Genomic DNA, 57,671 nt, shown 5'->3' with positions numbered 1-57,671 from the left:
TTTCGCGAACCGACATCGAGCAGTTCAAGGGCAAATCTGTCGCTCCGGACAGGCAAGATGCACCCTCGGGGCGCTCGCTGTTTTTCCCGCAAAATGGTGGTCGCGCTTTTGCGCGAAACGGCGATCTCTTCGTGCCGCTGGGGAGGGATGTCGCACATGTCAAAGAGCCGGAACGCTAGCAATGGGGGGCCGGACGCGTCCAAAGGGGTGGGGCGCGGAAGGCAAGATAAAGGCACCGCCTCCCAGGGCCGGCGAAGTGTCTGTCTGCACATCATTTTTGCCGGAGGCACCCTCCAGCGTCAGGAGAACTTCGGAGCGCAAATGGCTGATTCGACTCTGTTCCAGGCGCAGGCCAAGCATGAGGGATGACGAGTTCAGACCGAAGCTCGGGAAGATTGGCTCCCGTGGTTCGAAGGCCGGCAAACGCTTTGCCGGCCAGGTGCGGGCGGCGATCAACCGAGCTGGTGGCCGGCCCCAGCGTGGTGGGCGCTTCGCGGGCAGCAGGATAGGCCGGGGTGGGGCGACGGCCGCGCTGCTGAAATCACGCGATCGCCATGCAGCCTTCCGCCAGCGCCGGGTCGTCGTCAAGGCGCGTGTCGTCAAGCTGGCCGGCAAGAGCGCGGACGGGGCGCGTGCGCATCTGCGCTACATCCAGCGCGACGGCGTCACCCGGGACGGCGCGCCTGGCCAGCTCTACGGCGCCGACAGCGATTGCGTCGCTGGCAAGGACTTCCTCGATCGTGCCGATGGCGATCGCCATCAATTCCGCTTCATCGTCGCACCCGAGGACGGCATCGAATTTGACGACCTCAAGCCACTGACGCGGCGGCTCATGGCACAGATGGAGGAGGATCTCGGCACGAAGCTCGACTGGGTTGCCGTGGACCATTTCAATACCGGCCATCCGCACACCCACATCATCGTGCGTGGCAAGGACGATCGCGGCGAGAATCTTGTTATAGCGCGAGAATACATCTCGAGCGGCATCCGCGAGCGCGCCGCCGAGCTGGTCAGCCTCGATCTCGGTCCGCGCACCGACCACGAGATCGAGCATCGCCTGCGCCAGGAAATGCAGCAGGAACGCTTCACCAGCATCGACCGCCGCCTGCTGCAGCTGCGTGACGACAGTGGGCTGGTTTCGCTGGATAGCCGCGACGCGTTTCGACAGACCTTGCACCAGGGGCGCCTGCGCAAGCTCGAGCGGATGCATCTGGCGGAAGAGATCGCCCCGCGCCGCTGGCGGCTCGACGACGGGCTTGAAGCGACGCTGCGCCGCATCGGCGAACGCGGCGACATCATCAAGACCTTGCATCGCGAACTGACGGGCAGGGGGATCGCCCGCAGTGCCGCCGACTGCGTGATCCACGATGGATCCGGCGAGCAGGCCGCCCCTGTCGTCGGCCGCGTTGTCGCGCGCGGGCTGGCCGACGAGCTCAGCGACCGGCATTACCTCATCGTCGACGGTGTGGATGGCAAAACCCGATACATCGACATCGGCAAGGGCGAGGCGACAGAGCCGACGCCCGACGGCTGCATCGTGCGTGTCACGCCGAGGAACACACAGCCCAGGCTGGTTGACCGCACAGTGGTCGAAATCGCGGCTGCCCATGACGGCCGCTACAACATCGACATTCATCTGAAGCACGATCCGGCCGCCACCGACCGCTTCGCCGATACGCATGTCCGCCGGCTGGAGGCAATCCGGCGCGCTATCGGGGGCGTGGAGCGCGAGCCCGACGGCACCTGGATCATCGCGCCGGATCATCTCGATCGTGTCGTCGCCTACGAGCGCCAGCAGGCCAGGACCCAGCCGGTCACGGTCGACAAGCTCTCATCGATGCCGCTGGAGCGGCAGGTTGGCTTTGACGGCGCGACCTGGATCGACAGCCAGCTTGTCTCCGAGGCATCAGAGAGGTTGCGCAATTCGGGCTTCGGCCGTGAAGTGCAGGAGGCGCGGAGCCGCCGGCAGCAGTGGCTGATCGCGCAGGGCCTTGCTCATGAGGAGCAGGATCGGATCATCTATCGCGCCAACATGGTTTCGATCCTCCGCCAGCGGGAGTTGAACCGTGTTGCCGGTCAACTGTCGGAAGAGCTTGGCCTGTCCTATGCCGAAACGCGGCCCGGTCATCGCGTAGAGGGCACGCTCCGCCGGTCAGTTGAACTCGCCAGCGGCAAATACGCCGTTATCGAGAAATCGCGAGAGTTCACGCTCGTACCATGGCGGCCGGTTCTCGAGCGGCATGTCGGCAAAGAGGTTTCCGGCCTGGTGCAGCGCGAGGGCATCTCTTGGAACATCGGTCGGCAAAGGAGTGGGCCCAACGTCTCGTGACCTGCGCAGCTATACGAACGCGGTCTGCCTTCGATCGGCCCGGGCAAGACTTCGACAAGGTGCTCCGAGCCTGCTTGCATCGGCAGCGAAAAATGGGGCTGATAGCCACCCGATTCGCATCGGCATCGATCTTTGATGCACGATCCCAAATCGACTGACGCAGACGACGGGAATGCGCTGGGCAGCAGAGGAAGGTAGCAATGCAAATGATCCTTAGGGCCATCGGCAGAGCCTGGCATTCGGCCTTGTCTAAGATCGACACAGCGCGGTTGCGGCGGCAGCGTCGGCGACTCGGCGACGTTGCCACGGCTGAATTTCAGCGGCCGAAACTCCGCACCGCCGAACACTCCGCGACTAAGTCGGCCACCGGGCCATCCTCTCCGCGACACGCGGCGGTCCCCATGATGGACAGCTTGCAGGGACAATCTGCGCGGCCGCGAAGGTCGAAAAAGCACTGAACATGGCCGCAAATTGCGCCAATCGCTGACGAATTTGACAGCTTACTAACTCTCCGAGACGGGTGAGTTGAGGTCAGGAGACCTGCAGAGCCGAGATCAACGATCCGTCTCGCCGGATGTCAAAAGACATGCTCGCCTATCCGCTGGCTGGATGGCAGCTATCCCAAAAATCGATTTTACCTGTTTTGCAGAATTCTACTACGGAGGCTGAGCGCTTGGCGCGTTCCCTTCGAGCCGACTGAGGCTACCGGGAAGAATTCGGAGACGAAGTCATGTGCGGGATTGTTGGCATTGTCGGGCATCAGCCGGTGTCGGAGCGGTTGGTCGACGCGTTGAAGCGGCTCGAATATCGCGGCTATGACTCAGCCGGCCTTGCCACCATTTGCGAGGGCTCGCTGCACTCCCGGCGCGCGAAGGGCAAGCTTGTCAACCTCGAGAGAAGGTTGAAGGAAGAGCCGCTGAGTGGGATCGTCGGCATCGCACACACGCGTTGGGCGACCCACGGCGCACCCACCGAGCGCAACGCGCACCCGCACATTGCGGAGGGTGTGGCCGTGGTTCACAACGGCATCATCGAGAATTTCGCCGAGTTGAAGGATGAACTCGCGGCGGCGGGCGCCGAGTTCCAGACCGATACCGACACCGAGGTTGTCGTACATCTCTTGGCACGATACCGCCGTGAGGGCATGGGGAGGGGTGAGGCAATGCATGCCATGCTGAAGCGCGTCAGGGGTGCCTATGCGCTTGCTGTTCTCTTTGAGGATGATCCGTCCACCATCATGGCGGCGCGCAATGGACCCCCATTGGCGATCGGTCATGGCGTCGGCGAGATGTTCCTGGGCTCCGACGCGATCGCGCTTGCTCCCTTCACAAATGCGGTCACGTATCTCGTCGACGGCGACTGGGCCGTTATCGGCAAGACAGGAGTCGACATCTTCAATTTCGATGGCCATCCCGTCGAGCGTCCGCGCCAGACTTCCCTTGCCGGGGCATATCTGGCTGATAAGGGCAAGTATCGCCATTTCATGGAGAAGGAAATTCATGAGCAGCCCGAGGTTGTCGCCCGTGCGCTCGGTTATCACACCAGCTTCGAAGGGAATCGCGCCGACACGACGTCTTGCATAGATTTCGCCGGCATCCCGAGCCTGGCGATCTCGGCTTGCGGCACCGCCTATCTGGCTGGACTTATCGCAAAATACTGGTTCGAGCGCTATGCGCGCCTGCCGGTCGAAATCGACGTCGCGTCCGAATTCCGCTACCGGGAGATCCCGTTGCCGCCGCAGTCGGCGGCTCTCTTCATTTCGCAGTCCGGTGAAACCGCCGACACGCTCGCATCCCTGAGATACTGCAAGGCGCGTGGGCTGAAGACCGGCGCTGTCGTCAACAGCCGGGAATCGAGCATCGCGCGGGAGGCCGACGCCGTCTTCCCGATCTTCGCCGGCCCGGAGATCGGCGTTGCCTCCACCAAGGCGTTCACCTGCCAGCTTGTGGCTCTAGCCACACTCGCCATTGGCGCTGCCAGGGCCCGTGGAACGGCAACGCAAGATGAGGCAAAGGCGCTCGTCACGAGTCTTGCCGAAATGCCGGGCGTCATGGGCCGGGTCCTGAACAGCATCAAGCCAGATGTCGAGCTCCTATCGCGCGAACTGTCAAAATTTCATGACGTCCTGTATATCGGCCGCGGCACCAGTTTCCCGCTGGCAATGGAAGGTGCGCTGAAGCTCAAGGAGATATCCTACATCCATGCCGAGGGATATGCGGCTGGTGAATTGAAGCATGGTCCGCTCGCACTGGTCGACGAAAACATGCCAGTGATCGTCATCGCGCCACATGATCGCTTTTTCGACAAGACCGTCTCGAACATGCAGGAAGCGGCCGCCAGAGGCGGTCGGATTATCCTCATCACGGATGAGAAAGGGGCCGCTGCTTCGAAACTCGACACGATGCACACGATCGTGCTGCCGGTAGTCGACGAGATTATCGCGCCAATGATCTTTGCGCTGCCGATACAGCTTCTTGCGTATCACACGGCGGTCTTGATGGGCAAAGATGTCGACCAGCCGCGCAATCTCGCAAAATCGGTTACCGTCGAATGATGGTCACGGCCCTTCGATAGAAATGCACTTCGGCTGAACGAGCAGTCGGACGTTATCGTCGAGGCCTTAATAGCTCCGGCTAATCCTTGTGACGAGCCCGGCGCTGCTCCTCATCGCACCTGGTCGTGCGTAGTGTGCATTTCAGTTCACATCGCGGCGCGCGATGCTTGCCCCGGTGTTCGAAACAGCGGAGCAAGCCAATGACGCCCACGAAGTTGCTGATTGGGCAGATCGTCGTCGTATTCGCAATCGTCATGCTCGGCGTGTGGACGGCCACGCAGTGGTGCGCGCACATGCTGGGCCATCAGCCGCCACTCGGCGCGCCGTGGTTTGTTGCGGCTGGCTGGCCGATCTACAAGCCGTGGAAACTGTTTGAATGGTGGTACCATTTTGACGCCTATGCGCCCGAGGTCTTCGATAAGGCCGGTGCGCTCGCCGGCGCGAGTGGGTTCGTGGGCTGTGCCGCCGCCATCGGCGGTTCGCTGTGGCGCGCGCGACAGCTCGGATCGGTGACGACCTATGGCTCGTCAAGGTGGGCAACGACTCAGGAGATCGTGACGGCAGGGCTGTTTCGGCCGGCCGGGGTTTTCCTAGGCAAGCTGAAGGATCGCTATCTGCGACATGACGGGCCCGAGCACGTCATGGCCTTTGCCCCAACACGTTCAGGCAAGGGCGTCGGACTGGTTGTTCCAACTCTTCTGTCCTGGACCGGTTCGGCGGTCATTCATGATATTAAGGGCGAGAATTGGCAGTTGACCTCCGGCTGGCGGTCGAAATTCTCCTATTGCCTTCTATTCAATCCAACTGATCCTAGGTCGGCGCGCTATAACCCGCTGCTTGAGGTACGAAAGGGTCCACAAGAGGTCCGCGATGTTCAGAACATCGCCGACATCCTGGTAGATCCGGAAGGCGCGCTGGACCGCCGGAATCACTGGGAAAAGACAAGTCATTCCCTCCTCGTCGGCGCCGTTTTGCACGTGCTCTATGCCGAAGAGGAGAAGACGCTTGCCCGCGTCGCCACTTTCCTGTCGGACCCGCAACGTTCCTTTTCCGCGACGCTGCAGCAGATGATGACCACCAACCACCTGGGCACGCCCGACAAGCCTGAGGTCCATCCGGTCGTGGCCTCGGCGGCACGTGAGCTGCTGAACAAATCGGAAAACGAGCGTTCTGGTGTTTTGTCGACCGCCATGTCATTTCTCGGGCTCTATCGCGACCCGACGGTCGCGGCGGCAACATCGACCTGCGACTGGCGCATTGTCGATCTCATGGATGCCGAGCGACCGATATCGCTCTACCTGGTCGTGCCGCCGTCGGACATCTCGCGCACCAAGCCCTTGGTGCGCCTGATCCTGAACCAGATCGGCAGACGCCTGACCGAGCGCCTTGAGGGCGATCCAAGCAGGAGTCGCAAACATCGACTCCTCATGATGCTCGACGAATTCCCGGCGCTCGGGCGGTTAGATTTCTTCGAGACCGCGCTCGCCTTCATGGCCGGCTATGGCATTCGCGCATACCTGATCGCGCAATCATTGAACCAGATATCCAAGGCCTATGGCGAGAACAGTGCCATTCTCGACAACTGCCACGTGCGTATTGCCTTTTCCTCCAATGACGAACGCACCGCCAAGCGCATTTCGGATGCGCTCGGCACCGCAACGGAGCTTAGATCGATGCGCAACTATGCCGGCCACCGGCTGGCGCCCTGGCTGTCGCACGTCATGGTCAGCCGGCAGGAAACGGCCCGACCGCTGCTCACTCCTGGCGAGGTGATGCAGCTGCCCCAAACCGACGAGCTGGTGCTGATTTCAGGGCTGCCGCCGTTGCGCGTCCAGAAGCTGCGCTATTATGAGGACCGGAATTTTACCGAACGCGTGCTACCTTCCCCGGTGCTGCGGGACAGCCCTTACGCAGACCGTCCGGCTTCCCGCACGGACGACTGGACTGGACGGGTGCGCAGCGTTGACGGTCGTCTGGCTGCAGGCGACGAAATTGCCGACGCGGCGATCGGGGACGAGGGCGGCGTCCAGCAGCAGCGCCATCCAGCTCTACCGGAACATCAAATCGTGCTTTCTCAAGAAGCTGAGCAGGACGATCTCTTCAAGTCTGTTGACGATGATAGCGAGCCGGTCGCCGACAAACGTGTCATGGATCGGACTTCGACGGCGGCCCGGGTCTACGGCCTCAATGAAGGAAGGGGCGACGACAAGGACATCGTGCCCGGCTTCTGAACGCTGCTTCCTGACGGCGTACCTCAGCGTAGGTAAGGGCGATAAGCGTTTTTGGGCATCTGGAGGATGCTTGTTCCCGTCGCCGGCGCGTAGCGCTGGCTGTTGGAACAAGCCACATGAAGCCCCGCCGCATTCGTCACCAGTTTCTGCTTGAGTTTGAGTTAAGCGAGAAGCTGGACAAACTCAGTCGTGATCCTTCGACCACCAAATCGGCGATCGTCGCCAAGGCAGTAGAAGCCTTCATCGAGCGGCGTGGCAAGAACGAGCTCGACCAACGCTACGGGGTAAGGCTCGACCGTCTTTCTCGCGACCTCGCTCATGTCAGGCGCGACGCCGAGATGACGATGGAGAGCCTGGCGCTCTTCATCCGCTTCTCGATCACGCTTCACGCCCACACGCCGGCCCCGGACAGGGTAACGCAGGCCATCGGCCAGGAGCGCTTCGACAAATTTGTCGAGCAGGTCGGCCGGCAGATCGCTTCCGGGAAGCGGTCGCTTGGCAAAGACAATGGCGGGGGAGAGGAAGGGTGAACTCTCATCCGGAAGCCGATCATCGCCGCCGCGCCATGCTGCGCACCGCCATGGGCCCGGCGATCACCAAAGCGCTTTCAGACCCATCGATCATCGAGGTGATGGTCAATCCCGACGGAGCACTGCGCATCGATCGGCTCGGGGAAGGCTTGGTCGACACAGGCGTGCACATCCATCCTACCGAGGCGGAGCGCATTGTCCGCCTCGTCGCTTCCCACGTGCGCGCCGAAGCGCATGCGGATAATCCGATCGTAAGCGCCGAACTGCCCTCGGGCGAGCGGTTCGAAGGCCTCCTGCCACCTGTGGTGTTGGCGCCATGCTTTGCCATTCGCAAGCCCGCCGCAAAGCTCTACAGCCTAGCCGATTATGTCGCCGACGGGGTCATGCTGCCGCTGCAGGCTGATGCGTTGAAGAAAGCCGTCCGCGAGCAGCGCAACATCCTGGTCGCGGGCGGCACTTCATCGGGCAAGACAACCCTTGCCAATGCGCTGCTGGCCGTGGTCGCCGACTGCCACGAGCGGGTGATCCTGATCGAGGATACGCGCGAACTTCAATGCGCAGCAAAAGACTGCGTTGCGCTGAGGACCAGGCGTGGTTCTGTCACGCTCGCCGATCTCGTGCGTTCGACACTGCGCCTCAGACCCGATCGCATCATCGTCGGCGAGATCAGAGGCGCGGAAGCGCTCGACATGCTGAAGGCATGGAACACTGGTCACCCAGGCGGCATCGCCACCGTTCACGCGAACTCGGCGCGGTCCGCCCTCTACCGCATCGAGCAGCTCGCACAGGAAGCCGTGGTCACCGTTCCCCGCCGGCTCATCGCCGAGGCGATAGACCTGATCGTCTTCATCGCCGGCCGCGGATCCTCGCGCCGCATCGAGACGATCGCCGAGGTCACTGGCCTCGACGGCAGTGGCGACTACGCCGTCACCCAGCTCACGCTTCCGCAACTCCAGCAACTCTGAAAGGTCACTTCATGCGCAAGAAGCTTCGCTTTCTCTGGGCCACCACGCTCGCGTTTCTTCTCACGTTTCCGGCATACGCCGCCGGCTCCGGAATGCCCTGGGAGCAGCCGCTGCAGCAGATCTTGGAATCTGTGCAGGGGCCGGTCGCCAAGATCATCGCGGTCATCATCATCATTACCACCGGCCTGACACTCGCCTTCGGCGACACGGCAGGTGGGTTCCGTCGGCTCATCCAGATTGTCTTCGGCCTGTCGATCGCCTTTGCCGCATCGAGCTTCTTCCTCTCCTTCTTCTCCTTTGGCGGCGGGGCACTCGTCTGATGTTGGCCGGAGAGCACCATATCGAGGGCTTTGAGGTTCCGGTTCACCGCGCACTGACCGAACCGATCCTGCTCGGCGGCGCGCCGCGAGCGGTGGCCATCTTCAGTGGCACCGTTGCCGCGGCCGTCGGGCTTGGCTTGCAGCAGTGGATTGCCGGATTGGTGCTGTGGATCTGCGCGCACACGGTGGCTGTCTTCGCGGCCCGCCGCGACCCGGATTTCGCCAGCGTGCTCGTCCGCCATCTTCGCCTGAAGGGGTGGCTCGCATGCTGAATCTTTCCGAATATCGGGGCAAGGCCGACCGACTTGCCGATCATCTGCCTTGGGCCGCACTGGTGGCACCGGGCATCGTGCTCAACAAGGACGGAAGTTTCCAGCGCTCATTTGGATTTCGCGGGCCTGATCTCGAGAGTGCAACAGAAGCCGAACTCATCGGCATCTGCGCGCGGGCCAACAATGCGCTCAGACGGCTCGGCTCCGGCTGGGCATTGTTCTTCGACGCCGAGCGCATCGAGGCGCTGGGCTACCCAAGCTCGCGTTTCCCCGACGCTGCGTCATGGCTGGTGGATGAAGAACGGCGCGCGGCCTTTCAAGGCAAGGTCGCGCACTACGAGAGCCGCTATCACCTAACGCTGACGTTCATCCCGCCGCCAGACAGCCAGGCGCGGGCGCAAAGCGCTCTGGTCGACTCGCATCATTCAGGAGGCGAGAGAGAGTGGCGCCAGGAACTGACGCGGTTCCGGGACGAGACCGGCCGCGTGCTGGATCTCCTGTCGGGCTTCATGCCCGAAATACGCGCACTCGATGATGCCGGGACGCTGACTTACCTCCACGGCACGATCTCCACCCGCCGCCATCCAGTCGCCGCGCCAAAAACACCCATGTATCTCGACGGCATCCTGGTCGATGCGCCGCTTACTGGCGGATTGGAGCCGATGCTTGGCAACCACCATCTGCGCACGCTCACCATCCTCGGTTTTCCGAATGTCACACGGCCCGGAATTCTCGATGCGCTCAACAATCAGGATTTCCCCTACCGCTGGATGACGCGCTTCATTCCGCTGGATAAGACCGAGGCCACCAGGACGCTCACGCGGTTGCGGCGGCAGTGGTTTGCCAAGCGCAAATCGATCGTGGCCATCCTGCGCGAGGTGGTGACCAGCGAACCCGTCCCGCTCGTTGACACCGACGCCGAAAACAAGGCGCTCGATGCCGACGCCGCAATCCAGGCGTTAGGCGGCGATCATGTCGGGTTCGGCTATCTGACGACGACGGTAACGGTTTGGGACGAGGACCATCAAGCCGCTGCGGAGAAACTCCGCGCGGTCGAGCGCGTCGTCAATGGCCTCGGCTTCGCCACGATCCGTGAAGGCGTGAATGCGGTCGAGGCCTGGCTCGGCTCGTTGCCCGGCCATGTCTATGCCAATGTCCGTCAGCCGCTCGTTCACACATTGAATCTCGCCCACTTGATGCCGCTTTCCTCGGTGTGGGCCGGCCCGGCGGCGAACGAGCATCTCGCCAAAGTTACACAGGCAGAGGCCCCGCCGCTTCTCTTCGCCTCAACCAGCGGGTCGACACCGTTCCGGCTTTCCACCCACGTCGACGATGTCGGCCACATGCTGATCGTCGGACCGACCGGCGCCGGCAAATCGGTTCTCGTTGCCCTCTTCGCTCTGCAGTTCCGACGCTATGCCGGCGCGCAGGTGTATGTCTTCGACAAAGGCAATTCAGCCCGGGCCGCAATTCTTGCCATGGGTGGCGAGCATCACGCGCTGCGCGCCCACGGTGCGCTTGCCTTCCAGCCGCTGCGCAAGATTGACGATCCGGCGATCCGCAGCTGGGCAGCCGAATGGATCGCCGGGCTGTTCGCCCATGAGAACGTCACCGTCACCCCGGAGGCGAAAGAGGCAATCTGGTCGGCACTCACCAGTCTTGCAACGGCGCCAGCGCAGGAACGCACACTCACCGGCCTGTCGGTCTTGCTTCAGTCCAACGCGCTGAAGTCCGCTTTGATGCCCTACACGCTCGACGGGCCCTTCGGCCGGTTGCTGGACGCGGACGACGATCGGCTGGCCTTGTCGGATGTGCAGTGCTTCGAGACCGAAGAGCTGATGCACAGCCAAGGCGCTGTGCTGCCGGTGCTCACCTATCTTTTCCATCGCCTCGAGGCGCGGTTCGATGGACGACCGACATTGCTCATGCTCGACGAGGCCTGGCTCTATCTCGACAATCCGCTCTTTGCGGGGCGTATACGCGAATGGCTGAAGGTGCTGCGCAAGAAGAACGTCTCTGTCATTTTCGCCACGCAGTCACTGGCCGACATCGCTGGCTCTGCAATCGCACCGGCCATCATCGAGAGCTGCCCACAGCGCATTTTTCTTCCAAATGACCGTGCCGTGGAACCACAGGCACGGGAAGCCTACGAGCGTTTCGGCCTGAACGAGCGGCAGATCGAACTGGTCGCGCGCGCCACGCCGAAGCGGCAATATTATCTGCAATCGCGCCGCGGCAACCGGCTGTTTCAGCTGGGCTTGGGTCCAATTGCGCTTGCGCTATGCGGCGCCTCCGATCCGGCCAGCCAGACCCTGATCGACAAGATCCTGTCGGAACGCGGACAGGACGGCTTTGCCTTTTATTTCCTGAATGCCCGCGGGCTCGATTGGGCCGCCGAGCTTCTCCGCCAATTCCCTCAACCAGACATGGAGTAATCGTCATGATGCGGCGCCGTTTCCTTTCCGGCCTGATCACCCTTTCCCTGATGGCCAAACCGATGGCCGACTATGTCCAGCCAGCCTACGCGCTCATTGTCTTCGATCCCTCGAACTACACCCAGAATGTGCTGACGGCGGCACGCTCACTGGAGCAGATCAACAACCAGATACAGTCGCTCCAGAACCAGGCGACCATGCTGCAGAACATGGCGCGCAACCTTCAGAGGCTGGATTTTTCTTCGGTAGGCCAGCTCACCGGTTCGCTGCAGCGGATCGACGGGCTCATGGACCAGGCGAGTGGCCTGAGTTTTGATCTGGACAAGCTGCAGGACCAGTGGCGCAATCAATATCCCGAAAGCTACGACGCCACGATCAAGGTCAGCGATGTGGCAAGCGCAGCGCGCGAGCGCTGGCAGAGCGCCATGCAGGCGTTCCGGCAGACGATGGGTGTCCAGTCGCAGATCCTCGAGAACGTCCGGGGCGATCGCGACCTGCTTGCTGATCTCGTCAACCGCAGCCAGGGTGCTGCCGGTGCGCTTGAGGCAAGCCAGGCCACCAACCAACTGATCGCGCTGTCAACCAAGCAGCAGATGCAGATCCAGACGCTGCTCGCGACGCAGTTTCGCGCGGAGGCGGAGGATGCGGCTCGCAAGGCGCAGTCCGAAGAAGCCGCACGCCAGACGACAAAGCGTTTCCTCGGCACCGGCACGGCCTATCCCGGCAACTGATCACCATATCTGTCACGAGGAAGGCGCAATGAACGACCTCGGGGTCATCGATCGCTTCATGGAGACTTTCATCCGCTATATTGACAGCGGGTTTGGTCTGCTGTCGGGCGATGTCGCCTTCCTCACCACGACCCTGATCGGCATCGACATCACGTTAGCCGGGCTCGCCTGGGCATTCGCCGGCGAGCCCAACATTCTCGGCCGCTTCATCCGCAAGGTGCTCTATGTCGGCGTCTTCGCTTTCATCCTGAACAATTTCAAGAATCTCGCCGACATTATATACCGCTCCTTCGCAGGGCTGGGCTTCAACGCTTCGGCCGCCAATCTGTCGCCCGACAGTCTCCTGCGGCCCGGACGTATTGCCGCCACAGGCTTCGAGGGCGCGTGGCCGCTGCTGGATCAGGCGAGCCAGCTTCTTGGCTTTCCCGAAATCTTCGGCAACGCGCTCACCATTTTCGTGCTGCTCGTGGCCTGGTTCCTGGTCATCATTGCCTTCTTCATTCTTTCCATCCAGCTCTTCATCACCATTCTGGAGTTCAAGCTCACCACTCTCGCCGGCTTCGTTCTGGTGCCCTTCGCAGTCTGGAACCGGTCGGCGTTCCTGGCCGAGCGCGTGCTCGGCAACGTGATCTCGTCGGGCATCAAGGTGATGGTGCTTGCGGTCATTGTCGGTGTCGGGTCCACGCTGTTCGGCGAGTTCGCTTCGGCGCTGCAAGGCAAGGAGCCGGATTTGGCCGCCGCCATGTCACAGGTGTTGGGGGCGCTGGCGCTGCTTGGGCTAGGTGTTTTCGGGCCTGGAATAGCGTCCGGTCTCGTCTCGGGTGCCCCGCAGCTTGGTGCGGGCGCTGCACTGGGTACGGCCGCGGCCGCCGCCGGTGCGTCACTCGTTGCCGGAGGCGCTGCGATCGCCGGGGTGCGCATGGCAGCTGATGGCGGGCTTGCCGCAATTCGCGCCGGCACCACGATCGGTTCGGCAGCTTCCTCTGCCTGGCAATTAGGGCGCGCAACCTCGCCTGACTCCGGCCTGTCCGGTGTGGCTGCCGGGATGCAGGGCGTGGCAGGTGCCGCCAGTGGCGCCGCTGTGCGAGCGGCACGATCTGCCGCGGAAACCTTCGGGCGCAGCGCTGATGCCGGGCGCCAGGCCGCATGGACCGCGACCGGCGGGTCTCCCATCGCCTCGATGACCGAAACTCCTGCGGGTCCGACCACCGATGCTGCCCCTAGCTGGGCCAGGCGCCTGCGTTCCCAGCAGTCTGCGCGAGCCCACCGCCACGCCACCATGCAGGCGGTGCGCGATGGTGACAGACCGGGCGGTAGCGCCAATCCCTCTCTCAACGACAAGGACGACTAGATGCTCTTCAAGCGATCCGTTCAACGCTACGGCAAGACACCCGAGCCCATCACACCGTACCAGAAGGCGGGCCAGCTGTGGGATGAGCGCATCGGCTCATCGCGGGTGCAGGCCCGCAACTGGCGGCTGATGGCTCTTGGCTGCCTGGCATTGGCAACCGGGCTCTCCGGCGGGCTCGTTTGGCAGTCAATGCAAAGCCGGGTTGTGCCCTACGTCGTCGAGGTCGACCGCTTCGGCGAGGCGCGCGCCGTAGCCTCGGCAATCCGGGACTACGAGCCGACGGACGCCCAGATCGCCTGGCATCTTGGCCGTTTCATTCAGAATATCCGTTCCGTTTCCACCGATCCGGTGTTGGTGCGGCAGAACTGGTTGGCCGCCTATGACTTTGCCAGCGACCGCGCCGCGCTCTTCCTCAACGAATATGCCAAGGCGAGCGATCCTTTCGGTCAGATCGGAACGCGAAGCGTGTCCGTCCAGGTGACCAGCGTGGTGCGGGCCTCCGGTAGCTCGTTCCAGGTCAAATGGACCGAGCAGGTCTTTGAGCGCGGCAGCCTTGCCAGCACGACCCGCTGGACGGCGATCCTCACCATTATGATCCGGCCGCCAAGCAATACAGACCAACTGCGCAAGAATCCGCTCGGCCTCTTCATCAACGCCATCGATTGGTCGCGCGAGCTCGACAGTGCCGCGCCGACCTCCGTTTCCCCCAAGGAGCCCGCCAATGACAAATAAAGCCCCATCGCTCCGTGCCGCGCTGATCCTGTCGGCCTCGGCAGCGGTGCTGTCCGCCTGCGCATCCAAGCCGGTGCCGCCGCCCGAGATTGCCTATGACGCTGCCGACTTCAAAGCAGCGTCGATCGAGAAGCCGCCAGAGAAACCGGTTAAAATCGTCGAGGTGCCAAAGCCGCTACCGCTTCCCGGCCAGTTGCAGCCTGACCCAGTCAAGTTCGCCGAGGACAAGCGCTCTCCTGAAGAACGCGTTGCCGATGCCAATAGGGCCGCAACTCGGCAGCCAACCAGGTATGGCTATGTCAACGCGGTCCAGGTCTATCCCTTCACCGATGGCGCGCTTTATCAGCTCTTTGCAGCGCCGGAGCGCGTCACCGACATCGCTCTGCAGCCGGGCGAGAAGCTGACGGCTGTGTCCGCCGGGGACACGATCCGCTGGGTCATCGGCGACACCGTCAGTGGCACCGGTGACGGTCAGCGCACCCATGTTTTGGTGAAGCCGTTCGCGCCCGAGCTTACCACAAATCTGGTGATCACCACGGATCGACGCACCTATCACTTGCAGCTCCAAAGCACGGAGAAGACCGCAATGGCGGCCATCTCTTGGACCTACAGCGAAGACCAGATCCTTGCGCTCTCCCGGCGAAACGTTCAGGCCGACGCTGCAACGCCGGTCGCATCGAATGTTGCGCTCGAAAATATCCGCTTCCGCTATTCGATCGCCGGCGACACACCGCCCTGGAGACCGACACGGGCCTTTGACGACGGCAGCAAAGTCTATATCGAATTCCCGCGCCGCATCGATCAGGGCGAGGCGCCGCCGCTCTTCATCGTCGGTGCTGACGGCGGCAATCAGTTGGTCAACTACCGCATGCGCGGCAACTACTACATCGTCGATCGCCTGTTCGCCGCGGCCGAACTGCGCCTCGGCGCCAAGCCGCAGCAGGTCGTGCGCATCTCAAGGATGGACGGCCGGCAATTGCCGCGTCGGATGCCACTCTTTGCCGGTTTCGGCAGGTGAGGGGAAAAGGCTCATGACCTATACGTCCCACTCCAATGCGCCGCCGAAACTCGATCCCGACCAGCTGCAGCTGCGCGCCTCACCCCGCGGTGCTGTGCGCTTCAGGCGGGGGGTGATTGTCGCGATCTCTGCCGCCGGATGTGGTGCCATTCTGGGCGTCATGATCATTGCGCTTCAGGGGCCGGCATTGCGATTCAAAGAGCAGGCGGAAGACCTCTACCATCCTGACCACAAGCCCACCGCCGAGGGGCTCGACAGCCTGCCCAGGGACTATTCCGGCGTCAAGCCGAAGGCCCCGGTGCTCGGACCGCCGCTACCCGGTGATCTCGGCCGCCCCATCCTCGAGCGGCAGCGCCAACTCGGAATTGCGCCGGGACAGGAGGTCTCCGCCGAGGATCAACGCCTTGCCCAGCAGGCGATCGAAGCGCGCGAGTCGCAAGTGTTGTTCCGGATCGACAATCGGCCCAAACCGACAGATCTCGCTGGCGGCGAGGAGAGTCTACAGCAGCGGCCTGAAGCGCCGCAATCCGGAGCGACAGCCGGGTCGGCTTCCGTTGCACCAGCCGAGGGCGATCAGAACAACCAACAGCGCAAACTGGATTTTGTCAGTCAGCGGAGCACAAGCGGAATCTACAATCCGCATGCGCTGCAGACGTCTGCCTCGCCCTACCAACTGATGGCTGGCAGCGTAATCGCGGCAAGCCTCATTACCGGGATCAATTCCGACCTACCCGGCCTCGTCGTCGCGCAGGTCACAGAGAATGTGCAAGACACAGTCACTGGCAGCATCTTGCTCATTCCACAAGGTTCCCGGCTGATCGGCACCTATGACAGCGTGGTGGCGTTTGGGCAAAAGCGCGCATTGCTGGTCTGGCAGCGAATAATCCTGCCGGACGGGTCCTCGATCGAGATCGATAATCTGCCGGCGACAGACACCGCCGGATATGCGGGGCTTGAGGACAAGGTGGATTTCCACACCTGGCAGCTGATCAAGGGGGTTGCGCTCGCGACCTTGCTTGGCGTGGGCACCGAATTGAGCCTCGGAGACAATGAAAGCGATCTGGTCAAGGCGATCCGCGAATCCGCCCAGCAGAACGTCAGTCGAGCCGGCCAGCGCATAACTGAGAAAAATCTCAACGTTCAGCCCACCATAACGATCCGACCAGGCTGGCCACTGCGCGTCATCGTGCACAAGGATCTCTTGCTGCGGCCATACAAGATTGAACGGGAGTGATTATGGCCAACTTGAAACTTGGCAAGCTTCCAGACCGAACGCCCTTGAAGATTACCATCACCGTCAGCGCGGACTTGAGCCAAGAACTCAACGCCTATGCTGCGCTCTATCGTCAGACTTACGGCGAGTCTGAAACAGTCGCGGAACTCATTCCTTTTATGCTGGCGGGATTTCTGGACGGCGACCGAGCGTTTGCCAAGGCCAGAAAAGAAGGTCTGGCGACGGCCAGCATCTCAGACGAATCGCGGTCTTTGAAAGCCTCAGATTCCGAATGACCGAAGCAGAGAGTCAGTCAAGTGCAATTGTGGCGCACCGTGCCTGTCAAACAAGGGTGTGCGCGGGCAACATCGTCTGGCAAATAGGTCACCGATGATGGGCCCTGCGCGGACCGCGACGCACTCGCTGGCTCAAACTGCCACGGAGTGCCTGGCCTTTCCCGTTTTGAGATATTTGTCGAACTTCGCAGCGACGCATCTGACAAAGGGACGACTTTCCAGCGGTACGACGAAACGATCGCCGTCGAGTTCAAGTCGGACCGACTTGTCGAGGGCCACGGTACTCGACCGAAGAAGGAGCTTCTGGCCGGCTTTGCCGAAGCGTTCCACCAAATCGACTGCCGAGAAGCCGAAATCGCACATCAGGCGCTCGATGATCCAACCGCGAGCGCGGTCGTCGTCGGAAAAAGCAATTCCGCGGACCGAAGCCAACCCACCGTCATCCACCATGCGGCCATACTCGGCGGTCGAAGGCATGTTCTGTACATAGCCTTGTCGGAATTGGCTGATGGATGACGGGCCGAGGCCGATCAAGGTTTCGCAGCGATCCTCGGTGTAGCCCTGAAAGTTGCGACGCAACATCCCCGCATGCGCGGCAAGCGCCAGCGCATCCCCCGGTTTGGCGAAATGGTCGAGCCCGATTGCTTCGTATCCTTGGTCGAGTATGGCGCGAGCTGCCAGTTGCGATTGGGCAAACCGCTCCTCCGGGCCTGGCAACCAGGCCTCGTCGATCATTGTCTGATGTTTCTTGAACCATGGCACATGCGCATAGCCAAAGAGGGCGATCCGGTCGGGCTCGAGCGTCAGCGCCTGCCTGACGGTGGACAAGACGCTCTCCCTGGTCTGGTGCGGCAAGCCGTAGAGCAGGTCCAGGTTAACCGACTCGACGCCGCGTGCCCGAACGCCGTCGACGACTGTCTTGGTCTGCAAGAAGATCTGTTCGCGATTGATGGCCTTCTGCACCTTCGGATCGAAATCCTGGACCCCGAGGCTGGCCCTCGTCATGCCGATTTCGGCAAGTGCGTCGAGGCGCGCTTCGTCCATATCGTTGGGTTCGATTTCGCCGCTGATCTTGGCGCCGGGAAGAAATGAGAAGCTGTTGCGCAGAACGGCTCCGAGCGCCACCATGTCCTGTGGTTTGAGCATCGTCGGTGAGCCGCCACCGAAATGGACGGCACGCACCCGGCCCTTGCCTCCGGCGAGACATGAGACGGTGGCGATCTCCGCATGCAGCGATCTCAGATATTTGGTGACCGGTTCATAGTGGCGTGTCTGCTTGGTGTGGCACGCGCAGAACCAGCAAAGCTTGGCGCAGAAAGGGATGTGCACGTAGAGCGATATCTCATCGTCCTCGCCGAGCGCCTCCAGCCAGCCACGATAAGCCGCAGCATCGACGCCCACGTGGAAATGCGGTGCGGTCGGATAGCTGGTATAGCGAGGGACGTTTTCGACAATCCGAGCAAGCTACTTTCGACTGCATGTCGTGGTCACCATGTGCACCGCTGGAACTCTTGACTGGTTGGCCGGCCAACGCCCTGATTTCGATCAAGTGCAGCTCGGACAAACTGCCGCAAGGATTTTTCTACCCTGGATTGCTACCCTGTCGGTGCTTGGAAGAGGATAGAGCGAGCGCATGACATTACGGCAGGGCATTCACAGTGCCGGCATTCCCGTTCTTTGCCGCTCTTGCGAGGGAAGGCGTCGCGGTATTTGCGGCGCGCTCGATCCAGACCGTTTGGCTGCGCTTGCCAGGAGTTCATCGCGGCACAAGATCGAGCCAGGAGTCGAACTGGTCGGCGACTGCGAGGCCGTCAACAGCTATTCGAATGTGCTTTCAGGCGTGGTCAAGCTGACGAAGAGCCTTTCGGATGGGCGCCAGCAGATCGTAGGGCTCCAGTTTGCACCGGATTTTCTGGGGCGACCCTTCAAGGTCGAAAGCGAGATCAGTGCGGAAGCGGCAACCGTTGTCACGCTGTGTTCGTTCCCCAAGGCAGCCCTCGAACGGATGGTGAAGGAATCACCGGAACTCGAGCATCGCCTGCTCAAGCAGGCGCTGGACGAACTTGACGCAGCACGCGAATGGATGGTGACGCTCGGGCGCAAGACGGCATCGGAAAAGGTGGCGAGTTTTCTTGTCATGCTCGCCCTGAACATGGATTCCAGTGTTGATCCGGCCGCTATCTCGGCGTCCTTCGATCTGCCACTGACTCGTGCCGACATCTCTGATTTCCTTGGCCTGACGAATGAGACCGTGAGCCGCCAGCTGACTCGATTGCGAGCTGAAGGCGTGATCCGGATCGACAACAAGCGCCATGTGAGGGTGGAGAGCGTCGGCCGGCTGGAGCAGCGTTGCGGCGGCCGAAGGCCGCGGCAGTTTGGATAAGCCCAAGCGGCGGGCTCTGCGCCGCCAACTCGAATCCGCGGCAGGACATGCTGCGTTCGAGCACAATGTATTGCTGTAGCCTCGAGAACCCCGGTAGCATAGACCCAAGAGCATCAGCGACCCTTGTCGGATAGCAAGGCAGCCGGCAAGAGTTCCGCAAAGCTCGCCGGCCGCGCTTCGACATACCCGCCCGCCCCAACGTCCGCTCTGATTTGCGCAAACTCGATTCTACCAAACAAACCTGGCACCTGACATGGATCAGGGCGGGCAGAGGGCAGCTGCGCAATTGATGCCGAGCGGATTTGGCGTGCGCCCGATTCGGGATCAGGATTTGCGATGAAATTCGGCACAGCGATCGTCGTGGTGGGCTTTTTTGCCTTTGCAGCCCTGGTGGCTGCTGGCTTCGGCATTGATGGACCTTTCCGCCAGCATATGGGGGTGCTGTCTTTTGCCCTTATTGCCTTTATCGGGATCTTGTTGCGCAACTCGGAGTTCAAGCCGGCCGCTCCGATCGACCCGTCCGCCTATATGGACGGTCCGATCCGCTACGGCGCCATCGCCACGATGTTCTGGGGCGTCGTCGGCATGCTGGTCGGCGTCGTTATCGCGCTGCAGCTGGCCTACCCCGATCTCAACGTTCAGCCTTGGTTCAATTTCGGCCGCTTGCGGCCGCTGCACACGTCCGGGGTCGTCTTCGCCTTCGGCGGCAACGCGCTGCTGTGCACGTCATTGTACGTCGTGCAACGCACTTGCCGCGCTCGCCTGTTCGGCGGCGATCTCGCCTGGTTCGTCTTTTGGGGCTACCAGCTTTTCATTGTCATGGCCGCGACAGGCTACCTGCTCGGCATCACCGAGAGCCGCGAATACGCCGAACCGGAATGGTATGTCGACGTCTGGCTGACCATCGTCTGGGTCGCCTACCTCATCCTGTTCCTCGGCACGATCCTGAAGCGCAAGGAACCGCACATCTACGTCGCCAACTGGTTCTACCTCTCCTTCATCGTGACCATCGCGATGCTGCATGTGGTCAACAACCTGTCGATGCCGGTCTCTTTCCTCGGTTCCAAGAGTTACTCCGCCTTTTCCGGCGTCCAGGACGCGCTGACGCAGTGGTGGTACGGCCACAACGCCGTCGGCTTCTTCCTCACCGCCGGCTTCCTCGGCATGATGTATTATTTCGTGCCCAAGCAGGCGAACCGGCCAGTCTATTCCTACCGGCTCTCGATCATCCATTTCTGGGCACTGATCTTCCTGTACATCTGGGCCGGGCCGCACCACCTGCATTTCACCGCTCTGCCCGACTGGGCACAGACGCTCGGCATGGTGTTCTCGATCATGCTGTGGATGCCGTCCTGGGGCGGCATGATCAACGGCTTGATGACGCTGTCCGGAGCCTGGGACAAGTTGCGCACCGACCCGATCATCCGCATGATGGTGATGGCCGTCGCCTTCTACGGCATGTCGACCTTCGAAGGCCCGGTGATGGCTATCAAGGCGGTCAACTCGCTGTCCCATTATACCGACTGGACAATTGGTCACGTGCACTCCGGTGCACTCGGCTGGGTCGGCATGATCTCGTTCGGCGCGATCTACTACATGGTACCGAAGCTCTGGAACCGTAACCGGCTCTATTCGCTGCGGCTGGTTACCTGGCACTTCTGGCTGGCGACGCTCGGCATCGTCGTCTACGCCGCCGCCATGTGGGTGTCCGGCATCACGCAGGGCCTGATGTGGCGCGAATACGACGGGCAGGGCTTCCTGGTCTACTCCTTCGCCGAGACCGTCGCTGCCATGCGCCCCTACTACGTCATGCGCGCCATAGGCGGCGCCATGTATCTCTCGGGCGCCCTGATCATGGCCTGGAACATCGCGATGACAATCCTCGGCCGTCAACGCGAGGAGAGGCCGATGTCGGGTGCCGCGCCTGTCATTCAGCCTGCCAGGGAGCCAAACCAATGGGCTTGATCGACAAACATGCCATTATCGAGAAGAACGCCACGCTTCTTCTCGTAGGCTCCCTTCTTGTCGTGACTGTCGGCGGTATCGTCGAAATCGCGCCGCTCTTCTATCTCGACAACACGATCGAGAAGGTGGAAGGCATGCGTCCGTACTCGCCGCTCGAGCTCGTCGGGCGCAACATCTATGTGCGCGAGGGCTGCTACCTCTGCCACAGCCAGATGATCAGGCCGTTCCGCGACGAGGTCGAGCGCTACGGCCACTACAGCCTGGCCGCCGAGTCAATGTACGATCACCCCTTCCAATGGGGATCGAAGCGGACGGGGCCGGATCTGGCCCGGGTCGGTGACCGCTACTCGAACGCCTGGCATGTCGCCCATCTTTCGGATCCGCGTTCCGTTGTGCCGGAATCCATCATGCCCAGCTACGCCTTCCTGAAGGACGCGCCGATCGAGGTGAAGGACTTCTCGACGCATCTGGTCGCCAACCGGCGGGTCGGCGTTCCCTACAACGATGACATGGTCGCCAACGCCAACGCCGATCTGATGGCGCAGGCTGATCCCAACGCCGACACATCAGGTCTTGAGGCCCGTTATCCCAAGGCCAAGATCGGCGACTTCGACGGCAACCCGCAACAGGTCACCGAAATGGATGCGCTCGTTGCGTATCTGCAGATGCTCGGCACGCTGGTCGATTTTAAGAACTACGACGAAGGCGCCGGTTACCGCTGAGGAGTTTTCCATGAATTACAATCTTATGCGGGAGTTTGCCGACAGCTGGGGTCTGGTTGCCATGGCGCTTTTCTTTGCGGGGGCAAGTGTCTTCGTCCTGCGTCCCGGCAGCCGTAAGTTGGCGGACGAAGCTGCCCGAATTCCGCTTCAGGACGAGTGATCATGAGCGAGGAGCACATCGATGAAGTCTCTGGGGTCTCGACCACCGGCCACGAATGGGATGGCATCCGCGAGCTGAACAACCCGCTTCCGCGTTGGTGGATCACCATCTTCTACGTCACCATCGTGTGGGCGATCGGCTACACAATCGCCTATCCCGCATGGCCACTGCTGCATTCGGCGACGACGGGTGTTCTCGGCTATTCGAGCCGCAATGACGTCAAGAACGAACTGGCGGATGCGGAAGCAGCGAAGAGCAAATACCTCGCGGCGGTGAAGTCGAAAAGTGTCTCGGAGATCGCTGCGGACGATGCCTTGCGCGAATTCGCCATCGCCGCCGGCGGCGCCGCATTCAAGGTCAACTGCACGCAGTGCCACGGCTCCGGCGCCCAAGGTTCCAAGGGCTTTCCCAACCTAAACGACGACGACTGGCTGTGGGGCGGCAAGGCCGAGCAGATCCAGCAGACGATCACCCATGGCATCCGCTTCGCTTCGGATCCGGACACGCGCCTGTCGGAAATGCCGGCGTTCGGGGACATCATCACCGCCGACGAGATCAAGCAGGTTAGCGCATATGTCGTCAGCCTCTCTGGCAAGGTCGCCGATGCAAGTCTGATCCAATCCGGTGCCAAAGTCTTTTCCGACAATTGCGTCGCCTGTCATGGTGAGAACGCGGAAGGGAACAGGGAATTTGGGGGCCCCAACCTCACCGACGCCATTTGGCTGCACGGGGCCGGCGAGGCAGCGGTCGCAGCCCAGGTCCGCGCGCCAAAGGAAGGTGTCATGCCGGCCTGGCTCGGCCGTCTCGGCGAGATCAAAGTCAAGGAGCTTGCGGTTTATGTCCATTCGCTTGGCGGCGGAGAATAGGAAGGCAAGGCCTATTCTCGGCCTCCCCCTGCCAAGCGACGGGGCCCGGCGCAAGCCGGGCCTCGACACCATTTCGGCTGCGCCGCTCGTCGATGCGGCACGAAATCCCCTTCTGACTTCGGATGGGAGTGGTACGCACGTGCGCAATGATACGCGAACTGAACGGCTCGAAGGCTCGGCCCCAAATTCCTCGAATACCCGCCAGCCGCATTATGCCAGACGCAAGAAAGTCTTCCCAAAGCGCGTCTCGGGCAACTTTCGCCGCTTCAAATGGCTGGTGATGGCGATCACGCTCGGCATCTACTACCTGACGCCTTGGCTGCGTTGGGATCGCGGTCCATTTGCTCCGGATCAGGCCGTGCTGCTCGACCTCGCCAACCGGCGCTTCTACTTCTTTTTCATCGAGATATGGCCCCAGGAATTCTTCTATGTGGCCGGCCTCCTGGTCATGGCCGGCGTTGGGCTTTTCCTGATTACCTCGACTGTCGGCCGTGCCTGGTGCGGCTATGCATGTCCGCAGACCGTATGGGTCGACCTGTTTCTTGTCGTCGAACGTGCGGTCGAGGGGGACCGTAACGCCCGCATGAAGCTTGACGCTGGTCCCTGGACCGCCCGCAAGCTGGTGCTGCGCCTATCGAAGCACACGATCTGGCTGGTCATCGGCGCGGCCACCGGCGGTGCTTGGATCTTCTATTTCGCCGATGCGCCTAGTTTGGCTCGCGAACTTTTCACCGGTACCGCCGCGCCTGTCGCCTACATCACCATCGCCGTGTTGACGGCGACCACCTACACGTTCGGTGGCCTGATGCGCGAACAGATCTGCACCTATATGTGCCCATGGCCGCGCATCCAGGCAGCCATGCTCGACGAGAATTCGCTTACCGTCACCTACAATGACTGGCGCGGCGAACCGCGCTCGCGTCACGCCAAGAAGGTGCAAGCGACAGGGCAGTCCGTCGGCGACTGCGTCGACTGCAATGCCTGTGTCGCGGTCTGCCCGATGGGGATCGACATTCGCGACGGCCAGCAGCTCGAATGCATCACCTGCGCGCTGTGTATCGACGCCTGCGACGGCGTCATGGACAAGCTCGGCAAAGAGCGCGGACTGATTTCCTACGCAACGCTCTCCGATTACAACGCCAACATGATGTTGGCGACCGCGGGCGGCTCCAGTTCAGTCAACCCGTCGCTGGTCAGGACCGCTGATGGCCTGTTCTCCGACAAGGTGGCGCATTTCCATGTCAGCAAGATCTTCCGGCCACGCACCTACGTCTACATGGGTCTGTGGTCGCTGATCGGCCTGGGTCTGCTCTATTCGCTGCTGACGCGCGACAGGCTCGAAGTCAATGTGCTGCACGATCGCAATCCGCAATTCGTAACGTTGTCCGACGGCTCGATCCGCAACGGCTACACCGTCAAACTGCTCAACATGATCCCCGAGCCGCGGATCATTGTTGTCACCATGCAGGGCTTGCAAGGAGGCGAAATGAGCGTGGTCGGGGACGACATCAAGGCGGGCCGCTCGTTTGCCATCCCGGTCGAGCCCGATCGCCTGAAAACGTTGAAGGTCTTCGTTCGCCAGCCGGCGGACCAGATCCACGCTCCGGCACAGACCTTCAAGTTCCGTGTCGAGGACAGAGCGAGCTCCGAGTCGAACGAGTACACCGCAACATTCAACGCGCCAGAGGCCGCCAAATGACCGCCAATGCCCAAAAGCCTCGCGAATTCACCGGCAGGCACATGCTGGCCATCATTCTCACCTTCTTCGGCGTGGTCATCGCGGTCAATCTGACGATGGCCACGCTCGCCAACACCAGTTGGACCGGCCTTGTCGTCGAGAACACATATGTGGCGAGCCAGCAATTCAACAAGGAGGCCGAGGCCGGCCGCGCCCAAGCCGCGCTCGGTTGGACCGGCAAGCTGACCATCGCATGGGGCGAAGTCCGCTACAGCCTCTCCGACGCGGCCGGCAAGCCGGTTCCTCTGCACGGCGTCAAGGTGCTGTTTCGTCATCCCGCCTACGAGAAAGACGACAAGTCCGTCACGCTCGCCCTCGCCTCAGGCAAGGAATTCGCAGCGCAGCAGATGCCGAAGGACGGCGTCTGGATCGTCGAAGTCGACGCCGATGCCGGCCTGGCACGACCCTATCGCGACGTCAGCAGGATCATGATCTCTCATGGGGCTCTGCAATGAGCTGTTGTGCACCGGGCGCTGAAACGGCGCTGGATCTGAACGGCGCCACATGGGTCCTGCCATCCAGCCAGGAAATCAGGTTGGCGAGCCGATCGCTTGGCGACGATCTTCGGCAGACCGACCTTTCAGTGCCGACGGTTCATTGCGCCGCCTGCATCCAGACGATCGAGGCGGCACTTGGAAAGCTCGATCACGTCGAAAGCGCGCGCGTCAACCTGTCGACGAAACGGGTCGCGGTCCGGTGGCGTGGAGACGAGGTGCCACCGTTCGTCGCCGCGCTTGGCAGGCTTGGCTACGAGGCGCATCTGTTCGCACCCGAGATCGACGACAAGGACAAGACGCTTGCCGAACTGATCCGCGCCGTCGCTGTTGCCGGTTTTGCGGCGGGCAACATCATGCTGCTTTCGGTCTCTGTCTGGTCCGGCGCCGAAGGTGCTACCCGCGACCTGTTTCACTGGGTCTCGGCGCTGATCGCCATTCCTGCCCTCGCCTTCGCCGGCGGCATCTTCTTCCGGTCGGCCTGGAACGCCTTGCGTCATGGCCGCATGAATATGGACGTGCCCATCGCGGTCGGTGTTTCGCTCGCCTACGCCATGAGCCTCTATGAGACGATCAATCATGGCGACCACGCCTATTTCGACGCGTCGGTATCGCTGCTGTTCTTCCTTTTGATCGGACGCACGCTGGATCATGTGATGCGGGAGCGTGCCCGAACTGCCGTGAAAGGCCTGTCTCAGCTGGCCGCGCGTGGCGCCATGGTGCTGCGCGGCGATGGCGCGCGCGACTATCTGCCGGTCGGCGAGATCGAACCAGGCATGCGGATGTTGATCGCGGCCGGTGAGAGGATCCCCGTCGACGGCAAGATCATCCAGGGAACGTCGGATCTCGACTGCTCGCTGGCCTCAGGCGAAAGCACGCCGAAAAACGTAGCGCCGGGCGAAGCGGTACAGGCCGGCGTGCTCAATCTTACCGGCCCGCTGACGATTGAGGCGACAGCCGCCGCAAAAGATTCATTCCTGGCGGAAATGGTCCGGTTGATGGAGGCCGCCGAGGGCGGCCGCGCGCAATATCGCCGTATCGCCGACCGCGTTTCGGCGCTCTACGCGCCCATGGTTCATCTCACCGCCTTCGTGACATTCCTGGGCTGGATAGTGGCGACCGGCGACTGGCACCGGGCGATGACGATCGCCATCGCCGTTCTCATCATCACGTGCCCCTGCGCGCTTGGCCTCGCCGTGCCGATCGTGCAGGTGGTCGCCGCGCGGCGCCTGTTTGAGAACGGCATTATGGTCAAGGACGGCTCCGCCATGGAACGCCTGGCAATTGTCGACATTGCCGTGTTCGACAAGACCGGAACGCTGACGCTTGGCCAGCCCCGGCTCGTTAACGCGCCGTCGATCGATCCGGCCATGCTGGCAGTCGCAGCCGACCTGGCGGCGCACTCGCGTCATCCGTTTTCAAAGGCCATAGCCGGCTTTGCCATTCCTGGCGGGCAGCTCAAATTCGATGCCGTCACCGAGCATCCGGGATTCGGAATCGAGGCCACTGATGCGGGAAGCACCTGGCGACTGGGCCGACGCGGATGGGCTGGATGGAAGGCTCGAACCGGCGGCGAAGCCAAACATGGCTACGGCGGAACCGTTCTCACGAAGAACGGGATGATTGTCGCTTCCTTCGCTTTCGAGGATGCGTTGCGGGTCGACGCCAGAGCGGCCATCGATCAATTGAGCGACGCCAGGGTTCCCGTGGAAATGCTGTCAGGCGATACCGCGGCGGCCTGTGCCGAGGTTGCGAAGTCACTCGGAATCGACAACTTCGTTCCCTGCCTGCTGCCATCCGGCAAGCTCGAACGCATCGAGACCCTCGCGAAAGTGGGGCACAGGGTTCTGATGGTTGGCGACGGCCTCAATGATACGCCGGCGCTGAGCGCAGCGCATGTCTCGATCGCACCGGCCACCGCCGCCGATGTTGGCCGCAACGCCGCGGATTTCGTCTTCCTGCGCGAAAGCCTCCTGGCGGTGCCGCTCGCGCTGGACGTCTCGCGCAAGGCAGGAAGCCTGATCCGCCAAAACATCGCCGTCGCGACTCTCTACAATACCATCGCTGTACCAATCGCTATTCTAGGGCACGCCACTCCGCTTATCGCGGCGATTGCTATGTCTGCGTCATCACTGCTGGTGATCGGGAATGCATTGCGCCTGGAAGGCTTTGTTCGGCACGCACCAGCGGAAACTGTTGCCAATGATAGACACTCCAACAATGGCGGACGGGTACAGTTGTAATGAGGACGCTTGCCTATTTGATACCTGGGACCCTGCTCCTCGGCGGGCTTGGGCTGTCTGGCTTCCTATGGGCATTGAAAAGCGGTCAGTACGAAGATCTCGACGGGGCAGCAGAGCGTATCCTTGTCGACCAGGAAGACAAGCCAGAACGCTGATTCAAGCCGCTCTGCAGACGACTGTTGGGATGCCGGTGATAAGCCGAGTGGAACTACTGCTGAGGTTGCATAGGCAGCTTCACCTGCCGCCGGTTGACGCTGATCTGTGAAAAGCCTGTGTCGCTCGAAAGATTACGTCGCCCATTCCGCCCAATATGCAGGCGGGTGATCGTCGAACCGCGGTCGCCGGATTACTCACACCGCTTGACCTAGATCAGGGTTATCTACTCATCGGCGTGGTTTCATCGGCCAGTCCTTCAGGGAGAGAATCCATGCCTACGTCGACGAATCGCGCCGCCGAACGCCTCGGCGATCGGTTTGAATCAAGACCCACACGAAGAACGGCCAAAGCCAAAAGTGGGCCGAAGCGTGGCTGCGCAAGGCGGCGGCCGGATTCTTGTGAGCAAAGGCTGAACGCGACCTCCGGCGGCAACGATCAGATCGCCCAGGGTGCGTGCGACCCGCTCTGCGAGATGGCTCGCTAATACATGCCGATGTAGCCCTCGCTAGTTTTGAGAACGTTGTGGAGCTTGCGGCGCGTCCGCAACTGACAACCGTCGATGTGAACCCAAGGCGCTCGGACGCGAGGCTGCTGACCGCGTGCTCAAGACATCGCGGGACGGCAGCAGAGCGGCGTCAGACGCTGGCCATGTTCGCTGGTCCTGCGGGCATGGTGGCATCACCGGGCAACTGCGTATGCCAAAGTTTTGTTTGCAGGAGTGTATAGATGTCGCGATTTCGCCTATTGACGATCTTCATGTCGGGAATGCTGGGAACGGCGACGTTGCCGGATCAAGTCGCCTCGGCACCAGTCCTCAACTCCGCCAATCGCAATGCGCTGGTCGAGCAGAACCAATTACTGATGCTGGAGAACAGGCTGCGGCGGCAGCAATATCAGCAGCAGCAGCAGCACTTCCGTGGCCAGGATCGCGAGATCGCGCCGCAGCAACGGCCCGATCGACCGCTTACTTGCCAGCATCAGCGGTCAAGCAACGGCTTTGTGAGCATCTGCCGCTGATAAGGCGGCTTGCCACTTATTTAGGCGGCCATAGCTTGCGCGCGTCGTGCTTAAACTAGCATCAAAGGCGTTTTTGATTTCGCAATTCGTGCCTGAACACTGGAGAGCCGACCCGATGGCGCCACGCTGATGGCCGTCTCCGATAACAGCTTCGACATCATTGTCGTTGGCGCGGGGCCGGTCGGACTTTCCTTCGCCGCCTCGCTTGCCCAGAGCAAACTCAAAGTGGCACTTGTTGAAGCGCAGGCCCGGGAAAGGCTCGCGAATCCGGCGTTCGACGGTCGCGAGATCGCGCTGACTCATGCCTCGATCAGAATCCTTCGGGAGCTCGGCGCCTGGGATATCATTCCCGCTTCGGACAAATCACCACTTCAAGGCGCACGCGTCCTCAACGGATCGAGCGCTTTCGCTCTGCGTTTTAATGCTCCAAGAGCGTGTGGAGAGCCCCTCGGAATTTTGGTCCCGAACTGCCGCATTCGCGATGCGCTGTTCAAAATCGTTCGGCTGCGTGATCAGCCAGAGCTGCGGTGCGGCCACTCGGTCGTCCATGCAAGGACCAGCCACAAAGGAGCAGTGGTTACGCTTTCTGACGGCATGCAGTTGAGCGCCAGGCTTGTTGTTGCCGCAGATTCGCGCCTGTCTCCCACGCGTGATCTGCTCGGCATCGGCGCCGACATCAATCGGCTTGGCCACTCGATGCTGATCTGTCGGGTGCGGCATGAACGCGCCCATCACCATGTGGCAACCGAATGGTTCGATCACCATCAAACGATAGCGATGTTGCCTCTGGGGGAGGGGGTCTCCTCGTTGCTGCTCACTCTGCCCTCAAGCGAGGTCGGCAGACTGCTTGCCTCCAACGACGATTTGTTCCTCAGGGAATTGACGAAGCGGTGTCAAGGCCGTCTCGGGGAAATGACATTGGCAAGCAGCCGCCACGCCTTTCCGCTGGTCACCACGTGGGCGCACGAACTCAGGGCTCCGAGTGCCGCACTCATCGGTGACGCTGCTATTGGAATGCACCCGGTGACAGCGCATGGCTTCAACATCGGTCTCAGCAGCCAAAAGCAACTCGCCGATGCAATCCTGACTGCAAGTCGCGACCGCCGTGACATTGCCGATCCCGACATGCTGCACAGATACGAAAGGCGGCTGCGCCTGTCGGCGGCGCCGCTCTACCATGCTACGAATATACTCGTCCGACTCTACTCAAGCGAGCGACCGGCGGCACGGCTTGCACGCCATGCGGGGCTTCGGTTCGCCCAACACGTTCCTCTTATCCGGCATGGCATCTCGGCCATGCTCAAACGGTGAAGCACCAGCAGCTCTGGAATTCGTGGACTTGTTGCGACGACCGCTCGGCAAGAGTGGCATCGCTCCAAATCATCACTGCCACCGCTTCGGCGAACGCCTGTTCGGTCGGTGACGGTGACATTTCGGCGCGGATCATCGGCCGTACTGCGAGCTGAATGACCTAACGGTGTGGGTTCGGATGGTATTCCGAAAGGCTGAGTTTACTGGAAAATTACTGCGCGTGATTCCAGGCCACTGCGACTGGAAAAGATCCGAAGCAGTACCCGAGCACTTGGAGGTGGGCGGCGCACATCTCCTTCGATGCCGTCCAGCAGAATGTTCTGGGCGGGGGAAGGCTGCTACCGATCTCCTTGAGTTCGAGCACGAAGCGCCGGCGAACTGGCATGGGTTGGAGGAGCAAACTTAACCTAGGCCGATACTCTCGCGCCGCATTTTGATCAGTGCGCTGGCGAACGGAACTTTTCTCACGAACCATGGTTCGCGCCGGCGAAAGCAGGTATCTGCTCCCCGCAGCGCCAAGGAGATTTGCCATGAACGTTCGCCAGTTGCTGAAACCAAATCAAGGACCTCCCGGAAGAAACATTGGTCTGTGTCGCCGAGGTCGATGAAGCATTGCGGCCGTTGCCGCCGGGGTTGAAGCCGTTGAGAGCGCGAAATCCAGAGCCGCAAGCAAGATGGCACCGAGGCTGTCGAACTCGCCAATGGAACTGAAAAAGTCGTCGTGATCCGCTGGTGACGCGCGCCTAGGTGCAGCAAGCTCTTTATGGTTTCCTCCACCGGTACGTGGTCATTTTCATGCATCAGCAAGAGGCAACGACACGATTGTCCCGACTGTGCGGACTGCGGAAGGGACTTCCGAAACCATGCAGACGCCCTCAATCCCTTCGGCCGGCTCGGGGAAAACGCGGAACTGAGGCCTCAATTACACAGCCTCATGCGAGCCATGCGTCGAGAATTCGCCTCCCCCAGCATCGAGGAGGCAGACCAACCTCATCAGGTCGACAAGGTTCAGTCGACCACCTGAGAGATCGCCTGCAATCGGCTTTCTGCTCAACGAGCAAGGTGCGGGCCGCATTCGTGCTGCCGCGATCAAAGCCTCGATGTTCTTCCGAGGTGAACTCCCACTGAAAGTCCAGCCTCTTAGACCGCACTCTTATCGAACCGATCATGCTCCTGTTCGACACGGACCAACATGCGTTTCGAATTGATGCCGCTGACCTATTCAGACGCGTGACCTCCGACCGTGTAGATCTGGGCCATACGCGACACCGAGCGCAGCCATGTACTTGATGCCTGGCGCCGGCTCGAGCACCCGCGCCGCTTCCTCCGCGCTCAGCACGTCGGGCAGCTCCGAGATTCCGGGTGACCACCAGCGCAAAACCAATCCTGCCGAACGGTGAACCGCAGCGCAGTGCTCAGGCCATTTCCTGCCTGCCGGCTTTTTTTCACGTGCCTGCAGCCGATCCCGCGGGCCCAGATAGCATTTGGACTTACCTTCCCGGCGCAGCCGCTCTTGTGCACTAAAAACAGCGCGTAAGTATCTCGTCCAGCACTGCTACAGGACATTGACCGGGAGGATGCATATCTCTGATTGCTAAACCAGGTATACTCGTGCAATTATACATGACGCGATCGGGGGGGTCGAGTTCATGCGCCTCTTGCTTTGCAGTCTGATTGCCTTTGCAGCGGCGGGTTCCTGTGCCCTGGCCCAAGACGCGAAACTGATGCGGCCGAAGTCGTTCGCCGATTTTGTCCGGCAAACCGCGCCCGATCTGATCCGACATCTCGACGCCGCCGCGCTCGAACGGACCAATAGCCAAGCTCTCATCAATGAGGGGGAACTTTTAAAGGCGCCCCGATATCCGTTTGCTAGACCGATGTCGCAGTTGCCAGAGGGAGATTCTCGCACCTTAGAGTACGTCAACCAGCTTTCAATTTTCCTGGAACAACATCAAAAACTTGGACAAATAACTGATCAATTTCGCTTAGCGGTAGGGTCGTCAAGTCGACCTCTCAACGCGGCGCCGGATTTTTTGGGCAGAGGAGACTACTTCTCATCCAAGGTTAATCGGTGGAACGGCAATATCTTTTGGGCACCTGCTTCGAAAGAAACAGACATTAACCTCCGCTACGCCGATGAAGTCAGAGCTGTCTTCGGACCGATCCCGCCGTTCGACGTTACCACGCTTGGCCGATTTGTCCGCTCTGACGGGTCAGTTATCGAAACGCGGGCCACGTATGTGGAGGTGGACGGCAATCGAGCGGAACTAAAGCCGAACAGTTCCAAATCTGGCTCTCCGCTCGAATACGAGCATCGCGACAAGAACGGTGTGTTTGTAAATTGGACGGCGACCATCGACAAATGCGACAAGCCGTCTCTGGCAGGCGGTGTAACACCATGCGGTACCGCTTCGAGACTCTCTAGGATCGAAAAAGGAAACGTCGAATGGATCGCACTTGCGAGGAAAACCCACGGCCCGGAGATTCTAAGACCAGAGAAATATTGGAGTGAGAACGACAACTCCTATGCGCTGCTTGGTTACATCGGCTTCAACCAGGTGAGCGGGGAATTGGCGTTCTTCGACGGAAGCTATGAAGGAATAAAGTTCGATTGGAGTACGCCTACTGTGGCACCAGGAGGAGGCGGATACAACGACACTGCTGGTCGGACTCTGGCATCCAAGACATACGACGCGACTTTCAGGGTCGACTGCGCCGCGTGCCACGATAACAAAGAACCCAGGATCATTACCCCCTATATCAAGCAAGCGCGCGTGGGTTATCGCGACAAAGATGAGGCCGCGGCGTTCAGCCTTGGCGATCTGCTCCCCGAGCGTACCCGGAACTCGAAGACCCCCTACCGAGTGGTTGGGACGGACTATACCGCAGCTCACAGGGGCACGCTCGATGGCGACCTCACGATTGTAGATCCAGCACGAAATTGTACCTCATGCCATGGACTCACCAACAACGGCACCGGACGCTTTGCATCGGATGCAGTAGGACGCCTCGGTTCTATTGCCGGAGACAGCGGGTTGGAAAACAGTTTCCGCACCGACTGGGCACTTCGGACCGGCGCAGGTAAAATTCATCCGTGGATGTACGCGGAACCGCAAGGCAATGACGTTTCCGACCCTCAACCTGCTCCCATCTCGGATGCTGATTGGGATAAGCTTCGCGCGGTTATCGAGAACGCTGATGGAGATTCGCGCTCCCTCAAAACCTACACCGATGCTCCAACTCCCGAGTCCACGATGGATGAGGCGACGAGGATCGGAGATCCATCAGGTCCTCAAAATTTCGCAGTGGGCATTGAAGACAATCCCGACGGTTCCTCGGAATTGTCGCCAAAGCGCATCCGGCTTGACTGGACGTATATCAATTCATTCGGCGGAGTCCCTGAGCGCGATGATGTACGCTTTAACGTAGCGATACACGAGGTCGGTATACCCTCTGATGGTGCGGAGCCGGCTAGTGGTGACTTTCCAAGCATCGAGCAGACCAAGGCGTTAGGGTTTAGCGACCTGGGAGGGGGTGTCTTCACGGATGGGACAATATTCGTACTCCGCGACATGTCTTTCCAGGGGCATATGCGCTGGATCAACCCCGCCCCTACGCTGACACCAAGGCAATACAGATTGTATTTTCCGGCATCGCTGAACAAGCGGTACCTCATTCGTGTCGCTGCCAAGCGATTTGGTTTCGATCAGGGCGGGGAGCGCGTCAGCGCCGCTGACCATCTGCTAAAAGTCGATATTAAATAGCCCACGGGAGTAAGTCATGCGTATAGCATATGGGATCGCGGTTGTCGTCGTTTCGCTGCTGTCGAGCAACCTCAAAGCGGCCGCGACAGGGCCGGATGTGATCGTGGGATTCATCGACGACGCTCGGGAAGACAGCCGGCTCGGATCGAAGATCGGTCTCACGGCTTCAACCAATTCCTGCAATATTGGGGATTCGCCACTCAATTGGCAGCGCCTTCCGGACACACATCATCCAGCCATCACCCTCAACTTTTATCGCTTGGCAGATGGAAGGATGGAGCAATTGGCGAAATCTTGGGTCAAGCACGGATTCTACGCGACGAATCAGAACGATTGCGGTGGCATACCGGAAATGCATCGCACCTGCCAGGCTGGGGCCGGGGGAAGCCAGTTGCGTCCCGGTTGCTCCGACCTGTATACTGAGGATCTCAATTCAGATCCCCGTAATCTTGGGCCTCGGAGCAGAATAACCAATTCTGCAAAAGTTGAATTTGACGGATCCAAAGCACAAGATCTGACCGGCTATCCCCCAAGCGATCCAGCGGAACGGATCTTGCTCGTCGACGAAGCTGACCTGCTCACGCCAGGCGCGCGGTATTTCGTGGAGGCCCAGTACATCACCGCCGACGATGCGACAGCCGGTAACGCACGTAACAATGTGACCTATAGGGAAGTCAAACCGATCTTAAGATCTGGAGCGTGGGTGTTGCGAAACGAAAGCCCGGAGGTGCGGATGCAGCCGGCTCTGTTCGCCTGGAAAGAGTACGGGGCGCAGCTCTCCGAGGTCGATCTTGATGAGAACGGGGTGAAGACGTATATCCTAGTAGGCTCCAAGGCCCAGCCCCTCGCCGGTGGGAAGTTCCGGTACGATTATTCCGTGTACAATATGAACAGCGATCTCGCTGTCCAGGCATTTGCAGTGCCTGAGCAGCAGATTGACCAGAGCAGCGCTTCATTCAAAGCTCCACATTCGAATGGGGAGATATGGTCGAACGACGCCTGGGACAGCCGCATTCAAGGCAACCAGATAATCTGGTCAACGCGCAAATCTTCCGAAGACACCAACGCAAACGCGGTTCGCTGGGGTTCGGCCTATAACTTTTCGTTCGTTTCCGATAAGCCTCCCACGACTGCGGACGCCACCCTTACATTTTTCAATGCGCCCGCCGACGGTGGGGCCGAGACTGTTGTGCGAGTGACGGCGCCAGGGCAATGATTTCGACGGTGGCAATCCAATCGCAAGGGTGCAATGCGAATTCTTCTCGGCCTAATATTCTGGTGCGTCCTCATCTCGATTGCCGCCGTCGGTCGATCAACGGCTCAGTCGGTCGAAATACAAATCGGCGACGGCGCCCACGATAGCAGTCCTTATATTTGCTGGACTCCTGTTCTCTCGCGAGCTCGACTCTTAAGCAAGTCGTCGACAGCGCAACAACATCTAACCCTCTCTGCTGTCTCTACCGACAGCAGCGGCAATGTGGCCTTCCAGCTAAACGGAGCCGAAGTCCTCGACAAGAAGTCTTACTCTCCTTCCTCCACTCTCAGTCTGCCCCTTCCCTCGAATGGGGCATGGGCGTCGTTCTGGATCATGGGGACGAAGGCCTCCACTGGCGCCAAAGACGTGCGCGTGATCGCGCTTGATGACCTAGGCCTGGAGCTTGGATCGGTGGACGTGATGGTGCGGGTGCGAAAAAACGCGGAGTCGTTGACGAGATTTGAAGTCCAAATTTTTCTGGACGCTTTGAAGAAGCTTCACGATATCCAAAACAGCGCCGCGTCGTCGGATTACGAACCGTTCGTTCGCATCCATGAAGCGGCCAATCAGCTTGAAATTCACAGGTCGCCACTTTTTTTGCCATGGCACCGAGCGCTACTCCTTGATCTTGAACGTCGCCTCCAGCAGGTCGACCCGCGTGTGACCATTCCATATTGGCGCTTCGATGAGCCTGCGGACCATGTTTTTTCCGATGATTTCATGGGAGCGACTGTGCCAGGTGTGCCGTTCGTCAGCGGGCCAGGTCTAGGCGACTGGATCGATCCACAAATGGGTCGGCTGATTCGAGACCCAGCTGTGGCGCCAAGCCAAGGCGTCCTTGATCCAGCCGTACCGGCGAACTTCCACCGCGCGTTCGTGATATTCCATAGCCAAATCGAGAGTAGTTTCCATAGCGGTGTGCATCGAAACCTGGGCGGCTGGCTTGCCACGGCCGACTCGCCCGCCGACCCACTCTTCTTCCTGCTGCATGCCAACGTGGATAGGGTTTGGGCACACTGGCAGGCCACCTATTCCCGGTTCAGCGGGAATGATGAGGACGCGTACTCAGCCCTGGGGAAATATCCAGGAACCGGGCCAGATGCGGGCATATACAGGAAGGGCACCTACGCCGACGATCCGATGTGGCCTTGGGGATACCCAGATCCCGCAGAAGCATCGGGATGGCCTTCCACGTCGCATCAGATGCCCGGAATAAGTTCAAAGTCCGAGGCCGCTTCGCTCACGCCAGCAAGAATGCTAGATTACCTAGGATCCGAACAGGCCTCCTCGGCGCTGGGATATTGCTACGACGACATCGACTATCTCGGACGGCCTCTCAAATGACCTACATGGGTGGCAACAATAACAGCCGCATCTTCGTTTCCGCCTTGGTTAGCGCTTGGCTTTTGGCTGCGCCGTGCCTGGCCCAGTTGGGCCAGCCCCCCAATCCCGATCCGCGTGTCAGGGCGTATCTCCTGGAGAACGCAGGCGAGATCGAAAGACTGCGCGTCACCGCCGCAAACACGAATTTTGATCCAGGAACACGCAGCAAGGCGCTCGAAGGTCTTGCGTTGATTTCCGAAGACGCGGCTCTGCCCGTCGCTGCGGAGTTGGTAACGGATCCCGTCGAAGACGTGCGAAAATCCGCAGTCGGAATCTTGGCTAACTCGGTCGTCATGGCCGGTCACGACGCCGGCAATCACGACCCCGCGATGCACCCGGGCACAATATGGGGAAGCTACGTTCAAAACCAGCACAAGGTGGCGCTCGACGCATTGAGGCTGGCAACTCGCCAAAGTCGATCCGAGGCAGGTATGCTCGCCTTAAAGACGCTGGTGAGGTCCTCCGCGGAGGAAGCCTCGCCCTTGCTGGCGGAGGCCCTAGCCAATGGAGCGGTCACACCAAAGCAAGCGGCCGAACTTTGCACGCAAGCACCTGAGGCGCGTTCGCGTGCCTGCCTTTTGGATTTTCTGGATAAGGGGCCCGCGGAAGCGCGACTGGCTGCCGTGGCGGTTCTTGGCTCAATTCCAGGAGACCGACCTTTGATTCGCAACAAGATTTTTCTCAACGACCAGGCGGAGCCCGCTCTTCGAGCCGCGGCGGCTCAAGTGCTTGGTCAATATGATCCGACATTCACGTCCTACGCACTCACCGTCGCCACCGATCCGAACACACCGTCGCTCGTCTATGCAGCGGCGGTGCGAAACTATGCCCAAAGCGCGGAATCGGCTGGGAAGCTCGATGCCGCGCAATGGGCGGCGCTCAAAAGAGCGCTACAAAACAAGTTGAAGGCAGCACAGGAAACCGACGCGCTAACCCGATCAAACCTCAATGCGCCTCCGCTTCAGGAGCTTAACCAAATGTTCAACAAAGGCCGTCCGCTCCAATAGCGGTCGGCTTGCATGATCCTCCTAACCGCGTTTGTTCTTGTTCTCGATCCAGCTGCAAAGCCGTAGACCGGACTCGGTCCTGCGCTAGGCGGACCAACGTTCGCAACACCTGACCTTGCCCCTAAAATCAACGGGCAAGGTGACAACCGAATAGTCCCGTCAACGGAGTCACTCGCTTCAAGCCCGGACTAATAGCTCAGCGCGCCAGCGTGTTGGCTATCCACACGGTTGCAACCGCGACGTTGGCGTAGACGCCATATTTCAGGCGTTTGGCGCAACCCTCGCCCCAGCTCACAACGCCGACGAGCTGGCGCTTCCCGTCTACAACGGCACTTAGTGGCCCTCCGCTATCGCCTTGACAAGAATCGACGCCGCCGTCCTCCTTGCCAGCGCATATCATCGCCGAGGTAATTCGTCCGTTGTAACTGTCCTTCGCATTGCACGCATCATTCGGCACTATGGGCACGGTTGCACCGAGCAGGTCGGTCGTCGTATTTCCGCCTTGGAAGATCGCTCCCCAACCCGTAACGTAGGCCGTCCCGTGGTAACTTGAACCCTCTGGGATCAGCGCAATCGGTCGGCCCATCCTCGCGTCCCGCGCCAACTGAAGTAGTGCGAAATCGTACTCGTTAAGCTGCGAGTCCCATTTCGGATGGATGATGATGTTGGTTACCTTGAGACGCTCGCCGCCAGCAGGCAGGAAACTCGTGCCATCGACGACGTCTAGCGCGGCTGGGTTCTTGTTCACGATGAAGTTGTCGACGCAGTGCGCCGCCGTTAGGACCCAGCCTGGCGCCACAAGCGACCCGCCGCAAAACAGGAACCGTTGTGGATCGGGGGCGACCGCCCTTACAAGCCCAACCTGCCACTCATTTTGCTTGAAATCCACCGCCTCGCCGCCAACGATGCGAGGGTCCACACGAATCGAATTGAGTATCAACTTCTGATCGGCGTCGGGCAGTTTCGCCCGCTTCACGATGTCTTGCACCTCGTTCTGGAGGCGCTCGATATTCCCCAGTCCTCCCGCCGCTGCAGGCGTGACTGACAGTACCTCTATCACAAAAAAGCCAATCGCAGCCAATCCAGCAAATACCTGCATTCCAATCCCTCCCAAGGTTATGTGCCTCTCTCGCAGGTGTGACGTGCTTGCCCTTCTCCTCAGTTAATAAGTGTACGTATGCCCGTCGCGAACGCACGTGCCTGTATTATAGTCTCTGCCCTGACAATTAATCTTTTTGTCGTCGCGTGCAAGCGGTATTGCGTCAATCGACTCTGAGGGATATGGTCATACCGCAGGGGGGGCGCTTTTGGCTTTGGCGTCTAGTCCGGCATTATATATTGTTGCCCATTTAATGTTCCAGGTCATGGAAGCTCTTGGCAGCGCGCTTTACTGACAAGACTTAATACTTCGGGAGAGTGCTATGGTCAGCGTCCTTGGACGTCGATTGATGCAGGCTGCGACTTGCTTGTCATTGTTTGTTGGTTGGGACTGCGCGCTTGCTCCCGCGGTGGCCGCAGGGCAGCCGCCTGCGACACCCGCCGATTTTTGTCCTCCGTCGCCCGTACGCACCGATGCGATGGATAATCCCAGCAAGCACGCTTGGGATTTGTTCGCTACGTTGGTCCAACCTGCGGTCGCGACAGACCCTAAATCTCGCGGAGTACCAGACTGTTCGCGCCGTCCTGGAGCGCCAGGTACCACTTCTGTTTGGGAGACGTGGAAGTTAGCAGATAGCGAGGTATTCAAGGACGACGGAAGTTACCCGGCCGATTGGACCGATGCGAACGACGAAAGACATCTTTTTGGTCAGGCGCCTGGGCAGCAGCCAGGTTTTCATGAACAAGCCGCATTAAGCGCAAGGTTCAATACATCAGGAGAGGGTGTCTATATCGGAAGCGTAGGCGGTCTCGGCGAGACATATATGAACAAAGCGACGTTCGACTTCATTCGTACGAATTGTCTGTATAGTCGAGATGGATTGGCGAGGTACGCTAAGGCGGTACTTGATAAGGCGGTCGGACCGATCACTTTCCCTCCAGAGAGCATTGAAGTCAAAGCTGCTTGGGTGCAATTCACCGATGCCGAGATTGGGTCGGGCGTTCCAAACAATTTCTATTCAATAGTACTCTATGTGAAGAATGGGCAGCTCAGCTCTGGACAATCAACAGGAGCAACGAAAGTCGTCTTTGGGCTACAGACGCTTCACATCCTCACGAAAGACGTTCCAAACTGGTTCTGGGCGACCTTTCATCACAAGATATTCGCTGGAAAGCCGCTCCCCAGCCAACCTGGAAGGGAGTATCCCGACACAGCGCAAATGCCAGCCAGTCTCGCGGGAACCGTTTGGGAGAACTATAAATTGGGAGGGACGCAGGTCAATTTCGTGGACACGACCGGCTCTCCAATTGTGCTTTCAGATGCCCATATCGAGAATGGCTTTGTAAACTCCTCGTGCATTAGCTGCCATTCATACGGTGGATGGGACAAGAAAGCCGCATCACCGCGATTTTTCAACCCTCTGAACACCGGATTGTTTCAGATCGGGTTGCCTAACCAAGAACCCGTGCCAGATGGTGCTGTACTTGCCAAATCTGTTGACGGTACGCTCGTTCCGTGGCCAGGCTTCCCATCGGCCAATCTGCAGGTTACGCGTAATAATGTATTTGACGACTTCGTCCAGACCGACTTCGTGATGTCAATACCGTTCCGTGCAAAGCCAGAAACTGCAGGTCCGCCGCCCGCCTCCTGTCCATTTCAAAAATGAAAGGGGGCTGACGAGATGAGTGTCAGGCGCTGTTTGGGCGCGATGCTCCTGGCAATCGCGGCTTTAGTGATTGCATTGCCAAGTAATGGAGCAACCGATCGCCCCGAGGGTGATGGCCACGCGGCGACATTAGGTCCACTTACCTTTTCTGCCGATCAGGCTGGGGCCGGTCGGACCAAATTCCTTTCGACCTGCGTGCTTTGTCATAAGGCCGACCTCTCGGGGGGATTCGGCCCCCCCCTTAGAGGCTCTGTCTTTACACAAAAGTGGTTCCCTGGCAGCGTCAGTGCCCTGTTCAGTTTCATCAAAACTAATATGCCAAGGAACGCGCCTGGAACTTTGAGCAACGCAGAAGTGAGCGCACTGATCGCATTCATCTCAAGCGAAAATGGGAAAACGGCGGGCGACGTCGCTCTGCCAAGCGACTTGATGGCTCTCGCCGGGATAGGTTTCGATCAGCTTACATCTTCGGCCTCGCCTTGAATAACAAGTGAACAGCCGTTGGGCGCCAGGCGGAGGCACAGCGGTGGCGCTCATGGATGTATCCGTTCGCTATCTCGCTTAGGCAATCTGATTAACAATCCGCTTTCGGCGCCCGACTGCGGCCATTCGCCAACTGGCTGCGAATAGTCCAAAGTCGTCTACAGTCGAATTGTGCAAATTCGCCGGTGCTCGGTGGGCCAAACGGATGCGAAACCAAGCAGCCGCTGTCCTGTGTCGGTTTGCTTACCGCATCCGCTGGCGGAAATGGCGCCCACGCGCCATTCTGTTTGGCGCTGCGAAATCGCTACGGAAATGATGCAGTCAAAAGGATGCATGCCGCGACAGCGACTACATTGTTGTAGCCTTTTCAACAGCGTAAGAATCCGACGGTATTTGGAACGGTATTAGGAAATTTATGGCAGCAATTGGACTGCAAAACCAGTGTGTTGAAGGTCCGGTTGATCATCGAGTGGGAGTGAGGGGGAGTAGTGTGGAATGCTTATACAAGTATCTTACCGAATACGACTTCCTTAAATTCTAGTAGAGGGCCGTCACTCTTTTCGGCGCGCATCCGCAATAGAGTTCCCTCCCAACTATTTAATATAAAGCGCGCCAGCGACGATGCAGTGAATTGACGATCGATCGCTCCCTGGTCCTGTGCTTCCGAAATACAATCTTCAATTACGCTGCTCCAGGCATCGAAGTGCTTGGCCAAGTGCTCGCGTATCAATGAGCTGTGATCCGCAGCCTCGGCGCTGAAATTGCCCATCAAGCAGCCACGGACATAGTTCGAGGCCCTGAAGCTCTCGATCCTGTCGTCAAAAAAGGCCTCCAACCGGGCGAGTGGCGCGATCTTCGGATTACATAGGAACTCGCGCAGCCTGATCTGGCCGCGCTCAGAATATCCATCGATCACTTCGGCCCCAAACGCCTCCTTGCTGGCAAAGTAGGTGTAGAACGATCCTTTGGGCGTGCCGGCTCCCTCGACAATGCTCTGAATGCCAGTTGCGGCATATCCTTCAGCGTGAATCATCCGGATGCCGGCCGCGACGAGATTGTGTCGGGTGTTAGGCTTCGGCTTCGGGCCTCGACGGGCTGGATGAGATTTCATGAAAAACCCTCTTGACTAATTACAGACGACCGGTCATCTGGTGTTATCGCCGTTCAAACGACGCATGTCAACAGGGACATTCCTGCCGTCCGCCAAGGCATGCGGCGAGGTTGAGAACGCGAGTATTGCGCCGATGACGAAAGCTGCCGTCGGGAGACCGAACATGGTTCGCAAAATTGACGTGACGGTGCCTGCGGAAGGTGGAATCGACCTCGGTGCTTGGCTGTTCGTGCCCGAAGGCGTCGGCGCTCGCCCGGCCATTACGATGGCCCACGGCTTTGCCGGGACCAGGGGGCACGGCATCGAGCGGTTCGCCCAAGCCTTTGCCGCGGCAGGATTTGTCGTTCTAGTCCACGACCATCGCAATTTCGGGACGAGTGGGGGAGATCTTCGAGGGGATATCGATCCCTGGCGGCAGGTCGCGGACTGGCGTCGCGCAATCTCCTATCTCGAGGCGCGGCCGGAAGTCGATCCAACGCGCATCGGCTTGTGGGGCACGAGCTACGCTGGCGGACACGCTCTTGTGTTGGGCGCCACAGATCGACGTCTGCGCTGCGTCGTTGCGCAAGTTCCGACGATCAGCGGCTATGAGCAGGGATTGCGGCGAATCTCGCCCGACGCTCTGCCAACGTTGGAGCATGCCTTCGACGACGATGAGCGAGCGCAGTTGCGGGGGGAGCCGCCTCGCCGGCAGGCTGTCGTGAGCGCCGATCCTTCGGTACCCGCCGCTTACCGGTCTCAGGACGCCATTGATTTTTATCTTCAGTCTCTTCCCGCGGACCTCTGGGAAAACGAAATCACTCTCCGCTCGACACGGGCAGCGCGCATGTACGAACCCGGCAATTGGATTGCCCGCGTTTCGCCAACGCCGTTGCTGATGATTGTCGCACGCGATGACCGGATCACTGTGGCAGATCTGGCGCTTGCTGCTTACGAGCGCGCGCAGGAACCCAAACAGCTCGCCTTGATGGCGGGCGGCCATTTCGACCCTTATCTGGACCAGTTTTCGCTCGCCGAAGGCGCGGCAACTGAGTGGTTTTGCGAGCATCTCGGCGACCCGCTTCGACGCTCCAGCGTCGTTCACCGGTCGTAGCAATCCATGTCAATCGAAAATGAGGCGAGTGAGATCATGACAAATGCCAAGTATTCCACTGCGGTCAGTGCGGGAGACGTCGAGGAGATTCGCGCCCTGTTCTTGCGCCAAGCCGCGGGCGAAACCGCCCATGATATCGAGGTGATCGACGCTGTGCTTGCGCATGCGCTGCCGGGACAGCCGGATCCCGTGAACTTCGTAGCCCGCGCCTATCGGTTCTGGGGGCGCGAGGCGGTCATCGAACACTTCCGTACCATCTTCACCGGAACGTGGCGCTTCGAACCGGACGAGGAAGCGATCCGGATCATACCCCTCGGCCCTGACGCGGCGCACATCTATGCGCCGACGCGCGTCACCGCGGGTCCGGCTGGCCAGGAGGCGGCGACCTACACGTTTCTCGTCAATGAGTTCGCGATCCGCACCCCCGAAGGCTGGCGCATCTCGGCCATCGTTCCCGTCCCGGCGCAGTGAGTGGCATCACCGATAGCAAGCATGAGGCGCTCACTATGACCCATCTGACCTGCACCATCGACCATCATGTCGCAATCATCACACTCGACAACGCTCCGCAGAACCGCATCGGAGACCAGATGGCCGAAGAGCTCGCTGCCGCGATGGCGCGTATCGCAAGCAGCGAAGCCAGGGCTGTACTGCTGTGCGCCGCGGGGCCCGACTTCAGCTTTGGCGGCGACATCTTATCCTGGCCGGAGCGCAGCCGCTCGGAGCTCCGGGCGACCTTCGAACGCTACATGGACGTATTCAACCAGTTCGAACGTCTGCCGTTGCCCGTCGTGGCGGCCGTGCAGGGACTTTGCTTCGGAGGCGGGCTTGAGCTCGCCTTGCGCGCCGACATGATATTCGCGTCGAGCTCGGCCCGGTTCGGCCATCCCGAGCAGACGCTGGGCATCGTGACTTTGCTTGGTGGTATCTACCGCGTTGCCGAACGGGCAGGGCGTGCGCGCGCATCGGAATGGGCACTGACGTCCGAGCAAATCTCGGCCGCAGCCATGGAGCACGCCGGCGTCGTCAACAAGATTTTCCCGGACGCCGACCTGCTAGCGGAGTCGCGCGCCTTCGTGGAAAAGCTCGCGATGGGGCCGACTCGCGCCTACGCGGCGCACATGGTGTTGCTGCGCGCCTGGGCGAATGGCGGGGTCGCCGCGGCCGACGAAATCATGTTCGACATAGCAATGCCTGTTTTCGACTCGCGAGACGCGACCGGCGGTATTGTCTCGGCCGTGGATGCGATGAAAGCCGGGAGGCCGCGACCCTCCTTTCCTTTCGAAGGCCAGTAGAGACGTTCGCCATAGCGAGCGAACCTTGCCGGCGATCGCCGTAGGTACGCTCCATCAGCGAACTGACTGTGAATCACACAAGGGATTACTGAAATGCGCAAGACGCTCTTAGCCGCTGTCGGTCTGATAGCCCTCGCCAGTGAATCTGTCTCCGCCGCACCGGCCGATTATAAAGATCCTCTCGACCCATCGACCCTGGCGGTCATCGGGTCACAGTTCGCCAAGGTCATGGAGTTAGCCAATCGGCATGATGTCGCGGCCTTGCACGGAATGTTCTGGCAATCGCCGTCGGCCCTTATTGTCGCAAAGAGCGCAAATCCATCGTCAGAAAGGAACTGGGCAGGCTTTTGGGGCAACGAGGCAATCGATCAAAAACTCCGCGCTATCGCCGCATCCGGGCCGGTCGTGCTTCAGCCAGATTTTTCAAGACTCCAGGTCGTTGGCCTGACGCAAGACGTTGCGGAATCCTATGCGCCGATAACCATTACGGTTTCATATGCGGGTCAGGACGGCACGCCGAAGCCGTTTCTGATGATCATGAACTGGATAAAGGTCGGAACGGATTGGAGGATCGCCTCCGAAGTGATCCTGCCGGTCCCACCGACGCCTGCCGTGAAGGAGTGACCGGCGATGATGAACAGGCGAACCTTCTCCGCCGCCCTGGTTGCCGGCGCTGCCGCCTCGCTGGTAGCCACCCGCGGCCTCGCCGCAATCCCCGTTCCGACGAAAGCACGCAACGTCGTTCTCCTGCATGGACTGTTCGCCGATGGCTCATGCTGGTCTGAGGTGATCGCGCGTTTACAGGGGGCTGGGCTCAATGCCACTGCCGTGCAAAATCCCCTGACGACGCTGCCTGAAGCAGTCGCATCAGCGCAGCGCGTGCTGGATCGGCAGGACGGCCCGACCGTGCTCGTTGGGCATTCTTTCTCCGGAATGATCGTCACGGAGGCTGGCGTTCATCCCAACGTCTCGGCGCTTGTCTATGTGGCGGCGCGGGCGCCGGACACAGGTGAGGACTATACGGCTCTGGCAAAGACTTTTCCGACGCCTCCGGCATCCGCAGGGATCGTTTATGATGGTGATGAGGGTCGCCTCAGCGAAGCGGCGTTCCTGCGTGATTTCGCGGGCGATCTGCCGAAGGAAAAGGCCAGGATCCTCTATGCTGTCCAGGAGCCGTTCCAGAAGGCCCTGCTGACGGGAAAGACCTCGCACGCGGCCTGGCGGTCGAAGCCGAGTTTCTATGCCGTTTCGACGGAAGATCGAACGATCAACCCCGATCTCGAACGCTTCATGGCCAAGCGCATGGGCGCCAAGACCATCGAAGTGAAAGCAAGCCACCTTTCACTGATCTCTCATCCGGGCGACATCGCCCAGCTCATTCTGGAAGCGGCAGGACAACCCGGATAACCGGGCGGTGCGAGAGACATCTCCGCCCAGGCGATGATCGCGGGTTCGCCTTCCATTGATCGGCGAGGCCGCTCGGGAGAAACGATCTGGCTCGGCACATGTCGAGCAAGCTTCAAAACAATGTGAAAGTGGAGTCTACAATGACCGAAACCTCAGCACCGAAGTTACGACACCTGTGAAACATCTGAAGGTCGTGGTGAACCGACCATTCGACCAAGTGCGCGATGCGTTTCAAGCGGCTTTGCCGCAGCTCGACGACACCGGACAGGCGCTGCTGCACGCCGGTGATATCGATCGTGCGCGCGGGGCCCTCGAAGCACTCCCCGAGCTCTCGATTTTCCAAAGCCGAATCATGGGGATGTGCTGCAAATCGCCGGATTAACGCGCAAAGCGCTCCAGTACGACATCGGCAATCCGAATACGGCGTCGAAGATGACCAGGCATCAACTCGCGGCCGCGCAATATGCGCCGTTTCGCGTCGTACTCTACGAAGATGCCGAGGGCCGCGCCGTCTTCGAGTACGACAAGCCCTCCTCACTCTTTGGCCAGTTCGGCGATCCTGCGGTGACGGCAATTGCCGAAGGCCTCGATCCGCTATCGAGCGGGCCATCGCCCAGGCTGTCGGCTGAAACGGCGCCAGGGCAGCGGCGAGGCAGCCCTGGCCTGCTCTAGCCACCAGAGCAAAATCCAGCCCACTGGCGATCTCCGATCGGCGTGCCTAAACTAGATAGCGTCGTGACAGGCATGACGGTACTTTTCCCCTGCTAGCGGAGCGGCAAGCTTTAAAATCAACACCGTAAGATGTTGACGGCCCGTGGGCCGGCTTTCGGCGCCGAAGAAAAGAAAAAATCTAGATAGATCAATTATATAACTGGATTTTAAACAATCGAGTAGGAATGATTCAGACCCACTCAAACGCCGCCGAAAATACGTCAGTGTGCGACGTAACACGCTGAAAGCAAAAATAGATCCCTCCAGGGACAATCAGCGACAATCGGGACGCAGAGATTGGCTCTGATGGACCGCTTGACGGACCTCCCACATACCATGACGACCGCAGTGCTGGCCTCTCATAGGCCAAGCTGCGGTTTCCCATCGTTACCCCGTTCCCCATGGCAATTCTTCCATTCAGCCGGAACAAGCCCCTTCGTTTCCATTAGGCGCGGTGGAGGAGTTTTCCATGGCAAGAATGCTTTCTGACCGCAAAGGGCGATATGACTTTGTGTCAACCGATCTGGCGTCGGGCAGTGCGCTGGCTGTTCCAGGAACATACTTGCCTGGATTGCGTTTCCTATTCCGGACCTTCGAAAACAGGGAGACCGGTGTCATGGACTGGAACCGCGTGGAAGGAAACTGGAAACAGGTGAAAGGCGAGGTCAAGCAGCAGTGGGGTAAACTCACCGACGATGACCTTGACCGCATCGCCGGCAAACGCGATCAGCTCGAAGGCAAGATCCAGGAGCGTTACGGCATCGAGAAGGATCGTGTGCGGCGCGATGTCGATGATTGGTACAGCCGACAAGGTTGGTAGGCGTCAGGCCCTGTGCGCCGGCGGTCGCCGCCCCTTTGTGGCGCTCCAGTGGAACAATATACCGACATCGAAATTCTCCTATCAAAGGAGGCGAGTGATGGAACTCATTGATACTCGGGTGCTCCACCAAGCAGGAGCCGACTGGGTCGAATTCCATGGAGAAGGCGGCGAGTCCGTCAGAGTGACGCTTGCCGCCGGCGACAGGAACCGGACAGACGACGAAATCATAAATGCCGCCAAAGCCGTGCTGGTGCAGGTCGCGACATTCGGCATGGCGGACGAAGAAGCGAATGCCCGCGCGCCACAGACTCCGGCATTCACTGTTGCCAGGCAGAACTGACATGGACCTGTTTAGACGTGTTGTTGAATTCCTCGGAAAGACGCGGTCGCCTCAAGCCTCCGGTGACATGCTCACACAGACGGGGGCTGGCCCAGCTGTTGCGGCCCACTCAAAGGATGCGGCCTCGAACACCCCGACAGGCCACAATCCGCTGGCCACGGCAAAGAAAGCACGGGTCGAAAGACGGCGACACGGGCTGCTGGACGTTGATTGACACCGCGTCGGGCACAAGCCCGAGGCGTATCTTAGGCGGAATTCGTAGCAAGGAATCGTGCAGTGGCAGAAAATCTTTCGCGAGAGAAGGAGCAACAAGGTACCAGGAGGTTAATGATGTGGGCGGTCGCGGCTGTGGCCGTGATCTTTATAGTTCTGCTCGCTCTCTTCGTGTTCGGCCCTTGGGCATAATCCTCATCGTGACTTGGCTGCCGTCCTTCGATCCTGCGTAATTCCCGTTGATGACGAAAACGGGACTGTCGAACATCCACTCGTCCTCCAATCCGAAACAGCTCCAGGTTGCGTAAGCCGGCGCCGAGCGACTGCCGGAGGAGTTTCAAAGGCCATGATTAACAACTCAACGATCGACGGAACATATGTTGAGACCGCTGGTTTGGTAACTGCAATGCAACCTCATCAAAAAGGATGTTCGCTATGTTTGCCAAACTTCTTTCTGCATCAGTGCTGACCCTGGCGTTGGCCACATCGGCCATGGCACAATCAAATGGATCCGGTACCAACAGCGGTACCGGCTCGAACAACGGTACCGGCGCCGCGTCCGGAACCAGCGGCGGAACCACCGGCTCTGGCACGCCCGTGAACCCTTCCGATCCCAGCACCACAAATTCCACAACCCAATCGAACGGCATGACCGACCGCTGTAAGGATGCCGCGGGCAACGACACCGACAACAACACCGCCTCCGGCACGACGACATCGGATATGCAGAACTGCAACAAATGAGCGGGTGCACCAGAGCGCTGCCGGACGCTGCTCCTTTCCACGCGTCGGCAATGATCCGGCGGCGTTTTTGCGGATGCAATAGCGGCAGACGCCGATGCGCCGGATCGGCTCCGTCTCTTTTCGTTCACGCCGCTCCCCATCAGAATTTGACGTTGAAGTTGAAGCGCGCCGACTGATCGGAGATTCCCGAGCCGAACTGGCCGCCATAGGAAACGCCGAGGGTGGCATTGGGCGTGATCGCATAATCGAGACCGGCTTCGATCACCGCGGCATCCCGGGCGATCGGGATCCCGCCGATGTTGAAGGCATTGCCGCCGCCAGCAAAGCGCATGGTCGAGGTCGGCGCCATGTCCCCGAAGGCATGGCGCCAGCCGGCCATGCCCTTGGCGGTGAGCGTGGTCCCGCCGATGTCGAAGGTCGTCGATGCTCGAAGGCCGAGTGTCGCGAAGGTCGAGTGGGTGTTGGCCGAGGCGCCGGTCAGCGCCGCTGCGCCGCCCTGCTCGGTGAAACCATCGGTGCGGAGGTTCACGTAGGCAAGGTTGGCAAAGGGCTCGAACCGGGCGCCGCCCGCGCTGAAGCCATAGGCGAGTTCGCCGAACATCTGCGCCGTCGCGGCGTTGTAGTCGCCCTTTAGACTGTCGCCGAAGCCAGGGAACGTCACGCTCCGGCTGGTCGAAACGTCATGCCAGGTGTAGGCAGCACCCGTTCGGAACGCGACATCACCCCAGGCGGTGCCGCCGTAGAGTCCGACATAGTAGTTGTCGCTCGAACCTGAGGAGTGGCGATCCTTCACGTCGAAGGAGGTCTGGCTGTAGCCGGCAACCGCGCCGAAGCGCCAGGTGTCGAACACCGGCGCATCGGCGCCGAAGAAGAAGCCGCCGGTCTTGCGGTTCAGATGGGCGGCGTTGCCGTCACTACTCGTATGGCCCCACGAGCCGAAGCCCTGGCCCCAGACCGCGAAACGGTCGGTGTTCGCCTTGACCGTCACAGGCTTTCCGCCGTCATAGGTCGAGACCGTGCCCGATGCGCCGGCGGCATCGAAGGCCGCGCGGATGCGGTCGTTGACGGCGTTGCGGATGAAGCGGCTGTCCTCGATCAGCGCGGTCCTGGCCGAGCCATGGATCTCGCCCGAGAGCTGGTCGAAGGCATATCGCGCCTGCGGAGCCGACAGGTTCACGACCGCGCCGTAGAGCGGGTTGCCCCAGCCGAGGCTCTCGACGCCACCGCCAGTGGCCCTCTGGTTCGCAGTCGGGCCGACGCCCGCGAAGTCGATATTGTTGCGGGTCATCGTCAGGTAGACATTGTTGGCGTCGTAGCTGAGCGAGGGATCGAGGAAGGCCAGGTCCGAAGTCGCCCCGGTGAAAGTGCCGGTTCTCCCGCCGCTCGCGGTCACGATCGTGTACTGGGTTTGCGGTACGTAGCTGCCCGCCCCCGCCAGCACCGTCACCGTGCCGCCGTTGATCGCGGCGGCACCGCTCGCGATGATCCTGTCGGATTGCCCTCCCGCATCGACCTCGACCTCATAGATGGAGCCGGTGTTGAAGGTGATGTTGCCGGCGATATTGATTGTTCCGATCGAATTGCCGGGCGCTACAGTGCCGGAGACGGTTGTATCACCTACCGTGCCGGTGCCCTGGAGGCGGCCAGCCGAGAGGACATCCAGCATGCCGCCGAGCGAACCGTTCACCGCCAGCGCCCCGCCGGCAATCGTCGTTGTGCCTGTGAAACCGGAGGAATCGCCTGTCAGGTTGAGCAAGGCCGTGCCAGTCTTGTTGAAGCCGCCATCGCCCGACAGCACGCCGGCATAGGTCGCGTTGGCGGACTGGTCGAAGGTGAACGACGCGCCCGAGGCAATGGCCGCATCGCCGCCGAAGCGCTCGGCCGAGGAGGCCAGCCCGCCGGCCTCGATCGCCCAGTCGAGCGATGACAGGCCGGCCAGCGTCAGCACGCCCGTGCCGCGTTTGATCATCGCGCCGCTTGTGCCGTTGAGCGCGGCGATGTCGCCAGAAAAGTTCGCATTGCCTGCCTGGTCGAAGACCAGCGTACCGGCATTGCCGATATTGCCTGAGATCGAGGCGGCATTGCCGATCAGCGTGCCTGCCGCGACAAACGTGTTGCCGTAGGCATTGGCGCCGTTGTCGAGCCGCAATGTGCCGCTGCCCTGCTTGATCAGGTCGCCGCTGCCCGAGACCACGCCCATCAGCCCGAGTTCGGTGCCGGCCGCGACATCGAAGCGGCCGGCCTGCGTCAACGATACCGCGCGCGCGGTGTCGAAGCTCGCCGTGGTCGAGAGGGTGCCGCCCGCGAAGATCAGGCCGCCCGTGGCTGCGCCCAGATTGGCGTCGCCCGACACCGACAGCGTGCCGCCCGAGATCGTGGTGCCGCCGGTATAGGTGTTGGTTCCGGTCAGGGTCAGCGTGCCGGCGCCGGCCTTGGTAAGCGAGGCGCCGCTCCAGCCGGTCGCAAGGTTCGCCGCCTGATCGGCCAGCACCGTCCCGACCGTGAAGCTGTCGGTAGCGTTGGTCAGCGTGAAGGTGCCATTGGCGAGATTGTTGCCGGCGTTCCAGGTCAGGCCATAGCTGGCGAGATATTGCAGATTGTCGGCCGATTTGCGGGTGGAGACGGTGAGGTAGTCCACCGTGCCGCCGAAGCCGCCCACGTTGATGCTGGCGAAGTCGCCGCTGATGCCGGATGCGGTATCGATCAGCACCATGTCGAGCTGGCTCGCATCGGTGATGCCGCTGATGTTGAAGGTGACGCCGTTGCCGATCGTGATGCTGTCGGCGGTAAGCCCGGGGCTGCTCGCGCCGGCGGCGATGGACAGGGCAGTGCTGTCGCCGAAGGTCACATTTTGCGCGACGTTCAGGGTTGTCGGCGCCTGGATCGCCAGCGTGCCTCCGGTGACGTTGATGCTGCCGGCCAGATTGGTGATGCCGCCCGATATGCCGTTGCCGAACTGGAGCGTGCCACCGGCGATGGTCGTGCCGCCGGTATAGATGTTGGCACCGGAAAAGGTCAGTGTGCCCGTGCCGGTCTTGACCAGCGAGCCGCTGCCGGAGATGACGCCGACCACCTCGGTCGAGAGATTGTTCGAGCCGACCGTCAATTCGTTCGCGCCGAGGATGTAATTGCCGGCGCCCTCGATGGAGCCTGCGGTCAGCCGGCCATCACCGTTCGGGCCGGTGCTGTTCGAGAAATCGACCGTTGCACCGGCGTCGTTGATAAGCGCGGCATTGCCCGCCGTGCTGGTGTGGTAGAAACCAAGGAAACTGTCGTTGGTGATCGTGGCATTGCCAGCCGTGCTGGTGTGGACGAAATACAGGCCGCTGCTGTTGGTGATGGTGGCGGCACCAGCCGTGCTGGTGTCGTAGAATTCCAGGATGCTGTTATTGGTGATCGTGGCATCGCCCGCCGTGCTGGTGCCGTAGAATTCCAGGATGCTGTTATTGGTGATGGTGGCGCTGCCGGCCATGCTGGTATCGTTGAAATGCAGGATGCTGTTATTGGTGATGGTGGCACTGCCCGCCGTGCTGGTGCCGTAGAAAGTCAGATTATTGTTGTTGGTGATGGTGGCGGCACCAGCCGTGCTAGTGTCGTAGAATTCCAGGGTGTCGCTATTGGTGATCGTGGCATTGCCAGCCGTGCTGCTGCTTAAGAAAGACAGATAGCCATAGCCGTTGTTGGTGATGGTGGCGCTGCCGGCCGTGCTGGTATCGTTGAAATGCAGGAAGTTGTTGTTGGTGATGACGGCACTGCCGGCCGTGCTGGAGCCGTAGAAAGTCAGATTATTGTTGCTGGTGATGGTGGCGGCACCAGCCGTGCTGGTGTCGTAGAAAGACAGGGTGCCGGTGTTGGTGATGGCGGCATTGCCGGCCGTGCTGGTGTCGTAAAAACTCAGCAAACCGTAATTGGCGATGGTCGCGCTGCCCGCCGTGCTGGCGTCGTTGAAAGACAGATTGGTGCTGTTGATGATGGTGGCGCTGCCGGCCGTGCTGGCGTCGATGAAAGACAGATTGGTGTTGTTGGTGATGGTGGCATCGCCCGCCGTGCTGGTGCCAAGGAAATCCAGGGCGCCATTGTTGATGATAGTGGCGCCGCCCGCCGTGCTGCTGCCGTAGAATCGCAGTTGGTTGTTGTTGGTGATGGTGGCATTGCCGGCCGTGCTGGTGCCGTAGAAATTCATGCCGCCGATATTGGTGATGGCGGCGTTGCCCGCCGTGCTGGCGTCGATGAAAGACAGATTACTGTTGTTGGTGATGGTGGCATCGCCCGCCGTGCTGGTGCCAAGAAAATCCAGGATGCCGTTATTGGCGATCGTGGCATTGCCAGCCGTGCTAGTGTCGTAGAATTCCAGGATGCTGTTATTGGTGATCGTGGCATTGCCAGACGTGCTGCTGCTTGAGAAAGACAGATAGTTGTTGTTGGTGATGGTGGCGCTGCCGGCCGTGCTGGTATCGTTGAAATGCAGGAAGTTGTTATTGGTGATCGTGGCGCTGCCAGCCGTGCTGGTGTCGTAGAATCTCAGATCATAGTTGTTGGTGATGGCGGCATTGCCGGCCGTGCTGGCGCCCGAGAAGTTCAGGGTGCTGTAGTTGGAGATGGTGGCGCTGCCGCCATTGATCGTGATGCCGGTCCCCGTGAAAACCTGCCCGGCCGTGAGACTGAACGCGTAGTTCGAGGCTCCGGCATCGAGCGTCCAGCCGTCGAAACTGCCGGAGGAACCCAACGTCAACGTGGTCGTGTTCGAGGCGCCGAAGGTGGCCGTGCCGGTCGGCACGCTACCAGGGGTCCAGTTGTTCGCGTCGAAGAAATCGTCCGATCCCGGATTGGCCTGCCAGGCTGCGTCCTGTGCCCGCGCCGGTCCGGTGGCCGGGAGCGTCAAGGCCAGCGCCAGAGCCGTCGAGGCCAGCAAGGCTTTCCGCAGCGGGCCGCCCAAGGATTCCGTGTACAGGGAAGTGACGCCGCGCGCCGAAGTCGAAGGTGTTCTTGTGTCCATGGTTCCCCAGCCCGCAAAGAAAGGCGCGGCCGCCGGATACCGATTCACCCTTCGCCCACGTTATTGTTGGCCAACCCTGCCATCGCGCGCCGGAAACGTCCTGAATCGGAGGACGCGATGTTCTGAACGTTTCCGTTATTTTCTGAATGGACCGCGCCTTGCCGCGTTTTTAAGATGATTTGAGCAGTTTTCGGGATAGAGCCGTTGTTGTGCGGCTTGGGGGGAATAGGCGCGCCGTGTTGCGGTTTTTAGGCTTTGAATTGGATCGGCAGCGGGCCGAACTGCGCGGGCCGGAGGGCGCCGTCATCAGAATCCGGCTGAGAAGCCTCGAACTGCTGAAGGTCTTCGCCACCAATCCGGGGCGGGTTCTCAGCAAGCAGGAACTGATGGAGGCCGTTTGGCGGGATATCCATGTCGGCGAGGACAGCCTGTTCCAGTCCATCCGCGAGCTTCGCACCGCTTTGGGTGACGAGCAGCGGCAGGTCATCAAGCTGATGTCCGGCCGGGGCTATCTGTTCGCAGCCGCGGTGTCGGGTGGGGCGGAAATGGATGCCCCCGGCCCCGCGCACACGGCAATCGGAACCGAAACGGAGAACCAACCAGCGCCGGGCCGGCGCGATTCCGGCATGCCGCGCCGCGCCGCGCTCGTTGCGATGGCGGGGCTCGGCGTAACGGCCCTGGTGGCGGCGATGTGGCGCCCCCGGCTCTTCACGGGCTCGCCCGTGACCGTCTCGGTGATGCTCATGGCGGCGGCGACCGATGATCCGCTGGCTGCCCGGATGGCTGCGGATGTCACCCGCGACCTGACCGACGGGCTGGCGAAGATCGAGACGATTCGCGTGATGCTTCCGTCCGGCGTCGCACAGAGCGCCGATTATGTCCTCAGCAGTGAGCTGGAGAAGACCGAAACCACGTGGAATTTGCGCGCGCGCATGACCGAACCGGCAACCGGTGCGGTCATGTGGACGACGTCGCTGTCCATCGATCGGACCGGCGCCGATGCGCAACTTCAGCAGACCCGCCTGACCGCCGGCATGGGCCACCCGCTGGCGCTGCGCATCAACGCGCTGCTGAAAGCAGGTGAGCACGCGGCCGAAGGCTGGCCGACCGGCACCGCCAAGGTCGCCATCGAACAGGCGACGGCCTCAATCAACCACACGACGCTGGAACGCTTTCGCGCCGCGCTGGCGATCCTGGAGAAAGCTCTTGCCGACGATCCCGACAACGTCGACCTGCAGGTTGCGCTGGCGGCGTTTCAACTGCGCGGGGTTCAGATGGCCTGGTTCCCCACCGCCGAGCGCGAGACGGTCGAGAATAGCGTCGGCGCGATCATGGCACGCGCGTTGCGCGCACGGCCCGATTACATCCCGGTGCTGGAAACGCAGTGCCGGTTTCTGTCGGCGACCAACCAGTTCGTCGAAAGCCTGGTGGCATGCGGCAAGGCGCTCGCCCATGATCCATGGGACGGGATCGCGCTATACCTCGTCGGACTGTCCCAGGTTTTTCTGGGCCGCTTCGACGACGCACTGGCCTCGTTCAAGCAGGCGGATGGGTTCGATACGCCCCGCGTAGCGCGCTGGACATGGGCGCTCGGCGTAGGCTGGACGTACCTTTTGATGGGTCGCGCGGAAGAAGCCTTGCCCTGGCTGCAACGATCGATCGCCATCACGCCGGGCACCGGACGCACGCATATGGCTCTGGCGGCGGCCTATCAGCAATTGGGCCGAGCCGACGACGCCAGGGCCACCATGGTGGCGGCCATGGAACTGTGGCCCGGCTCGACCGCGCGCAACGCGCCGCCGCCCACCAAAAATTGCAGTGCGATTTATCTGAAGGCGTACGAACGGGTTTTGCGGCTGATGGTGGCCGCCGGGTTGCCGGAATGACCAAGCGCCACGTGCTAAATACCGAGCCCCTCTGCCGCCCCAACTGCCACGACACCGAGCCACCTGCACGATGCCGCTGACTTCGGTGCGGAGCTGGCGGTCGATGACCGGCCGCCACGGCATGAGGGTGAACTCGTGCGCCTGCTCGAGCACGGCGAACTTGCCGCTCGATAGCTGAACGGTCCCGGGGAGTTTGCTGCTGACGGTCTCGCCATCGAAATCGAGGTGGCACGATGGTTCTGGCGTTCTGCCCAGCAGTTTTCGCGCGTCATCCACCCATTTCCAGCAGCATGTTCTGCTTCAGTATTTCGATGCTCCGCAAGCCGAGCAGGCGAATGACGCTTTTGTCCTTCAAGCGGGTGAAGACCCGCGACACCGTCTCGATGGTGAGGCCGAGATAGTCGCCGATATCCAGTCGCGACATCGGCAACTCGATTTGACGCAGGCCACCCTGACGTTCCGCCATGTCGACCAGGAATGCTGCGACGCGTTCGATGGCATTCTGGCGGCCGAGGACCAGCAGATGCTCCTGGGCCCTGATCAAACCCTTGAGTGCAAGCGGCAGCAACTGACTGGACATATCTGCTGTTGAGGCGATCCGGAAGACGCGAATGCCGGTCGCACCGATTGCCTCGGCGAAGAAATGGTGTGTGGCATCGGCCTCGAAGCCGAAGGTTTCTCCGGCCAAATGAAAGGCGCTGATCTGCCGGCGGCCGTCAGCCAGCAGCCGGTATACACGAACGGCGCCGAATTCGACCTGGTAAAGAGGCCCGGCCTTTTCGCCTTGGGCGTAGATCTCTGTGCCGGCGGGGAAGAAGCTGACCGGCTGTGCCATGGCCCCATCGAGAAGCGAGAACGGGCTCGGCTGCGATGGCAATTCAATCTTGGCGATTTGTTGTGCGTACATGGCTGTGTTCCCGATTGATCCGCGACGACAGCAATCGCGCGATTCCGGGCCTACCGAAATTCGGTTATATCCCTAAGGAAAACTACTTAGGTATTCGCCGGGATGTCAGGGCCATTGGACGCGTGCGACCTGATAGTGTGCCGTTGCGCTCGATGGACAACGCCCCAGCACACTAGCTGTCCATGGCCTCCCGCCCCGAAACCGTGGCGACCAAAATGCGGAAGAAGACGTGTGGAAGATCGGTCGCAACCTCGGACTTCTCAGGTTTGAGAGCGCCAGGCTCCCACCAATCGGCGTGCTTGCTCAGCAGCGCCCAGGCATGATCGCGCTGCACCTTGTGCCCAATCCGGTCGGGCAATTCCTCGTAACGGCCATCGGCGACAATGCTCCTCCAGCCTCGCCCTTCGCCGTGTTCGTCAATCTGAACAGACACCAGTGGATTGGCTCGCATCCATTCGATTTTCTTGCCCGGCATGGAGAACGCGTAAAGATGAGCATCCGAATAAGCGTAATGGAGGGGAACGACATAGGGCTGACCGTCCTTCGCGCATGCAAGACGGGCCACGCGGTTGGCGCCCAACAATCTGGTACATTCCAGGACGGAAAGTGTGCGGATCAGCATCGATGCGATCTCCTGTTCTTGTCTGCTTTTGCATCAGAGCCAGCGATGTGCCGGCCGGTCTCTTACGGCCCGGCGGTCGCGGAATTGGTCAGTCCGCTGGCCACAGCTGACGAAGCGACTTCTTCATGGATGCCCTTAGCTGCACGATCTCGCCGTGCGATATATGTCGATCGAGCAGCATGAAAACCGCGTTGACCGCCACATCGAAATCCACATCTTCATCATATCCGAAGCTGTTGCGGACACTGAGAACAAAGTCGCGTTTCTTACGACCATGGACTGCGGCCGATGGCTTCCAGCCTTCGAAGTACATGCCGCGAACCAAGACAGGCAACTGTGCTGAAAGATCAGCCATTTCCGCTTCGGACAGCCAGTCCCGCAGCGTGTGCAGAACGCATCGCAACAGTCGGCAAGCACTTGGTTCGCTCCAGCGGAGATCCCTGGCAAGCTCCTTTACCCACTGTTGAGCCTGCTGGGCGGCGTGGTTCAAATCGCCAAAAGACGTCTGGGACATGTGGCTCATGGTCTGCTCCTTGGAGGTTTGTTGTCATCCTGGAGCGACGCCGAGATCGGCGCCTTGCGCCTGATCAATGTTTTCTCTTTGCGGCTTCAGCCGCCTGATTTGGGCGCGAGCAGCGGAACGATCCGGTCGCTCTTGGCGACAGAAGGCCGGCCGGCGGAACCATAGGGAATGCCCAGCGCATCCCAGGTCTCGACCAGCGCATCCTGCAGTCCCGCGATCAGTTCATCGGAATGGAACGGCGTCGGCGTGATGCGCAGCCGCTCGGTGCCGCGCGGCACGGTCGGGTAGTTGATCGGCTGGATATAGATGCCGTG

The 57,671-nt window shown here is 60.6% G+C and carries 51 protein-coding genes and 2 pseudogenes (1 of these 53 running past the window's edge); 43 read left to right on the top strand and 10 right to left on the bottom strand.

The annotated features are described in order from the left end of the window. The 15 genes from LB568_RS28070 to LB568_RS28000 form a co-directional block, all read left to right on the top strand. Positions 1-179, top strand: the final stretch of a protein-coding gene (locus LB568_RS28070; protein WP_064993427.1) for a lytic transglycosylase domain-containing protein. The gene continues 505 nt to the left of window position 1, outside the view; the window shows 179 of its 684 coding nt (coding positions 506-684); the start codon falls outside the window, past its left edge; its stop codon occupies positions 177-179. A gap of 179 nt (positions 180-358) precedes the next feature. Further along, positions 359-2,329 carry a relaxase/mobilization nuclease RlxS gene (rlxS, locus tag LB568_RS28065; protein WP_064993429.1) on the top strand — a complete coding sequence of 657 codons (1,971 nt, stop codon included), beginning with the start codon at positions 359-361 and terminating at the stop codon, positions 2,327-2,329. A gap of 730 nt (positions 2,330-3,059) precedes the next feature. Further along, positions 3,060-4,883 (top strand): glutamine--fructose-6-phosphate transaminase (isomerizing), encoded by a 1,824-nt coding sequence (gene glmS, locus LB568_RS28060; RefSeq protein WP_064993430.1) that lies wholly within the window; start codon positions 3,060-3,062, stop codon positions 4,881-4,883. Between the two features lie 200 nt (positions 4,884-5,083). Next, positions 5,084-7,114 carry a conjugal transfer protein TraG gene (locus LB568_RS28055; RefSeq protein ID WP_064993431.1) on the top strand — a complete coding sequence of 677 codons (2,031 nt, stop codon included), beginning with the start codon at positions 5,084-5,086 and terminating at the stop codon, positions 7,112-7,114. A 116-nt stretch (positions 7,115-7,230) separates the two neighbouring features. Continuing rightward, positions 7,231-7,644, top strand: a complete 414-nt coding sequence (locus LB568_RS28050; protein WP_064993432.1) for a CopG family transcriptional regulator — start codon at positions 7,231-7,233, stop codon at positions 7,642-7,644. Beyond that, complete coding sequence (trbB, locus tag LB568_RS28045) at positions 7,641-8,609, top strand: P-type conjugative transfer ATPase TrbB (RefSeq protein WP_013533270.1); 969 nt, start codon at positions 7,641-7,643, stop codon at positions 8,607-8,609. Before LB568_RS28050 ends, trbB begins: the two co-directional genes overlap by 4 nt. A gap of 11 nt (positions 8,610-8,620) precedes the next feature. Next, positions 8,621-8,929: a TrbC/VirB2 family protein gene (locus tag LB568_RS28040; RefSeq protein WP_064993433.1), complete on the top strand. Its 309-nt coding sequence runs from the start codon at positions 8,621-8,623 to the stop codon at positions 8,927-8,929. Beyond that, complete coding sequence (locus tag LB568_RS28035) at positions 8,929-9,201, top strand: VirB3 family type IV secretion system protein (RefSeq protein ID WP_064993434.1); 273 nt, start codon at positions 8,929-8,931, stop codon at positions 9,199-9,201. The genes LB568_RS28040 and LB568_RS28035 overlap by 1 nt, the downstream gene beginning before the upstream one ends. Next, the gene (trbE, locus tag LB568_RS28030; protein ID WP_064993435.1) at positions 9,195-11,636 is read left to right on the top strand and encodes a conjugal transfer protein TrbE; all 2,442 of its coding nucleotides are present in this window, start codon (positions 9,195-9,197) and stop codon (positions 11,634-11,636) included. The genes LB568_RS28035 and trbE overlap by 7 nt, the downstream gene beginning before the upstream one ends. Before the next feature lie 5 nt (positions 11,637-11,641). Continuing rightward, positions 11,642-12,367, top strand: coding sequence for a P-type conjugative transfer protein TrbJ (gene trbJ, locus LB568_RS28025; RefSeq protein WP_064993436.1), 726 nt, complete (start codon positions 11,642-11,644; stop codon positions 12,365-12,367). A gap of 28 nt (positions 12,368-12,395) precedes the next feature. After that, on the top strand, positions 12,396-13,718 hold the full coding sequence (gene trbL, locus LB568_RS28020) for a P-type conjugative transfer protein TrbL (RefSeq protein ID WP_064993437.1): 1,323 nt from the start codon (positions 12,396-12,398) through the stop codon (positions 13,716-13,718). Next, positions 13,719-14,450 (top strand): conjugal transfer protein TrbF, encoded by a 732-nt coding sequence (trbF, locus tag LB568_RS28015; protein WP_064993438.1) that lies wholly within the window; start codon positions 13,719-13,721, stop codon positions 14,448-14,450. Further along, the gene (gene trbG, locus LB568_RS28010) at positions 14,440-15,468 is read left to right on the top strand and encodes a P-type conjugative transfer protein TrbG (RefSeq protein WP_064993439.1); all 1,029 of its coding nucleotides are present in this window, start codon (positions 14,440-14,442) and stop codon (positions 15,466-15,468) included. Before trbF ends, trbG begins: the two co-directional genes overlap by 11 nt. A 13-nt stretch (positions 15,469-15,481) precedes the next feature. Then, positions 15,482-16,702 (top strand): TrbI/VirB10 family protein, encoded by a 1,221-nt coding sequence (locus LB568_RS28005; RefSeq protein ID WP_064993440.1) that lies wholly within the window; start codon positions 15,482-15,484, stop codon positions 16,700-16,702. Between the two features lie 2 nt (positions 16,703-16,704). Beyond that, on the top strand, positions 16,705-16,977 hold the full coding sequence (locus LB568_RS28000) for a DUF2274 domain-containing protein (RefSeq protein WP_064993441.1): 273 nt from the start codon (positions 16,705-16,707) through the stop codon (positions 16,975-16,977). Positions 16,978-17,109: 132 nt separating this feature from the next. Here the strand turns inward: LB568_RS28000 and hemN are convergent, their stop codons facing one another. After that, positions 17,110-18,432 carry an oxygen-independent coproporphyrinogen III oxidase gene (gene hemN, locus LB568_RS27995; protein WP_064993442.1) on the bottom strand — a complete coding sequence of 441 codons (1,323 nt, stop codon included), beginning with the start codon at positions 18,430-18,432 and terminating at the stop codon, positions 17,110-17,112. A gap of 178 nt (positions 18,433-18,610) precedes the next feature. Between hemN and LB568_RS27990 the strand changes: the two genes are divergently transcribed. From LB568_RS27990 to ubiM, 11 genes are all read left to right on the top strand, one after another. Continuing rightward, positions 18,611-19,360 carry a Crp/Fnr family transcriptional regulator gene (locus LB568_RS27990; protein WP_064993443.1) on the top strand — a complete coding sequence of 250 codons (750 nt, stop codon included), beginning with the start codon at positions 18,611-18,613 and terminating at the stop codon, positions 19,358-19,360. A 336-nt stretch (positions 19,361-19,696) separates the two neighbouring features. Then, complete coding sequence (gene ccoN / locus LB568_RS27985) at positions 19,697-21,325, top strand: cytochrome-c oxidase, cbb3-type subunit I (protein WP_064993444.1); 1,629 nt, start codon at positions 19,697-19,699, stop codon at positions 21,323-21,325. Further along, entirely contained in the window at positions 21,316-22,047 is a 732-nt protein-coding gene (gene ccoO / locus LB568_RS27980; RefSeq protein WP_064993445.1) for a cytochrome-c oxidase, cbb3-type subunit II, read from the top strand. The genes ccoN and ccoO overlap by 10 nt, the downstream gene beginning before the upstream one ends. A 10-nt stretch (positions 22,048-22,057) precedes the next feature. Then, entirely contained in the window at positions 22,058-22,207 is a 150-nt protein-coding gene (locus LB568_RS27975; RefSeq protein WP_013533256.1) for a CcoQ/FixQ family Cbb3-type cytochrome c oxidase assembly chaperone, read from the top strand. A gap of 2 nt (positions 22,208-22,209) precedes the next feature. Then, positions 22,210-23,073: a cytochrome-c oxidase, cbb3-type subunit III gene (gene ccoP / locus LB568_RS27970; protein ID WP_064993446.1), complete on the top strand. Its 864-nt coding sequence runs from the start codon at positions 22,210-22,212 to the stop codon at positions 23,071-23,073. A 139-nt stretch (positions 23,074-23,212) separates the two neighbouring features. After that, positions 23,213-24,772 (top strand): cytochrome c oxidase accessory protein CcoG, encoded by a 1,560-nt coding sequence (gene ccoG, locus LB568_RS27965; RefSeq protein WP_064993447.1) that lies wholly within the window; start codon positions 23,213-23,215, stop codon positions 24,770-24,772. Then, positions 24,769-25,266 (top strand): FixH family protein, encoded by a 498-nt coding sequence (locus LB568_RS27960; RefSeq protein WP_064993448.1) that lies wholly within the window; start codon positions 24,769-24,771, stop codon positions 25,264-25,266. The genes ccoG and LB568_RS27960 overlap by 4 nt, the downstream gene beginning before the upstream one ends. Continuing rightward, a complete protein-coding gene (locus tag LB568_RS27955) occupies positions 25,263-27,548 on the top strand; it encodes a cation-translocating P-type ATPase (protein WP_064993449.1) in 2,286 nt (761 codons plus the stop codon). Before LB568_RS27960 ends, LB568_RS27955 begins: the two co-directional genes overlap by 4 nt. Then, positions 27,548-27,703: a cbb3-type cytochrome oxidase assembly protein CcoS gene (gene ccoS / locus LB568_RS27950; RefSeq protein WP_064993450.1), complete on the top strand. Its 156-nt coding sequence runs from the start codon at positions 27,548-27,550 to the stop codon at positions 27,701-27,703. The genes LB568_RS27955 and ccoS overlap by 1 nt, the downstream gene beginning before the upstream one ends. 727 nt (positions 27,704-28,430) lie before the next feature. Further along, positions 28,431-28,721, top strand: coding sequence for a hypothetical protein (locus tag LB568_RS27945; RefSeq protein WP_084015713.1), 291 nt, complete (start codon positions 28,431-28,433; stop codon positions 28,719-28,721). 129 nt (positions 28,722-28,850) lie between these two features. After that, positions 28,851-30,032 carry a 5-demethoxyubiquinol-8 5-hydroxylase UbiM gene (gene ubiM / locus LB568_RS27940; protein ID WP_064993451.1) on the top strand — a complete coding sequence of 394 codons (1,182 nt, stop codon included), beginning with the start codon at positions 28,851-28,853 and terminating at the stop codon, positions 30,030-30,032. Here the strand turns inward: ubiM and LB568_RS27935 are convergent. Then, the gene (locus tag LB568_RS27935) at positions 30,022-30,168 is read right to left on the bottom strand and encodes a hypothetical protein (protein ID WP_224655927.1); all 147 of its coding nucleotides are present in this window, start codon (positions 30,166-30,168) and stop codon (positions 30,022-30,024) included. The genes ubiM and LB568_RS27935 overlap by 11 nt on opposite strands. Before the next feature lie 1,513 nt (positions 30,169-31,681). Between LB568_RS27935 and LB568_RS27930 the strand changes: the two genes are divergently transcribed. From LB568_RS27930 to LB568_RS27915, 4 genes are read left to right on the top strand one after another with little or no spacing between them, the layout of a single operon-like run. Further along, positions 31,682-33,796: a hypothetical protein gene (locus LB568_RS27930; RefSeq protein ID WP_064993452.1), complete on the top strand. Its 2,115-nt coding sequence runs from the start codon at positions 31,682-31,684 to the stop codon at positions 33,794-33,796. 16 nt (positions 33,797-33,812) lie between these two features. Continuing rightward, the gene (locus LB568_RS27925) at positions 33,813-35,012 is read left to right on the top strand and encodes a hypothetical protein (protein ID WP_064993453.1); all 1,200 of its coding nucleotides are present in this window, start codon (positions 33,813-33,815) and stop codon (positions 35,010-35,012) included. Positions 35,013-35,045: 33 nt separating this feature from the next. Beyond that, the gene (locus LB568_RS27920) at positions 35,046-36,395 is read left to right on the top strand and encodes a tyrosinase family protein (RefSeq protein WP_064993454.1); all 1,350 of its coding nucleotides are present in this window, start codon (positions 35,046-35,048) and stop codon (positions 36,393-36,395) included. Then, entirely contained in the window at positions 36,392-37,441 is a 1,050-nt protein-coding gene (locus LB568_RS27915; protein ID WP_064993455.1) for a HEAT repeat domain-containing protein, read from the top strand. The genes LB568_RS27920 and LB568_RS27915 overlap by 4 nt, the downstream gene beginning before the upstream one ends. A gap of 196 nt (positions 37,442-37,637) precedes the next feature. On the opposite strand, the gene LB568_RS27910 is transcribed toward LB568_RS27915, so the two are convergent. Then, positions 37,638-38,540 (bottom strand): serine protease, encoded by a 903-nt coding sequence (locus LB568_RS27910; protein ID WP_084015715.1) that lies wholly within the window; start codon positions 38,538-38,540, stop codon positions 37,638-37,640. Positions 38,541-38,862: 322 nt separating this feature from the next. Between LB568_RS27910 and LB568_RS27905 the strand changes: the two genes are divergently transcribed. Next, positions 38,863-40,206, top strand: coding sequence for a hypothetical protein (locus LB568_RS27905; RefSeq protein WP_140696752.1), 1,344 nt, complete (start codon positions 38,863-38,865; stop codon positions 40,204-40,206). 15 nt (positions 40,207-40,221) lie between these two features. Then, positions 40,222-40,689: a c-type cytochrome gene (locus tag LB568_RS33880; RefSeq protein ID WP_064993456.1), complete on the top strand. Its 468-nt coding sequence runs from the start codon at positions 40,222-40,224 to the stop codon at positions 40,687-40,689. Positions 40,690-41,188: 499 nt separating this feature from the next. Here LB568_RS33880 and LB568_RS27895 read toward each other — a convergent pair whose 3' ends face one another. Next, a complete protein-coding gene (locus tag LB568_RS27895; RefSeq protein WP_224731832.1) occupies positions 41,189-41,800 on the bottom strand; it encodes a TetR/AcrR family transcriptional regulator in 612 nt (203 codons plus the stop codon). A 163-nt stretch (positions 41,801-41,963) separates the two neighbouring features. On the opposite strand from LB568_RS27895, the gene LB568_RS27890 reads away from it, so the two are divergent. The 10 genes from LB568_RS27890 (at position 41,964) to LB568_RS27845 (ending at position 48,423) form a co-directional block, all read left to right on the top strand. Further along, positions 41,964-42,893, top strand: coding sequence for an alpha/beta hydrolase (locus LB568_RS27890; RefSeq protein ID WP_013897100.1), 930 nt, complete (start codon positions 41,964-41,966; stop codon positions 42,891-42,893). Between the two features lie 36 nt (positions 42,894-42,929). Continuing rightward, on the top strand, positions 42,930-43,364 hold the full coding sequence (locus LB568_RS27885) for a YybH family protein (protein WP_140574676.1): 435 nt from the start codon (positions 42,930-42,932) through the stop codon (positions 43,362-43,364). 35 nt (positions 43,365-43,399) lie between these two features. After that, a complete protein-coding gene (locus LB568_RS27880; RefSeq protein WP_224731830.1) occupies positions 43,400-44,188 on the top strand; it encodes an enoyl-CoA hydratase/isomerase family protein in 789 nt (262 codons plus the stop codon). Positions 44,189-44,281: 93 nt separating this feature from the next. Next, positions 44,282-44,812 carry a hypothetical protein gene (locus LB568_RS27875; protein WP_224731829.1) on the top strand — a complete coding sequence of 177 codons (531 nt, stop codon included), beginning with the start codon at positions 44,282-44,284 and terminating at the stop codon, positions 44,810-44,812. A gap of 6 nt (positions 44,813-44,818) precedes the next feature. Continuing rightward, a complete protein-coding gene (locus LB568_RS27870) occupies positions 44,819-45,595 on the top strand; it encodes an alpha/beta fold hydrolase (RefSeq protein ID WP_224731828.1) in 777 nt (258 codons plus the stop codon). A gap of 175 nt (positions 45,596-45,770) precedes the next feature. Continuing rightward, positions 45,771-45,977: a hypothetical protein gene (locus tag LB568_RS27865; RefSeq protein WP_224731827.1), complete on the top strand. Its 207-nt coding sequence runs from the start codon at positions 45,771-45,773 to the stop codon at positions 45,975-45,977. Beyond that, positions 45,956-46,267 carry a DUF302 domain-containing protein gene (locus tag LB568_RS27860; RefSeq protein WP_224731826.1) on the top strand — a complete coding sequence of 104 codons (312 nt, stop codon included), beginning with the start codon at positions 45,956-45,958 and terminating at the stop codon, positions 46,265-46,267. The genes LB568_RS27865 and LB568_RS27860 overlap by 22 nt, the downstream gene beginning before the upstream one ends. A gap of 655 nt (positions 46,268-46,922) precedes the next feature. Beyond that, entirely contained in the window at positions 46,923-47,126 is a 204-nt protein-coding gene (locus LB568_RS27855) for a CsbD family protein (protein ID WP_140574716.1), read from the top strand. Positions 47,127-47,223: 97 nt separating this feature from the next. Next, positions 47,224-47,466 (top strand): hypothetical protein, encoded by a 243-nt coding sequence (locus LB568_RS27850; protein WP_013897094.1) that lies wholly within the window; start codon positions 47,224-47,226, stop codon positions 47,464-47,466. A 648-nt stretch (positions 47,467-48,114) separates the two neighbouring features. Beyond that, positions 48,115-48,423, top strand: coding sequence for a hypothetical protein (locus tag LB568_RS27845; RefSeq protein ID WP_013897093.1), 309 nt, complete (start codon positions 48,115-48,117; stop codon positions 48,421-48,423). A gap of 139 nt (positions 48,424-48,562) precedes the next feature. Here LB568_RS27845 and LB568_RS27840 read toward each other — a convergent pair whose 3' ends face one another. After that, a complete protein-coding gene (locus tag LB568_RS27840) occupies positions 48,563-53,419 on the bottom strand; it encodes an autotransporter domain-containing protein (RefSeq protein ID WP_224731825.1) in 4,857 nt (1,618 codons plus the stop codon). Between the two features lie 236 nt (positions 53,420-53,655). Here LB568_RS27840 and LB568_RS27835 point away from each other — a divergent pair, with 236 nt between their 5' ends. Next, the gene (locus LB568_RS27835) at positions 53,656-55,305 is read left to right on the top strand and encodes a winged helix-turn-helix domain-containing protein (RefSeq protein ID WP_224731824.1); all 1,650 of its coding nucleotides are present in this window, start codon (positions 53,656-53,658) and stop codon (positions 55,303-55,305) included. Positions 55,306-55,330: 25 nt separating this feature from the next. Here the strand turns inward: LB568_RS27835 and LB568_RS27830 are convergent. The 5 genes and pseudogenes from LB568_RS27830 to LB568_RS27810 all read right to left on the bottom strand — a co-directional run. Next, positions 55,331-55,521, bottom strand: a pseudogene (locus LB568_RS27830) (DUF3363 domain-containing protein); the annotation flags it as partial. A 52-nt stretch (positions 55,522-55,573) separates the two neighbouring features. Continuing rightward, on the bottom strand, positions 55,574-56,212 hold the full coding sequence (locus tag LB568_RS27825) for a helix-turn-helix domain-containing protein (RefSeq protein ID WP_224731823.1): 639 nt from the start codon (positions 56,210-56,212) through the stop codon (positions 55,574-55,576). A gap of 172 nt (positions 56,213-56,384) precedes the next feature. Further along, complete coding sequence (locus LB568_RS27820; protein WP_013897089.1) at positions 56,385-56,834, bottom strand: pyridoxamine 5'-phosphate oxidase family protein; 450 nt, start codon at positions 56,832-56,834, stop codon at positions 56,385-56,387. Positions 56,835-56,922: 88 nt separating this feature from the next. Next, positions 56,923-57,357, bottom strand: coding sequence for a DUF2267 domain-containing protein (locus LB568_RS27815; RefSeq protein WP_224731822.1), 435 nt, complete (start codon positions 57,355-57,357; stop codon positions 56,923-56,925). 86 nt (positions 57,358-57,443) lie between these two features. Then, a pseudogene (locus tag LB568_RS27810) lies at positions 57,444-57,671 on the bottom strand (5-aminolevulinate synthase); the annotation flags it as partial.

The sequence above is a fragment of the Mesorhizobium sp. B263B2A genome (assembly GCF_020165775.1).
Lineage (GTDB): Bacteria > Pseudomonadota > Alphaproteobacteria > Rhizobiales > Rhizobiaceae > Mesorhizobium > Mesorhizobium opportunistum.
Note: the sequence above shows the minus strand (reverse complement) of the source record. Positions and strands in the feature narration are given on the sequence as shown.

Bases quoted from the DNA above. Each gene is read 5' to 3' on its own strand.
- rlxS (WP_064993429.1), top strand. From the start codon at position 359: ATGAGGGATGACGAGTTCAGACCGAAGCTCGGGAAGATTGGCTCCCGT.
- glmS (WP_064993430.1), top strand. From the start codon at position 3,060: ATGTGCGGGATTGTTGGCATTGTCGGGCATCAGCCGGTGTCGGAGCGG.
- LB568_RS28055 (WP_064993431.1), top strand. From the start codon at position 5,084: ATGACGCCCACGAAGTTGCTGATTGGGCAGATCGTCGTCGTATTCGCA.
- LB568_RS28050 (WP_064993432.1), top strand. From the start codon at position 7,231: ATGAAGCCCCGCCGCATTCGTCACCAGTTTCTGCTTGAGTTTGAGTTA.
- LB568_RS28040 (WP_064993433.1), top strand. From the start codon at position 8,621: ATGCGCAAGAAGCTTCGCTTTCTCTGGGCCACCACGCTCGCGTTTCTT.
- LB568_RS28035 (WP_064993434.1), top strand. From the start codon at position 8,929: ATGTTGGCCGGAGAGCACCATATCGAGGGCTTTGAGGTTCCGGTTCAC.
- trbE (WP_064993435.1), top strand. From the start codon at position 9,195: ATGCTGAATCTTTCCGAATATCGGGGCAAGGCCGACCGACTTGCCGAT.
- trbJ (WP_064993436.1), top strand. From the start codon at position 11,642: ATGATGCGGCGCCGTTTCCTTTCCGGCCTGATCACCCTTTCCCTGATG.
- trbL (WP_064993437.1), top strand. From the start codon at position 12,396: ATGAACGACCTCGGGGTCATCGATCGCTTCATGGAGACTTTCATCCGC.
- trbF (WP_064993438.1), top strand. From the start codon at position 13,719: ATGCTCTTCAAGCGATCCGTTCAACGCTACGGCAAGACACCCGAGCCC.
- trbG (WP_064993439.1), top strand. From the start codon at position 14,440: ATGACAAATAAAGCCCCATCGCTCCGTGCCGCGCTGATCCTGTCGGCC.
- LB568_RS28005 (WP_064993440.1), top strand. From the start codon at position 15,482: ATGACCTATACGTCCCACTCCAATGCGCCGCCGAAACTCGATCCCGAC.
- LB568_RS28000 (WP_064993441.1), top strand. From the start codon at position 16,705: ATGGCCAACTTGAAACTTGGCAAGCTTCCAGACCGAACGCCCTTGAAG.
- LB568_RS27990 (WP_064993443.1), top strand. From the start codon at position 18,611: ATGACATTACGGCAGGGCATTCACAGTGCCGGCATTCCCGTTCTTTGC.
- ccoN (WP_064993444.1), top strand. From the start codon at position 19,697: ATGAAATTCGGCACAGCGATCGTCGTGGTGGGCTTTTTTGCCTTTGCA.
- ccoO (WP_064993445.1), top strand. From the start codon at position 21,316: ATGGGCTTGATCGACAAACATGCCATTATCGAGAAGAACGCCACGCTT.
- LB568_RS27975 (WP_013533256.1), top strand. From the start codon at position 22,058: ATGAATTACAATCTTATGCGGGAGTTTGCCGACAGCTGGGGTCTGGTT.
- ccoP (WP_064993446.1), top strand. From the start codon at position 22,210: ATGAGCGAGGAGCACATCGATGAAGTCTCTGGGGTCTCGACCACCGGC.
- LB568_RS27960 (WP_064993448.1), top strand. From the start codon at position 24,769: ATGACCGCCAATGCCCAAAAGCCTCGCGAATTCACCGGCAGGCACATG.
- LB568_RS27955 (WP_064993449.1), top strand. From the start codon at position 25,263: ATGAGCTGTTGTGCACCGGGCGCTGAAACGGCGCTGGATCTGAACGGC.
- ccoS (WP_064993450.1), top strand. From the start codon at position 27,548: ATGAGGACGCTTGCCTATTTGATACCTGGGACCCTGCTCCTCGGCGGG.
- LB568_RS27945 (WP_084015713.1), top strand. From the start codon at position 28,431: ATGTCGCGATTTCGCCTATTGACGATCTTCATGTCGGGAATGCTGGGA.
- ubiM (WP_064993451.1), top strand. From the start codon at position 28,851: ATGGCCGTCTCCGATAACAGCTTCGACATCATTGTCGTTGGCGCGGGG.
- LB568_RS27935 (WP_224655927.1), bottom strand. From the start codon at position 30,168: ATGATCCGCGCCGAAATGTCACCGTCACCGACCGAACAGGCGTTCGCC.
- LB568_RS27930 (WP_064993452.1), top strand. From the start codon at position 31,682: ATGCGCCTCTTGCTTTGCAGTCTGATTGCCTTTGCAGCGGCGGGTTCC.
- LB568_RS27925 (WP_064993453.1), top strand. From the start codon at position 33,813: ATGCGTATAGCATATGGGATCGCGGTTGTCGTCGTTTCGCTGCTGTCG.
- LB568_RS27920 (WP_064993454.1), top strand. From the start codon at position 35,046: ATGCGAATTCTTCTCGGCCTAATATTCTGGTGCGTCCTCATCTCGATT.
- LB568_RS27915 (WP_064993455.1), top strand. From the start codon at position 36,392: ATGACCTACATGGGTGGCAACAATAACAGCCGCATCTTCGTTTCCGCC.
- LB568_RS27910 (WP_084015715.1), bottom strand. From the start codon at position 38,540: ATGCAGGTATTTGCTGGATTGGCTGCGATTGGCTTTTTTGTGATAGAG.
- LB568_RS27905 (WP_140696752.1), top strand. From the start codon at position 38,863: ATGGTCAGCGTCCTTGGACGTCGATTGATGCAGGCTGCGACTTGCTTG.
- LB568_RS33880 (WP_064993456.1), top strand. From the start codon at position 40,222: ATGAGTGTCAGGCGCTGTTTGGGCGCGATGCTCCTGGCAATCGCGGCT.
- LB568_RS27895 (WP_224731832.1), bottom strand. From the start codon at position 41,800: ATGAAATCTCATCCAGCCCGTCGAGGCCCGAAGCCGAAGCCTAACACC.
- LB568_RS27890 (WP_013897100.1), top strand. From the start codon at position 41,964: ATGGTTCGCAAAATTGACGTGACGGTGCCTGCGGAAGGTGGAATCGAC.
- LB568_RS27885 (WP_140574676.1), top strand. From the start codon at position 42,930: ATGACAAATGCCAAGTATTCCACTGCGGTCAGTGCGGGAGACGTCGAG.
- LB568_RS27880 (WP_224731830.1), top strand. From the start codon at position 43,400: ATGACCCATCTGACCTGCACCATCGACCATCATGTCGCAATCATCACA.
- LB568_RS27875 (WP_224731829.1), top strand. From the start codon at position 44,282: ATGCGCAAGACGCTCTTAGCCGCTGTCGGTCTGATAGCCCTCGCCAGT.
- LB568_RS27870 (WP_224731828.1), top strand. From the start codon at position 44,819: ATGATGAACAGGCGAACCTTCTCCGCCGCCCTGGTTGCCGGCGCTGCC.
- LB568_RS27855 (WP_140574716.1), top strand. From the start codon at position 46,923: ATGGACTGGAACCGCGTGGAAGGAAACTGGAAACAGGTGAAAGGCGAG.
- LB568_RS27850 (WP_013897094.1), top strand. From the start codon at position 47,224: ATGGAACTCATTGATACTCGGGTGCTCCACCAAGCAGGAGCCGACTGG.
- LB568_RS27845 (WP_013897093.1), top strand. From the start codon at position 48,115: ATGTTTGCCAAACTTCTTTCTGCATCAGTGCTGACCCTGGCGTTGGCC.
- LB568_RS27840 (WP_224731825.1), bottom strand. From the start codon at position 53,419: ATGGACACAAGAACACCTTCGACTTCGGCGCGCGGCGTCACTTCCCTG.
- LB568_RS27825 (WP_224731823.1), bottom strand. From the start codon at position 56,212: ATGTACGCACAACAAATCGCCAAGATTGAATTGCCATCGCAGCCGAGC.
- LB568_RS27820 (WP_013897089.1), bottom strand. From the start codon at position 56,834: ATGCTGATCCGCACACTTTCCGTCCTGGAATGTACCAGATTGTTGGGC.
- LB568_RS27815 (WP_224731822.1), bottom strand. From the start codon at position 57,357: ATGAGCCACATGTCCCAGACGTCTTTTGGCGATTTGAACCACGCCGCC.